The 45705-nt window shown below is 66.6% G+C and carries 43 protein-coding genes and 2 tRNA genes; 33 read left to right on the top strand and 12 right to left on the bottom strand.

The window, feature by feature from the left end:
* Positions 1-74 precede the first annotated feature (74 nt).
* Together ACTJI6_RS17225 and gshB are read left to right on the top strand one after the other, a co-directional pair.
* A complete protein-coding gene (locus tag ACTJI6_RS17225) occupies positions 75-1118 on the top strand; it encodes an IS5 family transposase (RefSeq protein ID WP_085502601.1) in 1044 nt (347 codons plus the stop codon).
* A 299-nt stretch (positions 1119-1417) separates the two neighbouring features.
* Positions 1418-2368 (top strand): glutathione synthase, encoded by a 951-nt coding sequence (gene gshB / locus ACTJI6_RS17220; RefSeq protein ID WP_440802398.1) that lies wholly within the window; start codon positions 1418-1420, stop codon positions 2366-2368.
* 325 nt (positions 2369-2693) lie between these two features.
* On the opposite strand, the gene edd is transcribed toward gshB, so the two are convergent.
* Positions 2694-4496: a phosphogluconate dehydratase gene (gene edd / locus ACTJI6_RS17215; RefSeq protein WP_440802396.1), complete on the bottom strand. Its 1803-nt coding sequence runs from the start codon at positions 4494-4496 to the stop codon at positions 2694-2696.
* 139 nt (positions 4497-4635) lie between these two features.
* Between edd and ACTJI6_RS17210 the strand changes: the two genes are divergently transcribed.
* The 5 genes from ACTJI6_RS17210 to pgi are packed head-to-tail and all read left to right on the top strand — an operon-like array spanning position 4636 to position 10188.
* Positions 4636-5829, top strand: coding sequence for an RSP_2647 family RNA methyltransferase (locus ACTJI6_RS17210; RefSeq protein ID WP_440802394.1), 1194 nt, complete (start codon positions 4636-4638; stop codon positions 5827-5829).
* Complete coding sequence (locus ACTJI6_RS17205) at positions 5829-6368, top strand: RSP_2648 family PIN domain-containing protein (RefSeq protein ID WP_440802391.1); 540 nt, start codon at positions 5829-5831, stop codon at positions 6366-6368. Before ACTJI6_RS17210 ends, ACTJI6_RS17205 begins: the two co-directional genes overlap by 1 nt.
* Positions 6369-6428: 60 nt before the next feature.
* Entirely contained in the window at positions 6429-7880 is a 1452-nt protein-coding gene (gene zwf, locus ACTJI6_RS17200; protein ID WP_440802389.1) for a glucose-6-phosphate dehydrogenase, read from the top strand.
* 2 nt (positions 7881-7882) lie between these two features.
* The gene (gene pgl / locus ACTJI6_RS17195) at positions 7883-8554 is read left to right on the top strand and encodes a 6-phosphogluconolactonase (RefSeq protein WP_440802403.1); all 672 of its coding nucleotides are present in this window, start codon (positions 7883-7885) and stop codon (positions 8552-8554) included.
* Between the two features lie 23 nt (positions 8555-8577).
* On the top strand, positions 8578-10188 hold the full coding sequence (gene pgi / locus ACTJI6_RS17190) for a glucose-6-phosphate isomerase (protein ID WP_440802388.1): 1611 nt from the start codon (positions 8578-8580) through the stop codon (positions 10186-10188).
* 61 nt (positions 10189-10249) lie between these two features.
* Here pgi and ACTJI6_RS17185 read toward each other — a convergent pair whose 3' ends face one another.
* Positions 10250-10468, bottom strand: a complete 219-nt coding sequence (locus ACTJI6_RS17185) for a SlyX family protein (protein WP_440802385.1) — start codon at positions 10466-10468, stop codon at positions 10250-10252.
* A gap of 50 nt (positions 10469-10518) precedes the next feature.
* Here ACTJI6_RS17185 and hisS point away from each other — a divergent pair, with 50 nt between their 5' ends.
* From hisS to ACTJI6_RS17165, 4 genes are all read left to right on the top strand, one after another.
* The gene (gene hisS / locus ACTJI6_RS17180) at positions 10519-12000 is read left to right on the top strand and encodes a histidine--tRNA ligase (protein WP_440802383.1); all 1482 of its coding nucleotides are present in this window, start codon (positions 10519-10521) and stop codon (positions 11998-12000) included.
* Positions 12000-13058: an ATP phosphoribosyltransferase regulatory subunit gene (locus ACTJI6_RS17175; RefSeq protein ID WP_440802401.1), complete on the top strand. Its 1059-nt coding sequence runs from the start codon at positions 12000-12002 to the stop codon at positions 13056-13058. Before hisS ends, ACTJI6_RS17175 begins: the two co-directional genes overlap by 1 nt.
* A complete protein-coding gene (gene hisG / locus ACTJI6_RS17170) occupies positions 13055-13732 on the top strand; it encodes an ATP phosphoribosyltransferase (protein WP_440802381.1) in 678 nt (225 codons plus the stop codon). The genes ACTJI6_RS17175 and hisG overlap by 4 nt, the downstream gene beginning before the upstream one ends.
* Before the next feature lie 94 nt (positions 13733-13826).
* The gene (locus tag ACTJI6_RS17165; RefSeq protein ID WP_126155252.1) at positions 13827-14096 is read left to right on the top strand and encodes a DUF2171 domain-containing protein; all 270 of its coding nucleotides are present in this window, start codon (positions 13827-13829) and stop codon (positions 14094-14096) included.
* 38 nt (positions 14097-14134) lie between these two features.
* Here the strand turns inward: ACTJI6_RS17165 and ftsY are convergent, their stop codons facing one another.
* Complete coding sequence (gene ftsY, locus ACTJI6_RS17160; RefSeq protein WP_126155253.1) at positions 14135-15148, bottom strand: signal recognition particle-docking protein FtsY; 1014 nt, start codon at positions 15146-15148, stop codon at positions 14135-14137.
* Between the two features lie 138 nt (positions 15149-15286).
* On the opposite strand from ftsY, the gene ACTJI6_RS17155 reads away from it, so the two are divergent.
* The 5 genes from ACTJI6_RS17155 to ACTJI6_RS17135 all read left to right on the top strand — a co-directional run bounded on the left by ACTJI6_RS17155 (position 15287) and on the right by ACTJI6_RS17135 (position 19383).
* Positions 15287-16579, top strand: a complete 1293-nt coding sequence (locus tag ACTJI6_RS17155; RefSeq protein ID WP_440802379.1) for an adenylosuccinate synthase — start codon at positions 15287-15289, stop codon at positions 16577-16579.
* A gap of 46 nt (positions 16580-16625) precedes the next feature.
* Positions 16626-16838, top strand: a complete 213-nt coding sequence (locus ACTJI6_RS17150) for a DUF2842 domain-containing protein (RefSeq protein WP_126155255.1) — start codon at positions 16626-16628, stop codon at positions 16836-16838.
* Positions 16835-17497 (top strand): thiamine diphosphokinase, encoded by a 663-nt coding sequence (locus ACTJI6_RS17145; protein WP_440802376.1) that lies wholly within the window; start codon positions 16835-16837, stop codon positions 17495-17497. Before ACTJI6_RS17150 ends, ACTJI6_RS17145 begins: the two co-directional genes overlap by 4 nt.
* 78 nt (positions 17498-17575) lie before the next feature.
* A complete protein-coding gene (gene ispG, locus ACTJI6_RS17140; RefSeq protein WP_126155257.1) occupies positions 17576-18706 on the top strand; it encodes a flavodoxin-dependent (E)-4-hydroxy-3-methylbut-2-enyl-diphosphate synthase in 1131 nt (376 codons plus the stop codon).
* Between the two features lie 35 nt (positions 18707-18741).
* Positions 18742-19383, top strand: a complete 642-nt coding sequence (locus ACTJI6_RS17135; protein ID WP_440802375.1) for a hypothetical protein — start codon at positions 18742-18744, stop codon at positions 19381-19383.
* 20 nt (positions 19384-19403) lie between these two features.
* Here the strand turns inward: ACTJI6_RS17135 and moaA are convergent, their stop codons facing one another.
* Entirely contained in the window at positions 19404-20411 is a 1008-nt protein-coding gene (moaA, locus tag ACTJI6_RS17130) for a GTP 3',8-cyclase MoaA (RefSeq protein WP_440802374.1), read from the bottom strand.
* A 111-nt stretch (positions 20412-20522) separates the two neighbouring features.
* Between moaA and ACTJI6_RS17125 the strand changes: the two genes are divergently transcribed.
* Entirely contained in the window at positions 20523-21035 is a 513-nt protein-coding gene (locus ACTJI6_RS17125; protein WP_440802373.1) for a hypothetical protein, read from the top strand.
* Here the strand turns inward: ACTJI6_RS17125 and ACTJI6_RS17120 are convergent.
* Positions 21023-21697, bottom strand: coding sequence for a DNA alkylation repair protein (locus tag ACTJI6_RS17120; protein ID WP_440802370.1), 675 nt, complete (start codon positions 21695-21697; stop codon positions 21023-21025). The two genes, ACTJI6_RS17125 and ACTJI6_RS17120, sit on opposite strands and share 13 nt — an antisense overlap.
* Positions 21698-21781: 84 nt before the next feature.
* Between ACTJI6_RS17120 and aroA the strand changes: the two genes are divergently transcribed.
* Entirely contained in the window at positions 21782-23113 is a 1332-nt protein-coding gene (aroA, locus tag ACTJI6_RS17115; protein WP_440802369.1) for a 3-phosphoshikimate 1-carboxyvinyltransferase, read from the top strand.
* Here the strand turns inward: aroA and ACTJI6_RS17110 are convergent.
* The 3 genes from ACTJI6_RS17110 to ACTJI6_RS17100 form a co-directional block, all read right to left on the bottom strand.
* Entirely contained in the window at positions 23110-23490 is a 381-nt protein-coding gene (locus ACTJI6_RS17110) for a VOC family protein (protein WP_440802367.1), read from the bottom strand. The two genes, aroA and ACTJI6_RS17110, sit on opposite strands and share 4 nt — an antisense overlap.
* Positions 23491-23546: 56 nt before the next feature.
* On the bottom strand, positions 23547-25442 hold the full coding sequence (locus ACTJI6_RS17105) for a propionyl-CoA synthetase (protein ID WP_440802365.1): 1896 nt from the start codon (positions 25440-25442) through the stop codon (positions 23547-23549).
* A 235-nt stretch (positions 25443-25677) separates the two neighbouring features.
* Positions 25678-27957, bottom strand: a complete 2280-nt coding sequence (locus ACTJI6_RS17100) for an NADP-dependent malic enzyme (protein WP_440802363.1) — start codon at positions 27955-27957, stop codon at positions 25678-25680.
* Between the two features lie 124 nt (positions 27958-28081).
* Between ACTJI6_RS17100 and ACTJI6_RS17095 the strand changes: the two genes are divergently transcribed.
* From ACTJI6_RS17095 to ACTJI6_RS17070, 6 genes are all read left to right on the top strand, one after another.
* Positions 28082-28477, top strand: coding sequence for a cytidine deaminase (locus ACTJI6_RS17095; RefSeq protein ID WP_440802361.1), 396 nt, complete (start codon positions 28082-28084; stop codon positions 28475-28477).
* Entirely contained in the window at positions 28474-29757 is a 1284-nt protein-coding gene (locus ACTJI6_RS17090; RefSeq protein WP_440802359.1) for a thymidine phosphorylase, read from the top strand. Before ACTJI6_RS17095 ends, ACTJI6_RS17090 begins: the two co-directional genes overlap by 4 nt.
* Positions 29754-30941, top strand: a complete 1188-nt coding sequence (locus tag ACTJI6_RS17085) for a phosphopentomutase (protein ID WP_440802358.1) — start codon at positions 29754-29756, stop codon at positions 30939-30941. The genes ACTJI6_RS17090 and ACTJI6_RS17085 overlap by 4 nt, the downstream gene beginning before the upstream one ends.
* On the top strand, positions 30938-31897 hold the full coding sequence (locus ACTJI6_RS17080; RefSeq protein ID WP_440802357.1) for an adenosine deaminase: 960 nt from the start codon (positions 30938-30940) through the stop codon (positions 31895-31897). Before ACTJI6_RS17085 ends, ACTJI6_RS17080 begins: the two co-directional genes overlap by 4 nt.
* Positions 31894-32526 (top strand): uracil phosphoribosyltransferase, encoded by a 633-nt coding sequence (upp, locus tag ACTJI6_RS17075; protein WP_126155268.1) that lies wholly within the window; start codon positions 31894-31896, stop codon positions 32524-32526. The genes ACTJI6_RS17080 and upp overlap by 4 nt, the downstream gene beginning before the upstream one ends.
* A 67-nt stretch (positions 32527-32593) precedes the next feature.
* Positions 32594-33559, top strand: coding sequence for an SPOR domain-containing protein (locus ACTJI6_RS17070; RefSeq protein ID WP_440802355.1), 966 nt, complete (start codon positions 32594-32596; stop codon positions 33557-33559).
* Positions 33560-33619: 60 nt separating this feature from the next.
* Here ACTJI6_RS17070 and ACTJI6_RS17065 read toward each other — a convergent pair whose 3' ends face one another.
* Both ACTJI6_RS17065 and tyrS read right to left on the bottom strand, forming a co-directional pair.
* Positions 33620-33766 (bottom strand): hypothetical protein, encoded by a 147-nt coding sequence (locus ACTJI6_RS17065; protein WP_164555263.1) that lies wholly within the window; start codon positions 33764-33766, stop codon positions 33620-33622.
* A gap of 121 nt (positions 33767-33887) precedes the next feature.
* Complete coding sequence (gene tyrS, locus ACTJI6_RS17060) at positions 33888-35132, bottom strand: tyrosine--tRNA ligase (protein WP_440802353.1); 1245 nt, start codon at positions 35130-35132, stop codon at positions 33888-33890.
* A gap of 59 nt (positions 35133-35191) precedes the next feature.
* Here tyrS and ACTJI6_RS17055 point away from each other — a divergent pair, with 59 nt between their 5' ends.
* From ACTJI6_RS17055 to ACTJI6_RS17040, 4 genes are all read left to right on the top strand, one after another.
* Positions 35192-36307: an anhydro-N-acetylmuramic acid kinase gene (locus tag ACTJI6_RS17055; protein ID WP_440802352.1), complete on the top strand. Its 1116-nt coding sequence runs from the start codon at positions 35192-35194 to the stop codon at positions 36305-36307.
* A gap of 77 nt (positions 36308-36384) precedes the next feature.
* Positions 36385-36461, top strand: a tRNA-Asp gene (locus ACTJI6_RS17050).
* 25 nt (positions 36462-36486) lie between these two features.
* Positions 36487-36563: transfer RNA gene (locus tag ACTJI6_RS17045), tRNA-Asp, on the top strand.
* Between the two features lie 87 nt (positions 36564-36650).
* A complete protein-coding gene (locus ACTJI6_RS17040; protein ID WP_440802349.1) occupies positions 36651-37916 on the top strand; it encodes a glutamate-5-semialdehyde dehydrogenase in 1266 nt (421 codons plus the stop codon).
* Positions 37917-37931: 15 nt separating this feature from the next.
* Here the strand turns inward: ACTJI6_RS17040 and ACTJI6_RS17035 are convergent, their stop codons facing one another.
* Entirely contained in the window at positions 37932-38555 is a 624-nt protein-coding gene (locus ACTJI6_RS17035) for a histidine phosphotransferase family protein (protein WP_440802346.1), read from the bottom strand.
* Positions 38556-38593: 38 nt separating this feature from the next.
* Here ACTJI6_RS17035 and ACTJI6_RS17030 point away from each other — a divergent pair, with 38 nt between their 5' ends.
* From ACTJI6_RS17030 to ACTJI6_RS17010, 5 genes are all read left to right on the top strand, one after another.
* Complete coding sequence (locus tag ACTJI6_RS17030; RefSeq protein WP_126155274.1) at positions 38594-38773, top strand: DUF3553 domain-containing protein; 180 nt, start codon at positions 38594-38596, stop codon at positions 38771-38773.
* Between the two features lie 135 nt (positions 38774-38908).
* Positions 38909-39709 (top strand): GNAT family N-acetyltransferase, encoded by an 801-nt coding sequence (locus ACTJI6_RS17025; protein WP_440802344.1) that lies wholly within the window; start codon positions 38909-38911, stop codon positions 39707-39709.
* Entirely contained in the window at positions 39706-40557 is an 852-nt protein-coding gene (locus tag ACTJI6_RS17020; RefSeq protein WP_440802342.1) for a lysophospholipid acyltransferase family protein, read from the top strand. Before ACTJI6_RS17025 ends, ACTJI6_RS17020 begins: the two co-directional genes overlap by 4 nt.
* A 61-nt stretch (positions 40558-40618) precedes the next feature.
* Positions 40619-42883, top strand: coding sequence for an adenosylcobalamin-dependent ribonucleoside-diphosphate reductase (locus tag ACTJI6_RS17015; RefSeq protein WP_440802341.1), 2265 nt, complete (start codon positions 40619-40621; stop codon positions 42881-42883).
* 243 nt (positions 42884-43126) lie between these two features.
* Positions 43127-44365, top strand: a complete 1239-nt coding sequence (locus tag ACTJI6_RS17010; protein WP_440802339.1) for an abortive infection family protein — start codon at positions 43127-43129, stop codon at positions 44363-44365.
* A gap of 222 nt (positions 44366-44587) precedes the next feature.
* Here ACTJI6_RS17010 and ACTJI6_RS17005 read toward each other — a convergent pair whose 3' ends face one another.
* The gene (locus ACTJI6_RS17005; protein ID WP_085502601.1) at positions 44588-45631 is read right to left on the bottom strand and encodes an IS5 family transposase; all 1044 of its coding nucleotides are present in this window, start codon (positions 45629-45631) and stop codon (positions 44588-44590) included.
* Between the last annotated feature and the right edge of the window lie 74 nt (positions 45632-45705).

Here is a 45705-nt window from a genome sequence, read left to right as displayed (position 1 = left end):
GGGCACCTCGAAAAATTGCCCGGCCCGAGTTGCTGCGGTATGAACGGGGGGTGATCGGCTGCTTGGGCGTAACGATGGCACAGATGGGTTTCTTCGATCTTTCGGACCGCTATGCGAGCCTGGATGCCAAGAAGGACCCCTTGGTCGAGATTGACGCCGTTGTGCCGTGGGAGGAGTTCCGCCCGACGCTGGAGCGGGTTTGGCGCAAGCCAGATGCGGAGCGGAAGTCGCGCGCCGGGCGCAAGCCGATGGACGCCGTTCTGATGTTCAAGACACTGGTCCTGGGCGCGCTCTACAACCTGTCCGACGACCAGATCGAGTATCAGGTGCGCGACCGTTTGTCATTCATGCGGTTCCTCGGCCTAGGGCTTGAGGACCGGGTGCCCGATGCCAAGACGGTGTGGCTTTATCGCGAAGCGCTGGCGCAGGCGGGCCTGGTGGAGGCGCTGTTCAAGCAGTTCGACGGCTATCTGGCGCGCCGGGGTTACATCGCGCGGGGAGGGCAGATCCTGGATGCCTCCATCGTCCCGGTGCCGAAGAACCACAACACGCGCGAGGAAAACAAGGCGATCAAGAGCGGTGAGGTGCCCGAGGGCTGGTCCGACAAACCGGCCAAGCGGTCACAGAAGGACGTTGATGCCCGCTGGACCAAGAAGCACGGTAAATCCCACTATGGCTACAAGAACCATGTGAGCATGGACAGGAAGCACAAGCTGGTAAGACGTTACCATGTCAGCGATGCCGCCCTGCATGACAGCCAAGCGGTGGACCACCTGCTGACGCGGGGCAATACCGGCGCGGGGGTCTGGGCCGATCCGGCCTATCGGTCCGAGGAGATGGAAGCCAAGCTGCGCGGCATGAAGCTGAAGAGCCACATCCACCGCAAGGGCAAGCGCGGCAAGCCGCTGACCGAGCAGGCCAAAAGCAGCAACCGGACCAAATCCTCGGTGCGTGCCCGGGTCGAGCATGTCTTCGGCGCGCAGACCAATGACATGGGCGGCACGCTGGTGCGCACGATCGGCATGGTGCGGGCGAAGGCGAAGATCGGGATGAAGAACCTCGCTTACAACATGCGCCGCCTCGGCCAGCTGAGCCGCCTGAACCCGTGCCCGGGCTAACCCAGGGGCGCGGAAATCAAGTCGTGCGGCACGAAACGCCGCGCGCGACAGGCAAAGCATCAAAGACCCCGTAGCGCACAAGGGCACTGACGGGTGGCATCACGCCCATTTCAAGCCGCCGAGCCCGCGACCCGCGACCGGAAAAGGTCAAAAATCGAGGTGCCCATAATCCTCGTCGGCCATCGCCTGTCCTTTCGCTGCGGTTTCACCGCCCCTACGCCGCCGCCGCGCCCGGTGCAACGCTTGCATCCCGCCCCGCGCCGCGCGACAAGCATCCCAGCCCCCGCAAGGAGAACCGCATGAGCCTGTATGTCGCCCTGCAAATGGACCCGATCGAGGATGTCTCGATCACTGCCGACAGCACCTTCCGCATCGGGCTGGAGGCCCAGGCGCGCGGCCACAGGCTGTTCCAGTACACCGTGGATCAACTGCGCTATGACGAGGGCCGGGTGATCGCGCGGGGCCGCCCCGTCACGCTGCGCCGCGAACTGGGCAACCACGTCGCCTTCGGCGACTGGGCCGAGGTCGACCTGTCCGATTTCGACGTGGTCTGGCTGCGTCAGGATCCGCCCTTCGACATGGCCTATGTCACCTCGACCCACCTGCTGGACCGGGTGCATCCGGGGACGCTGGTGGTCAATGATCCGTTCTGGGTGCGCAACTGTCCCGAAAAGCTGATGGTGCTGGATTTCCCCGACCTGACGCCGCCCACCATGATCGCCCGCGACCCCGCCGCGATCCGCGCCTTCCGCGACCGGCACGGCGACATCATCGTCAAGCCGCTTTACGGCAATGGCGGGGCAGGGGTCTTCCACCTGGACCCCGAGGACCGGAATTTGTCGGCGCTGCTGGAACTGTTCGCAGGGATAAGCCGCGAGCCGATGATCGCGCAGAAATACATCCATGCCGTCAGCAAGGGCGACAAGCGCATCATCCTGGTGGACGGAGAGCCGGTCGGCGCCATCAACCGCGTCCCGCAAACGGGCGAGGCGCGGTCGAACATGCACGTGGGCGGGCGCGCGGAAAAGATCGGCCTGACCGAGCGCGAATACGAGATCTGCCGCCGCATCGGCCCGAGCTTACGCGAAAAGGGCCTGATCTTCACCGGCATCGACGTGATCGATGGCTGGCTGACCGAGATCAACGTGACCTCGCCCACGGGGATCCAGGAACTGGAGCGGTTCGACGGGATCAACGCAGCCGAGGCGATCTGGGTGGCGATCGAGCGGCGGGTAGGGGCAAGCACTTAGCCTTGGGAATCTCAGCAAGCGGATCGGCGCCTCGACGGGCTGCCATCCAGAGTGTGTAGCCGTCGAGGTTATTTGTCGCCGGATCACGCCAGATCTTGCGAAACCAGTGTCTCCATTCCACATGCAGCCCATCGACGCTGTTGAGGTGATGAGCCTGGGCGTCCGGGATCCACGGCGGCCTTCGATGGGCACTGGGTAAGGTGATCCCGCGGGCCTTAGCGATGGCTTTGTAGTGATGCGCTCCGTCTAGGAGGACGATTGCATCGGGTGCCACCTGGGGCACAAGCGCGGCCTCGGCGGCCGCGCTGCCAGCCAAGGTCCAAGATCACACGACCACGCCCGCGCCCTCGGTGGCGGGGCCAGCGACGGCGCGGAAGGCGGCGAACAGCTCGCGGCCCATGCCCTGGCTGCTGGGGGCGGGGTCGAAGGCTGCGGCGGGGCGAGCTTCGAAACCGGGGGCCAGGCAGTCGATGGTGCCGGACACCGCGTCCAGTCGGATCAGGTCGCCGTCCCGGACGCGGGCCAAGGGGCCGCCGGCCGAGGCTTCGGGCGAGATATGGATTGCGGCGGGAACCTTGCCCGAGGCGCCGGACATGCGGCCGTCGGTCAGCAGGGCCACCTTGAAGCCCCGGTCCTGAAGCACGGCCAGGATCGGCGTCAGCGAATGCAGTTCGGGCATCCCGTTCGCGCGCGGCCCCTGGAAGCGGACCACGACAATGGTGTCCTCGGTGAACTCGCCCGCCTTGAAGGCCGCCTTGACCTGCTCCTGGTCGGAGAAGACGCGCGCCTTCGCCTCGATGACATGGCGTTCGGGGGCGACGGCGCTGACCTTGATGACGCCGCGACCCAGGTTGCCCTGAAGCTGCTTCAACCCGCCGGTGCGGGCGAAGGGATCGTGGGCGGGACGCAGGATCTTGTCGTTCAGGGTCTGGCGGGATCCTTCCTCCCACCGGATGCGGTCGCCGTCCAGCTTCGGCTCGGCGGTATAGCCGTCCAGGCCGGTGCCGTTGATGGTCTTCACGTCGGGATGCAGCAGCCCCGCGTCCAGCAGCTGCCCGATCATGTAGCCGATGCCGCCCGCCGCGTGGAAGTGATTCACGTCGGCCAATCCGTTGGGATAGACGCGCGCCATCAGCGGCACGGATTCCGAAATGTCGTGGAAGTCCTGAATGTCGATCAGGATGCCCGCCGCCTTGGCCATGGCGGGGATGTGCATGACCAGGTTCGTGGATCCGCCCGTTGCCATCAGGCCGACGATGCCGTTCACGAAGGCCTTTTCGTCCAGAATCTCGCCTGCGGGCAGGAAGTCGTTGCCCAGGCGGGTGATCGCGGCGGCGCGTTCGACGCCCGCGACGGTCAGGGCGTCGCGCAGCGGGGTGTTGGGGTTCACGAAGCTGGAACCGGGCAGGTGCAGGCCCATGAACTCCATCAGCATCTGGTTGCTGTTCGCGGTGCCGTAGAAGGTGCAGGTGCCGGGGGAATGATAGGACGCCATCTCGGCCGCCATCAGCGCGTCGCGCCCGACCTCGCCCGCCGCGAATTGCTGGCGGACGCGGGATTTCTCGTCGTTGGGCAGGCCCGAAGGCATCGGACCGGCGGGCAGGAACACGGCGGGGATATGGCCGAAGGTCGCGGCGGCCATGACCAGGCCCGGCACGATCTTGTCGCAGACGCCCAGATACAGCGCGGCGTCGAAACAGTCGTGCGACAGCGCCACGCCCGCCGCCAGGGCGATCACGTCGCGGGAGAACAGCGACAGCTCCATCCCCGCGCGGCCCTGGGTCACGCCGTCGCACATGGCGGGGACGCCGCCCGCGACTTGGACCGTGGCGCCCGCCGCATTGCCCGCGCGGCGGATCAGATCGGGGTAACGCTCGTAGGGCTGATGGGCCGACAGCATGTCGTTATAGGCGGTGACGACGCCGATATTCGGCTTGCGCGACAGGGCCAGGTCGCCCTTGTCGGGCATGGCGGCATAGGCATGGGCCTGGTTGCCGCAGGACAGATGGGCGCGGCGGGGACCATCCTCGGCCGCGCGGGCGATCTTGGTCAGATAGGCGTCCCGCGTGGTCCGGGATCGGACGCGGATCCTGTCGGTAACGCGGTCGATGGTGGCGTGCAGGGTCATGGCTGGCTCCTTCTTCCAAAGAGTATATACGATGTTAGCGTTAACGGTTCAACTGTGCTTGTCGCGGCGGCGGGGATCGCGCGACGGCCTTGTGCCGGGCCGGGCGCCATGCCAGATCCGGGCGCGAAAGGATGATCCGATGACCGACCTGCCCGTGCTGCGCCTGCGCCCGAAATCCAAGCCCCAGGCGATCCGCCACGGCTTTCCCTGGGTCTTCGCCGACGAGGCGGTGCTGGACCGCCGCAGCCGCGCCATCGCGCCGGGCGGTTTCGCCGTGCTGGAGGATGCCGAACGCAAGCCCCTGGGGCTGGTGACGGTCAATCCCAACTCCAAGATCGTCGGGCGGGTGATGGACATCGACCCCGATGCCCGGATCGACGGCGCCTGGCTGGCGGCCAGGTTGGCGCGCGCCTTGCAGATGCGCGAACGATTGTATGACGCCCCGTTCTATCGGCTGGTCCATGCCGAGGCGGACGGGCTGCCGGGCCTGGTGATCGACCGCTTCGGCGATGCGGCGGTGATCCAGCCGAACGCGGCCTGGGCGGACCGGATGGCCGACGACCTGGCCGATGCGCTGATCAGGGTCACGGGCGTGTCCACGGTGATCCTGAACGGCCAGAGCCGGGCGCGCGGGCTTGAGGGTCTTGAGGAGCGGATGGAGGTTCTGCGCGGGCAGGCGCCCGCCGAACCCGTGGCGGTGCCGATGAACGGCGCGACCTATCTGGCCGACCTGATGGGCGGGCAGAAGACCGGGCTGTTCTTCGACCAGCGACCCAACCACGCCTTCGCGCAGCGGTTGGCGAAGGAAGCATCGGTGCTGGATGTGTTCAGCCATGTCGGCGGCTTCGGGCTGGCGGCCCTGGCGGCCGGGGCGTCCCGTGCCACCTGCGTGGACGGCAGCGCGGCGGCTCTGGAACTGGCCCAGGGCGGGGCAGCGCGCATGAATGCCGCCGACCGCCTGGAAACCGTGCAATCCGACGCCTTCAAGGCGATGGAGCAGATGGCCCTGGATGGCCGCCGATTCGATCTGGTGGTCTGCGACCCGCCTGCCTTCGCCCCCGCCAAACCGGCCCTGGAGGCGGGCCTGCGCGCCTACGAACGCGTGGCGAAACTGGCGGCGCCGCTGGTCGCTCCCGGCGGCTATCTGGTGCTGTGCAGTTGCAGCCACGCGGCCGACCTGACCGCCTTCCGCAATGTCAGCGCGCGGGGCATCGGGCGCGGCGGGCGGCGCGGGGTGCTGATCCATACCGGCCAGGCCGGGCCGGATCACCCGACGCTGCCGCAACTGGCCGAGACCGGCTATCTCAAGGCGCTGTTCTTCCGGCTGGACTGATGCGCGCGGTCCTTGACGCCAATGTCCTGTTCCCGACCGTCCTGCGGGAAATCCTGACCGATCTGGCAGGCGCGGGGCTTTACACGCCGCTGTGGTCCCCCCGGATCCTGGCGGAATGGCGCGCCGCCGCGTCCCGGCTGGGCGGCGATCAGGAGGCTGTGGCGGGGGCCGAGATCGCGCTGCTGCGCAACCGCTTTCCCGATGCGGCGATGCCTAACGACGGGGTGGCCGCCATCGACGCGGACTTCCCCGATCCCGCCGACCGCCATGTGGTCGAGGCCGCTCTGGCGGGGCGCGCAAGCCTGGTCGTCACCGCCAACCTGCGCGACTTTCCCCTGGGGCTGATGGCGGGGCTTGGATTGCGCGCCATCCATCCCGACGCCTTCCTGCTGGATCTGCACGCCGCCGATCCCGGCGCTGTGGCCCTGGCGGTGGGGACCGCGCGCGACAAGGCTGCGGCGATAGGCGGCGACATGACCGTCGCCCAGATGCTGAAACGCAGCCGCCTGCCCCGGCTTGCCAAAGCGCTGAAAGGTTGATCCGAGTTGCTGTTAACGCTAACAAGAGATATGGCGATCCCCAACCTCAAGGAGGACAGCATGGTCTCGCGCGTCATTCCGGTCGATGACTTCGATCTGGTGATTTTTGGTGCCACCGGCGATCTGGCTCAGCGCAAGATCCTGCCCGGATTGTTCCGTCGCTTCGTCGCGGGACAGATCCCCGAAAGCGCGCGGATCATCGGCGCGGCGCGGACGGACCAGGACGATGCCGCCTTCCGGTCCGAGGCCGCGAAGGCCATCGTGGAATTCGGCGGCATTTCCGCCGACGATCCGCACCTGGCGCAGTTCCTGGAACTGCTGGGCTATACCCCCATCGACGCCAAGGGCGAGGGCGGCTGGACCGACCTGAAATCGCGGATCCGGCCCGGCGCGGTCCATGCCTTCTATTTCTCGGTCGCGCCGGCGCTGTTCGGCGACATCGCCAGTCGGCTGGCCAGCCACGGAATCGCCGACCGCAACAGCCGCATCGTGGTGGAAAAGCCATTCGGTCGCGACCTGGAAACCGCCCGCGCGCTGAACGCGACCCTGGCCTGCCATTTCGACGAGGAGCAGATCTACCGGATCGACCATTACCTGGGCAAGGAAACCGTCCAGAACCTGATGGCCGTGCGGTTCGCGAACATCCTGTTCGAACCGCTGTGGAATTCCCAATATGTCGATCACGTCCAGATCACCGTGGCCGAAACCGTGGGCGTAGCGGGGCGCGGCAGCTATTACGACAAGTCCGGCGCGATCCGCGACATGGTGCAGAACCACATGATGCAGCTTCTGTGCCTGATCGCGATGGAGCCGCCCTATCACTTCGACCCGAACGCGGTGCGGGACGAAAAGCTGAAGGTGATCCGCGCGCTCCAGCCGGTCGAGCCGGGCGACATCGTGCGCGGTCAGTATCAGGGCGACGGCAAGTCCAGCGGCTATGTCGAGGATTCGGAAAACCCCGATTCGCGGACCGAAAGCTATGTCGCGATGAAGGTCTGCATTTCCAACTGGAGGTGGCAGGGCACGCCCTTCTATCTGCGCACCGGCAAGAAGCTGCGGGCCCGCACCAGCGAGATCGCCATCGTGTTCCGCGAGCCGCCGCACTCGATCTTCGACGACAGCGGGGCCCCCAAGGCGAATGAGCTTGTCATCCGCCTGCAACCGAACGAGGGTATGAACCTCAAGGTGATGATCAAGGAACCGGGGCCGGGGGGAATGCGGCTGGTGCAGGTGCCCTTGGACATGTCCTTCGCCGAGGCGCTTGGCGCGGATGGCAGCGACATGCCCGATGCCTATGAACGGCTGATCATGGATGTGATCCGCGGCAACCAGACCCTGTTCATGCGCGGCGACGAGGTCGAGGCCGCCTGGGCCTGGACGGATCCGATCATTGCCGCCTGGGAAGACAGCAAGCGGCGGCCGGAACCCTATGACGCGGGATCCTCTGGCCCCGAGGAGGCGTTGCGCCTGATGCATCGGGACAATCGCCGATGGAGGGAAATTCGCGCATGACCATGGAATTGAAGGAATATCCCGATCGGGAGATGCTGGCTTTGTCGCTGGCCGACCAGATCGCCTCGCAGCTGGCGCAGCAACTGCGCACGGGCGACGCCGCCAGCCTCTGCGTGCCGGGCGGCACCTCGCCCACCCTGGTCTTCGAGACGCTGAGCGGGGCCGATATCGACTGGTCCCGCGTCACGGTGTTTCTGGGCGACGAACGCTGGGTGGACGGCGACCACAAGCGGTCGAACGGCCGCCTGCTGCGCCGCCACCTGCTGCGCGACCGGGCGGCCGCTGCGAACTACATAGACCTTTACACGGGGGCGTCCACGCCCGACGAGGCCGCCCCCGCCTTGGCCGAGACGATCCGCCCGCATCTGCCGATCACCGTCGTCCTGCTGGGCATGGGCAACGACATGCACACCGCCAGCCTGTTCCCCGGCGCCGACCGCCTGGCCGAGGGGCTGGCCGCCGACGCCCCCCTTGTCCTGCCGATCCGCGCCGAGGGCGCCGAGGAGCCGCGCGTCACCCTGACCCGGCCCGCCCTTGCCGATGCCATGAACATCCATGTCCTGCTGATGGGACCGGAAAAGCGCGAGGCGCTGGAGCGCGCGCAGAAGCTGGATCCGATCCAGGCGCCGATCCGCGCCTTCCTGGACAACGCGACTGTTCACTGGGCCGAATGATCCGCCCGAAGGAGCCTTCCCGAATGACCGACATCTGGACCCGCCTGGGCGCCTATCGCGCGGCGCAGCACGATACGCGGATCACCGACCTGTTCGCCACCGATCCCGCCCGCGCCCGCGCCTTTGCGACCCAGGCCGACGGCCTGGTTTTCGACTGGTCTAAGACCATGATCGACAAGGGCGCGCGCGACCTGCTGATCGAACTGGCCGAAAGTGCCGATGTGGCGGCGCGGCGCGAGGCGATGTTCTCGGGTCAGAAGATCAACGAGACCGAGGGCCGTGCGGTCCTGCACACCGCCCTGCGCAATCTGCGCGGCAGCGTGACAGTGGACGGTCAGGACGTGATGCCCGCCGTGCGCGAAACCCATGATCGCATGGCCGATTTCGCCCGCGACGTGCGGTCGGGCGCTTTCACGGGACAGGGCGGCAAGATCACCGATGTGGTCAATATCGGCATCGGCGGGTCCGACCTTGGCCCCTATATGGCGGTGCTGGCGATGGCCCCCTATCATGACGGGCCGCGCACGCATTTCGTCAGCAATGTGGACGGCGCCGACATCGCCGACACGCTGAAGGGCCTGGACCCGGCGACGACGCTGGTGATTGTCGCGTCCAAGACCTTCACCACCATCGAGACGATGACCAACGCCCAGACCGCCCGCGACTGGATGGGCCGCACCGTGACCGATCCGACGGCGCAATTCGTGGCGCTGTCCTCGGCCACTGGCAGGACGGCGGAATTCGGCATCGACGCCAGCCGCGTCTTCGGGTTCGAGGATTGGGTCGGCGGGCGCTATTCCGTCTGGGGGCCGATCGGGTTGTCGCTGATGCTGGCCATCGGCGACGAACGCTTTGACGAATTCCTGGCGGGCGCCGCCGCGATGGACGCGCATTTCCGCGCCGCGCCCTTGGCCGAAAACCTGCCGGTGCTGCTGGCCCTGGTCGGCATCTGGCACCACCAGGTCTGCGGCTATCCGACCCGCGCGGTGCTGCCCTATGACAACCGCCTGCTGCGGCTGCCCGCCTATCTGCAACAGCTGGAAATGGAATCGAACGGCAAGCGCGTGGCGATGGACGGGTCCGACCTGACAGTCGTGTCCGGCCCGGTCGTCTGGGGCGAGCCGGGCACCAACGGCCAGCACGCCTTCTATCAACTGATCCATCAGGGCACGACGCCCGTTCCCTGCGAGTTCATCCTGGCCGCGAAGGGACACGAGGACGATCTGGCGCATCACCACATCCTGTTGGCCGCGAACTGCCTGGCGCAGTCCGAGGCGCTGATGCGCGGCCGCACGCTGGAGGAGGCGCGCGCCCTGATGGTCGCGAAGGGGCTGGAAGGCGCGGAGTTGGACCGCCAGGCGCGCCACCGGGTGTTTCCCGGCAACCGCCCCTCGACCACGCTGCTGATCGAGAAGCTGACGCCCTTCACGCTGGGCCAGATCGTCGCGCTGTATGAACACCGGGTGTTCGTGGAAGGCGTGATCCTGGGGATCAACAGCTTCGATCAGTGGGGCGTGGAACTGGGCAAGGAGCTGGCGCTGAAGGTGGAACCCCTGCTGAAGGGCGAGGGCGCGCCGGGGCATGATGCGTCCACCGAACATTTGGCAAGCCTGTTCCGGCAGATGCGCGGGTGAAGAAGCCGGGGGCGCTTCGCCCCCCGGACCCCCAGAGGATATTTAAGCAAAGGTGAAGAGCCTACCAATGCGGCGGGCGTTGGTCGGCCAGCGGGATCGAACCTTCGGCCTCGGCCTGCTGTTCGGCGGCGAAGCGCATCAGCATTTCCACCCGACGGGTCAGGATCGCCATCTCGGCGTCCTGGCGCGCGATGACCTCGTTCAGGTCGTCGGTCACGCGGGTCAGGTGGGCCAGCGTTTCCTCGACGGCGCGGATTCGGTTGTCGGCGTTCTTGTCCATATCGGCCCCTTCGGTTAAGGCAGCCACGGATTGGCCGGAAAGGCAGGACCATGGCGAAAGATCAGAAAAAACAGCCCCGTCCCAAGGCGGAAACGCCCAAGGGCTTTCGCGACTATTTCGGCGCGGACGTGACCGAACGCAAGGCGATGCTGGACCGGATCGCAGAAATCTATCACCGCCATGGTTTCGATCCCCTGGAAACCAGTGCCGTCGAGACGGTCGAGGCCTTGGGCAAGTTCCTGCCGGACGTGGACCGTCCGAACGCCGGCGTCTTTGCCTGGCAAGAGGAAGCCGTGCCCGGCGGCGGGTCGGGCGACTGGCTTGCGCTGCGATACGATCTGACGGCGCCCTTGGCGCGGGTGGCGGCGCAGTTCCGCAACGACCTGCCCTCGCCTTACCGCCGCTATGCGATGGGGCCGGTCTGGCGCAACGAAAAGCCGGGGCCGGGGCGGTTCCGGCAGTTCTATCAATGCGATGCGGATACGGTCGGGTCGGCCAGCGTGGCGGCGGATGCCGAGATTTGCGCGATGCTGGCCGATGCGCTGGAGGCCGTGGGCATCGCGCGCGGCGATTACATCGTGCGGATCAACAACCGCAAGGTTCTGAACGGCGTCCTCGAGGCGGCCGAGGTGCGCCCTGACCAGGCCGACGACGTGCTGCGTCAGATCGACAAGTTCGACAAGGTAGGCCGTGACGGCGTGCTGGCGCTGCTGACGGTGGGCCGCAAGGATGACAGCGGCGCCGAGATCGAAGGGGTGGGGCTGTCCCAGGCGCAGGCGGCGCCGGTGCTGGCCTTCCTGACCTCGAAAGGGTCGGACAATGCGGCCACGCTGGAAAACCTGCGCGCAGCGGTGGGCGGATCGGTCATCGGCGCTGAAGGTGTGGACGAATTGGCCCAGATCGCCGAGATGCTGGCGGCGATGGGCGTGGGCGAGGATCGTGCGATTGTCGATCCGTCGATCGTGCGGGGGCTTGGCTATTATACCGGCCCGGTGTTCGAGGCCGAACTGACCTTCGAGATTCTGGACGAGAAGGGCCGGAAGCGGCAGTTCGGGTCGGTCGCGGGCGGCGGGCGCTATGACGGGCTGGTCGAGCGTTTCACCGGCCAGAAGGTTCCCGCGACCGGCGTCAGCATCGGTGTGGATCGGCTGCTGGCCGCGCTGCGCGCCAAGGGGCTGGCGGGGGAGGAGGCCCAGGGGCCGGTGGTCGTGACGGTGATGGACCGTGACCGGATGGCCGATTACCAGGCCATGGCCGCCGATCTGCGCGCGGCGGGCATCCGGGCCGAGGTCTATCTGGGCAACCCCAAGAACTTCGGCAATCAGTTGAAATATGCCGACAAGCGCGGTGCGCCGGTGGCGGTCATCCAGGGCGGCGACGAGGCCGCGCGCGGCGTCGTGCAGGTCAAGGATCTGGTCCTGGGCGCGCGCATCGCCGCCGAAGCCAGCCTGGACGAGTGGAAGGCCCAGCCCGCTCAGACCGAGGTTCCTCGGGCCGATCTGGTCGCGGAAGTGCGCCGGATCCTGTCATGATCCCCAAGCGCGACAAGCAGGCCCTGGGCCAGCGCCTGTTGGCGGCGTTCCGCGCGGCGGGCGCGGTCGAGGTCGCGCCCGACATCCTGCTGCCCGCGGGCGCGCTGCTGGATCTGTATGGCGAGGACATCCGCGCCCGCGCCTATGTCACCGCAGACCCGATCCGGGGCGAGATGATGCTGCGCCCCGATTTCACCGTGCCGGTGGTGCAGGCGCATATGGAAAACGGCGCCGAACCCGCCCGATACTGTTACCTGGGCGAGGTGTTCCGCAAGCAGGACATGGGCGACCTACGCCCCGAACACCTGCGCGACAACGAATACCTGCAATGCGGGTTGGAGCTGTTTTCCCGCCATCCCGGCGCCGATGCCGAGGTGTTCGCGCTGTTCCATCGGCTTCTGGCGCCCTATGGCCTGTCGGCGGAAACCGGCGACATGGGGCTGCTGATGGACGCGGTGCGGGGGCTGCCGGTGTCGGACGCGCGGCGCGCGGCGCTGCTGCATCACATCTGGCGGCCGGGGCGGTTCCAGCGGCTGCTGGATCGGTTCTCGGCGCCGGTCGCGCCGCGCGACTTTCCCGCCGTCACCGCGCCCTGGGCCGGGCTGCGCGGCGAGGATGAAATGCAGGCCCGCATCGCCCGGCTGCGTGCCGATGCGACTGAACCGCCTTTGCCGCCGCTGTGGTCGGACCGGCTGAAGCGGCTGTTCGCCCTGCGCGCGCCCGCGCCCCAGGCCGTCGCCGCCCTGCGCGACCTGGCCGGGGAAATGCCCGCCATCGCCCCCGCCGTCCAGCGGATCGAGACGCGGCTTGCCGCCATCGGCGGGCAGGGAATCGACCCTTCGGGTGTGATCTTCGACGCCAGCCACGGCCGCACGACGATGGAATATTACGACGGCTTCACCTTCAGTTTCCTTGCGACGCGGCCCGGCCTGCCGCCCGTCGCGTCAGGCGGGCGCTATGACGCGCTGACGCGGATGCTGGGCAAGGGCCGCGAGATCCCGGCGGTCGGCGGCATCATCCGCCCCGGCGTGCTGGCCGAACTGGAGGCTGCGGCATGATCCGGCTGGGCGTGCCGTCCAAGGGGCGGCTGATGGAGCAGACTTTCGACTGGTTCGCGGATCGCGGCGTCCGGCTGTCGCGCAGCGGCTCGGACCGTGAATATGCCGGCCGGGTCGAGGGTGCCGAGGGCGTCACGCTGGTGCTGCTGTCGGCGGGCGAGATCCCGCGCGACCTGGCGGCGGGCCGGATCGAACTGGGCGTCACCGGCACCGACCTGGTGCGCGAGAAGCTGGCGGGCTGGGCTTCGGACGTGGCCGAGGTCACGGCGATGGGATTCGGCCATGCCGACCTGATCCTGGCGGTGCCGGAATGCTGGACCGATTGCGATAGCCTGGACGATTTCGATTCCGTCTGCCGCGATTTCCGCGCCGCGCATGGCTTCCGGCTGCGGATCGCCACCAAATACCACCGGCTTGTCCGCGCCTGGCTGGCCGCGCATGAGGTCGCCGATTACCAGCTTGTCGATTCGCAGGGCGCGACCGAGGGCACGGTGGCCAACCAGACCGCCGAGGCCATCGCCGACATCACATCCTCCGGGGAAACGCTGCGGGCCAACAACCTGAAGATCCTGGCCGAGGAACCGATCCTGCGGTCTCAGGCCACGCTGTTCGCGGGCCGCCGGGCGATGGAATCCCCCGAGGTTCAGGCCTTTCTGGCGCGTCTGGCCGCATAAACGCTGGTCCTGCGCGGTCGATGGATCGCCTTGGCCCGGTGTGGCGTTGTCACCCTGTCATCTGCCGATAACGGCCGAGTACAGGAGAAGCGACATGGTCGATGCAAGCCAGATCAAGGAACATATGGAAGTGGTCGGCGCCGACGGCGTGCATGTGGGCAAGGTGGACCACATGGACGGCGACCGCATCAAGCTGACCCGCAAGGACGAGGCCCATGGCCAGTCCAGGGACCACCACCACTATCTGCCGCTGGCGAACGTTTCGTCGGTGGATGGCGGCAAGCTGTGGCTGTCCGCCGATGCGGCCAACGCCGCGCAGCTGTTCGAGGAAAAGGACGGCTCGCCCATTCAGGACAGGCTCTGACCCCGGAGCGGGCCGGATGGCGTCATCCGGCCTGTCCGCTAAAGGCCGACCAGGGCGCGGGCGAAATCGTCCGCGTCGAAGGCGTCCAGATCGTCGATCTGTTCGCCCACGCCGATGGCATGGATGGGCAGGCCGAAGCGGTCGGCCAGGGCCACCAGAACGCCGCCGCGCGCCGTGCCGTCCAGCTTCGTCATCACCAAGCCTGACACATCCGCCAGTTGGCGGAAGGTTTCCACTTGGTTCAGCGCGTTCTGTCCCGTGGTCGCATCCAGCACCAGCAGCGTGTTGTGCGGCGCGGTCGGATCCTTCTTGCGGATCACGCGGACGATCTTGGCCAGTTCCTCCATCAGATCCTGGCGGTTCTGCAAGCGGCCCGCCGTGTCGATCATCAGCAGGTCGGCGCCTTCGGATTCGGCGCGGGACATGGCGTCGAAGGCGAGGCTGGCGGGGTCGCTGCCCTGGGCCGCGACCATCACCGGCACACCCGCGCGCTGGCCCCAGATCTGCAACTGTTCCACCGCCGCCGCGCGGAAAGTGTCGCCCGCCGCGATCATCACCGACTTGCCCGCCGCGCGGAACTGGCTGGCCAGCTTGCCGATGGTGGTGGTCTTGCCCGCGCCGTTCACGCCCACGACCAGCACGACTTGCGGTTTTTTGGGATAAAGGGGCAGGGGGCGGGCGACCGGAGTCATGATGCGCGCGATCTCGGCCGCCAGCAGTTCCTTGAGTTCGGTCGAGGACAGGCGGCGGCCCATCCGGCCCTCGGCGATGTTGGCCGTCACGCGCAGCGCGGTGTCCACGCCAAGATCGGCCTGGACCAGCATGTCCTCCAGTTCCTCCAGCATCTCGTCGTCAAGCGCACGGCGCGGTTCCTCGGGCTTGGCGGGGGTCGTGCCGAACAGGCGGCCGACCAGACCGGGCGCGGGCGCGGGAACAGGCGCGGGGGCGGGTTCGGCGGCTTGGGGCGCGGCCTCGACAATGCCGTCCAATCCTTCGCCGATCTTCGCGGAGGATCGCGTCAGCCGATCCCGCAGCTTGGTGAAAAACGACATGCCTGCACCTTTCCAATCCGGCCGCGACCCTAATCGCTGCGGGGCGAAAGGGAAAGGGCGGCAAATCGCGGCTTTCCCCCGGCCCGGCCTTGCGCTAGACCCGGCGCCGGACTTTTTCGTGGAATGGAAGGACCGTTCATGGCCAATGTGGTGGTTGTCGGCGCGCAATGGGGCGACGAGGGCAAGGGCAAGATCGTCGATTGGCTGTCCGAACGGGCCGATGTCATCGCCCGCTTCCAGGGCGGCCATAACGCCGGGCATACGCTGGTCATCGGCAACACGGTCTTCAAGCTGTCGCTGCTGCCATCGGGCATTGTCCGGGCGGGCAAGCTGGCGGTGATCGGCAATGGCGTCGTCCTGGACCCGTGGTCGCTGTTCGCAGAGATCGACAAGCTGACCGCGCAGGGCGTGGCGATTTCCACCGAGAATCTGATGATCGCGGAAAACACCCCGCTGATCCTGCCGCTGCACCAGGATCTGGACAAGCTGCGCGAGGAAGCTGCAGGCAAGGCGAAGATCGGCACCACCGGGCGCGGCATCGGCCCCGCCTATGAGGACAAGGTGGGCCGCCGCACCATCCGCGTGGCCGACCTGGGCGACGAGGAAACGCTGGACGCGCGCCTGGACCGGCTGTTGGCCCATCACGACGCGCTGCGCCAGGGGCTGGGCGCCACCCCCATCGACCGGGCCGAGCTGAAGGCCAAGCTGATGGAGATCGCGCCGAAGCTGCTGCCCTATGCCCAGCCGGTCTGGAAGATCATGGCCGACGCCCGCAAGGCCGGCAAGCGCATCCTGTTCGAGGGCGCGCAGGGTTCGCTGCTGGACATCGACTTCGGCACCTATCCCTATGTCACCAGTTCGACCACCATGTCGGGGATGGCGGCATCGGGGACCGGCATGGGGCCGTCGGCCATCGGCTTCGTTCTGGGGATCGTCAAGGCCTATACGACCCGCGTGGGCGAAGGCCCGTTCCCGACCGAACTGCACGACGCGGACGGGCAGCGGCTTGGCGAGCGCGGCCATGAATTCGGCACCGTCACGGGCCGCAAGCGGCGCTGCGGCTGGTTCGACGCGGTGCTGGTGCGCCAGACCTGCGCGATTTCCGGCGTGAACGGCATCGCGCTGACCAAGCTGGATGTGCTGGACGGCTTCGACACGCTGAAGATCTGCGTGGGGTATGAAATCGACGGGGTGAAATACGACTATCTTCCGACCGCCGCCGCGTTGCAGGCCAGGGTCACGCCGATCTATGAGGAAATGGACGGCTGGCACGAATCGACCCAGGGCGCGCGGTCTTGGGCCGACCTGCCTGCGGCGGCGATCAAGTATGTACGCCGGGTCGAGGAACTGATCCAGTGCCCGGTCGCGCTGCTCTCGACCAGCCCGGAACGGGACGATACGATCCTGGTGACGGATCCTTTCGCGGATTGAAGCGGCGACCCTCGGGATATTTGGACCAAGGCAAAGGGCAGCGCCGATGAACCTGAAGACGCGCAAGAGGCTGTCGCTGCTGATCCTGGTGGTCGGGCTGCCCCTGTACATCGTCGCGGCGGTGACGCTGGTCAACTGGATGGACGCGCGCTTCGGCCGCCAGCCGATCCTGGTCGAGATCGCCATCTATGTCGGCCTTGGCGTCCTGTGGATCCTGCCCTTCAAGCGGATCTTCTCCGGCATCGGGCGCGAGGAATGATCCCGCCCCTGGTCATTTCCGACCGGGGCGTCACCGTGATCGGCGGCGGTTTCGCCACCCCTTATGACCTGCAAACCGCGCTGGCGGTGGCTCCGACGCTGGTCGCGGCGGATGGCGGCGCGGACCGGGCGCTTGCCCTGGGGCAACCGCCCGATTGGGTGATCGGCGATCTGGACAGCATCACGGCGGGCGCGCGCAAGCTGATCCCGGCCGGGCGCATCCATCATGTGGCCGAGCAGGACAGCACCGATTTCACCAAATGCCTGACCCGGATCGCCGCGCCCTTCGTGATGGCTGTGGGCTTTTCCGGGCTGCGGCTGGATCACACGCTGTCGGCGCTGACCGCGATGGCTTCCACGCCCCGGCCGCTGGTGATCATGCTGGCCTCTGACGATGTGGTGTTTGTCGCGCCCCCCCGGCTGACCCTGCCGCTGATGCCGGGAACGCGGGTGTCGCTGTATCCGATGGGGCCGGCGCGCGGGATCAGCACCGGGTTGGAATGGCCGATCGAGGGAATCGAATTCGCGCCGGGCGGGCGGGTCGGCACCTCGAACAGGGCGAACGGGGTCGTGACCTTGCGGATCGAGGGCAAGATGCTGCTGATGCTGCCGCGCAGCACGCTGGCCAGCGTCATGACCGCGCTGCGCCTGCCTGCCTGAGCGATCAAAGCCCCGTGCGGCGGTTGCCGCCCTGGCCTTGATGGCTTATCTGCAAGGGGCGAACCTGCGGAGGCATCCATGTCGCTGAACCCGATCCGTCCCTGGCGCAACATTCAGCGTCGGAAGTCGCGCCAGATCATGGTGGGCCGCGTTCCCGTGGGGGGCGACGCGCCGATCAGCGTGCAGACCATGACCAATACGGACGGCCACGACGTGCGCGCGACGCTGGACCAGGTGATCCGGGCGGCCGATGCGGGCGCCGACATCGTGCGGATTTCGGCCCCCGACCAGGAAACCACGCGGGCGCTGCGCGAGATTTGCCGCGAAAGCCCGGTGCCGATCGTGGCCGACATCCATTTCCACTACAAGCGCGCCATCGAGGCCGCCGAGGCGGGCGTGGCCTGCCTGCGCATCAACCCCGGCAATATCGGCGACGCCGCCCGCGTGCGCGAGGTCATCAAGGCCGCCAAGGACCACGGCTGCTCGATCCGCATCGGCGTGAATGCCGGATCGCTGGAGCGGCATCTGCTGGAGAAATACGGCGAGCCTTGCCCGGACGCGATGGTCGAATCCGGTCTGGATCACATCAAGATCCTGCAGGACAACGATTTCCACGAATTCAAGATCAGCGTGAAGGCCAGCGACGTGTTCCTGGCCGCCGCCGCCTATCAGCAACTGGCGGACGCCACCGACGCTCCGATCCATCTTGGCATCACCGAGGCGGGCGGATTCGTCGGCGGCACGGTGAAATCCGCCGTGGGCCTGGGCAACCTGCTGTGGTCCGGGATCGGCGACACGATCCGCGTCAGCCTGTCCGCCGACCCGGTCGAGGAGGTCAAGGTCGGGTTCGAGATCCTCAAATCCCTGGGCCTGCGGACGCGGGGGGTGCAGATCATCTCCTGCCCGTCCTGCGCGCGGCAGGGCTTCGACGTGATCAAGACGGTCGAACGGCTGGAAAAGCGGCTGGAACACATCAAGACCCCCATGTCGCTGTCGATCATCGGCTGCGTCGTCAACGGTCCGGGCGAGGCGCTGATGACCGATATCGGTTTCACCGGCGGCGGGGCAGGCAGCGGCATGGTCTATATGGCCGGGCGGCAGAGCCACAAGATGACCAACGACCAGATGGTCGATCATATCGTGCAGCTGGTCGAGGAACGCGCGCAGAAGATCGAGGACGAGGCAGGGGCGCAGACGGCGGCGGAGTAGACTAGTGTGTCTCTATATGGCTAAGGAGAAGGTCGGTGAGGCTAGGCTGGGAGAAAATCCTTAGAAATGCCGAAGTTGAAATTGAATATCATAACGATTTTCTTGAAGAACTTCAAAATACCAAGGAAACTGCCAAGCTAAGGCGCGCATGGTCGGGACTTCTTGGTCACTATGTCAATTCAGTTTCTGCGATGCGGCGTGCGACTGATGCTGGACCCTCTAAAAAGTGGTCGGATAAGCTTTACCCTGATCAAAAACGCGATCCAATTTTGCAATATGCAAAGGTGGCTCGGGATGCTGATGTACATGTATTTGAGGAGGAACGCAGGGTTGTGCACAGAGCAGTCACGTTTGGATCCATTTTATCTGTGAGTGGCAATGTCAATGTGATCTTTGACCGAAACACTTTAATCGGAAATGATGGCATCAGTAGAAGGCTACCGGACTTCTCTCTGAAAGTGGAAGATGGCAGAGTGGCCAAAAGTTCGATCCCAAAGGCGGCTTTTCAAGAGAAATGTCATTACATCGAATTGCGGAGCATCAAGAGCCGTGATGGAGCAGTTTATCAGGTTCCTAACCCACATGTTCTCCCAGAATTACAGGCGATCGAGATAGGGAGACATACAGGTAGATGGATACAAGCACGGTTTCGGGAGGCATGCGACTTAGCAAGATAGCGCGCTAATTTGTCAAGCCATCACCCCCCCGTATGGCTCATATGACGGGTCATCTGGCCCGCGACGGTCTGGCGGGAATAGTCGAAATCATGGCCCTTGGGCTTTTTCGCGATGGCGGCGTGGATGGCGTCTTTCAGAAGCCTGTCATCGGATGATGCCCGCAGCGGGCCGCGCAGGTCGGCCATGTCCTCTTGCCCCAGGCACATGAACAATTCGCCGGTGCAGGTCAGGCGGACGCGGTTGCAGCTTTCGCAGAAATTATGGGTCAGCGGCGTGATGAAGCCGATCTTCTGGCCGGTTTCCTGCAGGCGGACATAGCGGGCCGGGCCGCCGGTGCGTTCGGCGAGTGGAGTCAGCGTGAAGCGTTCCGCCAGCCGGGCGCGCAGGTCCGAAAGCGGCCAATACTGCTCCAGCCGATCCTCGTTGCCCAAGTCGCCCATCGGCATGACCTCGATGAAGGTCAGGTCGTGGCCTTGGTTGCCGCACCAGCGGACCAGATCGAACAATTCTGCGTCATTCACGCCTTTCAGCGCGACGGCGTTGATCTTGATCCGCAGCCCGGCGGCCTGTGCGGCGCGGATGCCGTCCAGCACCTGGGGCAGGCGGCCCCAGCGGGTGATCGCGGCGAACTTGTCGGGATCCAGCGTATCCAGCGAGACGTTCACGCGACGGATGCCGCAATCGGCCAGCTCACCGGCATATCGGCCAAGCTGGCTGCCGTTCGTGGTCAGAGTCAATTCGTCCAGGCCCCGGCCAAGGTGCCGAGACATGGCCCGGAAAAAGCTCATGATGTTGCGTCGGACCAGAGGCTCGCCCCCGGTGATGCGCAGCTTTCTGACGCCCAGATCGACGAAGGTGCCGCACAGCCGCTCCAATTCCTCAAGCGTCAGCAGGTCGGCCTTGGGCAGGAACTGCATATGCTCGGCCATGCAATAGACGCAGCGGAAATCGCAGCGATCCGTCACCGATACCCGCAGATAGGTGATCGGCCGCGCGAAAGGGTCGATAAGGGGGGCCGCGTTCTGCATCCCCCCAATCTAGGGGCGCGCGGGGCCGCACACAAGCCGCGACTGGCTGTGGACGGGATCGCGCCATGCAGGCTAGGTTCGATGCTGATTATACGACAGAAGGGACAATCCATGCGCATCATCACCGTCGCGCCGCCGCTGATCCTGACCGCGACCTTGCTGGCGGGTTGCACCCAGGGGGCGATGACCGCGAACCGACCGGCGTCCGAAGCCGCCGCCCCGCAGACGCAGATGACCACCGAACAAGTGGCAGCGGCGACTGCCATCACCCGCGCGCGCGCGCCGCGTCCGGCGGCCCGCGCGACGGCGGCGCAATTGGATACCACCACCCCCGAACAGCGCGCCGCCGCCGCCAAACCCGCCGAGGCGGCCGAGACGAAGCTGGGCAACACCATCGCCTCGCTGGGGAATCCGTCCGAAGGCGGGTTCTGGATCAAGACGCCGCTGGTCAAGGAACGCGGGCTGGGCCGGATCGTCAATCCGGCGACCGGCAAATCCGCCAAGGTCGATCTGATCCCGCTGGACGGCCCGGCCAGCGGGGGATCGCAGGTATCGCTGCCAGCCCTGCAATTGCTGGGCGTGTCGCTGACCGACCTGCCTACGATCGAGGTCTATCGCTCCTGAACCGGCCGTTGGGCTTCCTTGCGCGCGAAGGGCTTCATCCGTGCCCCGTGGTCGGCCAGAAAGGCCCGGACGCGGGGCGCATCGCGTTTGGACAGGTCGCGCAGCCACCAGGCGATGGCCTTCTGGATGAACCAGTCGCGATCATCGGCCAGTCGCGCGGCCCAGTCCAGGACGCGTTCGCGGGTGGCGATGTCGTCGGGCTTGGGGTTGTTCATCTTGGCCCAGGGCAGGGTGCCCACCAGGGCGGCGCGGCGGGTCCATTTGTTAGGATGATCCAGCCATCCTTCGACCCGGTCCAGCCGCGCGGGATCGGCCACCAGCCGCTTCTGCCCGGCGATCATGGCGGCATCGGCGATGGCCCAGCCGTCGAAATCAGGCGCCCAGGCCGCGATCAGCGACCAGACGGCATTGTCGGGCCGGATCCGGGCCTGGGTCAGCAGCTTGGCGGCCGCGATGCGGGCCTCGTGGATGTCGCTGGCCCACAGGTCGCGGGCCAGGGCGATCCGGCCGTCCAGATCGCGGGACGCGCGCCAGTCTGCCACCAGGGCGTCGATTTGCGGATTGGGCACCCCCAGATAGGTCCGCGCTGCCTTGTGATAGGCGGCCATCTGTCCGGCCTTTTCGGCATCCGCCTGGGCTATCAACGCGTCCAGTTCGATCATCGGACCCTCCTGTTCCGGCGGTTCTAGGGGTGGCAGAGGCCGCGCGCCAGCGATAAAAGGTTTGCGCAATCAACAGGTGTGCCCATGTCTCATTCCACTGATCCCCGCCCGATGACCGCCCGCCGCAGCGGCCCGCTGCGGGGCGTGGCCCAGGTGCCCGGCGACAAGTCGATCAGCCACCGCGCCCTGATCCTGGGCGCGCTGTCGGTGGGCGAGACGCGGATCACCGGCCTGCTGGAGGGTCAGGACGTGCTGGACACCGCCAAGGCAATGGCGGCTTTCGGCGCGCAGGTCGAGCGGCTGGCCGAGGGTGAATGGTCGGTCCGCGGCGTCGGCGTCGGCGGGTTTTCGGAACCCGAAGGCGTGATCGACTGCGGCAATTCGGGGACCGGGGTGCGGCTGATCATGGGCGCCATGGCCACGACGCCGATCACCGGGACCTTCACCGGCGATGCCAGCCTGTCGCGCCGTCCCATGGCGCGCGTGACCGACCCCCTGGCGCTGTTCGGCGCGCAGATCGCCGCGCGCGAGGGCGGGCGGCTGCCCATCACCATCCAGGGCGCGGCCGATCCGCTGCCGGTGCGGTACCGTACGCCCGTCGCCAGCGCGCAGATCAAGTCGGCCATCCTGCTGGCGGGGCTGAACGTGCCGGGCGAAACCGTGGTGATCGAGGCGGAGCCGACCCGCGACCATTCCGAACGGATGCTGGCCGGGTTCGGCGCCGACATCCGCACCGAGACGACCGCCGAAGGCCATGTGATCACGCTGCAAGGCCGCCCCGAACTGCGCGCCCAGCCGGTCGCGGTGCCGCGCGATCCCTCAAGCGCGGCTTTCCCGGTGGCGGCGGCGCTGATCGTGCCGGGGTCGGAAATCCGCGTTCCCGGCGTCAGCCGCAACCCGACCCGCGACGGCTTGTATGTCACCCTGCTGGAGATGGGGGCCGACATCGCCTTTGAGAACACGCGCGAGGAAGGCGGAGAGCCGGTTGCCGATCTGGTCGTCCGGCATGGCCCGCTGAAGGGCGTGACGGTGCCCGCCGACCGCGCGGCCAGCATGATCGACGAATTTCCGATTCTGTCGGTCATCGCGGCCTTTGCCGAAGGCGCGACGGTCATGAACGGCGTGGCGGAACTGCGCGTCAAGGAAAGCGACCGGATCGACGCGATGGCGCGCGGGTTGGAAGCGAACGGCGTCCGGGTCGACGAGACGAAGGACAGCATGACCGTTCACGGCATGGCGCAGGTTCCCGGCGGGGGCATGGCGGTCAGCCATCTGGATCACCGGATCGCCATGTCCTTCCTGGTGCTGGGGCTGGCGACCCAGGCGCCGGTTTCTGTGGACGACGGATCGCCCATCGCCACGTCCTTCCCGGATTTCCTGCCGCTGATGCAGGGGCTGGGCGCCGATCTGGGCTAGGTGTCGCGTTCGTCGAACTTGGCTTCGATATTGTTGCCGTCAGGGTCCAGCAAGAAGGCGGCGTAATAGCCGGGGTGGTAATCGCGCAGCCCCGGCGCCCCGTTGTCGGTGCCGCCCGCCTTCAGGCCTGCGGCGTAAAAGGCCTGGACCTCGGCTCGGGATCGCGCGCGGAAGGCCAAGTGGATGTGGCTGGGCGGGGTATTGGCGTCGGCCTGGTCCAGATAGAACTCGTCCAACTCGACCCAGTCGCGACCCGCATGGGCGTCGGCGGCCCGGCCCAAGGCTTCGAAGATCGCCAGATAAAAGCTGCTGGCCCGGTCGAAATCTGCGGCCCGCAGATGGATGTGGTCGATCAGTCGGGTCGGTTTTCGTGTCATCAGAGCGCCTCCGCGACGGGAACGCAGGGACGCCCTGATGGTTCACGGAACTTTTGTTAGATTGCGGCCTGCGGATAGCCGACCGCGCGTAGGGCCGCGGCGATTTCGTCCAGGATCGCCGGGTCGTCGATGGTCGCGGGGGTCTTGAACGGTTCGCCATCGGCGATCTTGACCATCGTCGCGCGCAGGATCTTGCCCGACCGGGTCTTGGGCAGGCGGTCCACCACGCAGGCGGTCTTGAAGGCGGCGACGGGGCCGATCTGGTCGCGGACCATGCCCACGACCTCTTTCACGACCTGGGCGTCGGGCGTGTTCGTGCCCTTCTTCAGGCACAAGAGGCCCAGCGGCATCTGTCCCTTGAGGCTGTCGGCCACGCCGATCACCGCGCATTCGGCCACGGCGGGATGGGCGGACAGAACCTCCTCCATCGCGCCGGTGGACAGGCGGTGGCCTGCGACGTTGATCACGTCGTCGGTGCGCGCCATGATGTAGAGATAGCCGTCCTCGTCGATATAGCCCGCGTCGCCGGTTTCGTAATAGCCGGGGAAATGCGACAGATAGGATTTCCTGAACCGATCCTCCGCATTCCACAGGGTCGGCAGGGTGCCGGGCGGCAGGGGCAGCTTGATCGCGACCGCGCCCAGCGTTCCGGCCGGGACCGGGTGGCCAGCCTCGTCCAGAACCTGCACGTCATAGCCCGGCAGCGCGACCGAGGGACTGCCGTGCTTGACCGGCAGAAGCTCTATCCCGACCGGGTTGGCGACGATGGGCCAGCCGGTTTCGGTCTGCCACCAATGGTCGATGACCGGGACGCCCAGCTTTTGCTCGGCCCATTGGATCGTGTCGGGATCGGCGCGTTCGCCCGCCAGATACAGCGTCTTGAAATGGCGCAGGTTATAGTCCTCGATCAGCTTGCCCTCGGGATCCTCGCGGCGGATGGCGCGGATCGCGGTGGGGGCGCTGAACACGCTTTTGACGCGGTGGTTCTGGATCACCCGCCAATAGGCGGCAGCGTCGGGGGTGCCCACGGGCTTGCCCTCGAACACGATGGTGGTGGCGCCGACCGTCAGCGGGCCATAGCAGATATAGCTGTGGCCGACGACCCAGCCCACGTCCGAGGCCGCCCAGAACACGTCGCCCGCCTGAATGTCATAGACGTTCTTCATCGTCCAGGCCAACGCGACCAGATGCCCGGCCGTATGGCGCACCACGCCTTTCGGCTGGCCCGTGGTCCCCGAGGTATAGAGGATATAGGCCGGATGGTTCCCCTCGACCGGGACGCATTCGGCGGGCTCGACTCCATACTGGAAGCTGTGCCAGGCCACGTCGCGGCCGGGGGTCAGTTCCGCGACCTCTTGTTCCCGTTGGAAGATCACGCAGAAATCGGGCTTGTGGGTCGCTTCCTCGATGGCGCGGTCCAAAAGCGGCTTGTAATGGACGACCCGGCCCGGCTCGACCCCGCAGGATGCCGCGATGATCGCCTTCGGGGTGGCGTCGTTGATGCGGACCGCCAGCTCATGCGCCGCGAAGCCGCCGAAGACGACCGAATGGATCGCGCCCAGCCGGGCGCAGGCCAGCATCGCCTCCAACGCCTCGGGAACCATGGGCATGTAGATGATGACCCGGTCGCCCTTCTGGATGCCCTTGGCGCGCAGCGCACCGGCAAGGCTGGCGACCCGGTCGCGCAATTCGCGATAGGTGATGCCGCGCATCGACCGGGTGATCGGGCTGTCATGGATGATCGCCACCTGGTCGCCGCGCCCGGCCTCGACATGCCGGTCCACCGCGTTCCAGCAGGCGTTGAGGGTGCCGTCCGCGAACCATTCCCCTGCCGGTCCCTGGTTGAAGAAGGCGCGGCTGGGCGGACGATCCCAATCGATCTTTCCGGCTGCCTCCATCCAGAATGCTTCGGGATCCGCCTGCCAGGCGGCATAGGTATCGCGATACGACATGATCGTGTCTCCTCACTCCTGCCGCTTGTTACGCAGCGGACAGGGGCGCGCGCAACAATGTTAGCGGAGCAGGTCGGAGCCACGTGGCAAAATGTAGCAAATATATGCCGGATCCGTTTGCAAACTAAAAACGCCTGCAAAACGGGTCATGCGGGGTGGCTGACTTTGCAAATGCCAGCCGCGCTAAGCCAGCGCGCCGGACGATCATCAGCCGAATCGCCCGGCGCTGTCAGTCTCAACTGTAATGGGCGACCGGGGTTCCGGCCAAGGCGCTCATGTTCAGCAGGCCGCGTGCGGTGATCGAAGGCGTGACGATATGCGCGCGGTTGCCCATGCCCATCAGGATCGGTCCGACCTCCAGCCCGTTGGCGCGCATCTTCAGGGCGTTGCGCACGCCGGACGCCGCATCGGTGCCGGGGAAGACCAGAACGTTCGCCACCCCCTCCAGCCGGGATTTCGGGAAGATCCGCTCTCTCAGGTCGGGATCCAGGGCCGCATCGACATGCATTTCGCCGTCATACATGAAATCGGGCTGCCGCGCGTCCAGCAGCGCCAGGGCCTCGCGCATCTTGCGGCCGGTATAGCTGTCCATGTTGCCGAACTGCGAATGGCAGCACAGCGCGATCTTGGGCGTCAGGCCGAAGCGGCGGACGTGGCGCGCGGCGCCCACGACTGTCTCCATGACCTGCATCGGCGTCGGATCGTCGTGGCATTGCGTGTCGGCGATGAACAGCGGCCCGTCTTCCAGGATGATCATCGACAGCGCGCCGACCGGCGACAATCCGTCGCGGGCCAGGATTTCCCGGATATAGCGCAGGTGCCAAGTATACTGGCCGAAGGTGCCGCAGATCAGGCTGTCGGCTTCGCCCCGATGGACCATGACGGCGCCGATGGCGGTGGTGTTGGTGCGCATGATCGCGCGGGCGATGTCGGGGCTGACGCCGCGCCGCGCCATCAGGTGGTGATAGGTTTCCCAGTAATCGCGATAGCGGGGGTCGTTTTCGGGGTTCACGATCTCGAAATCGCGTTCGGGACGGATCGGCAGGCCCGCGCGTTCGCAGCGGGTGGCGACGACCTCGGGGCGGCCGATCAGGATCGGCACGTCGGTCGTTTCCTCCAGCATGGCGTTGGCGGCGCGCAGCACGCGTTCATCCTCGCCCTCGGCGAAGACGATGCGGCGGTCGGCGGCGCGCGAGGCCTCGAAGACCGGGCGCATGATCAGGGCCGAGCGGAAGACCGAGCTGTCCAGCTTGCGCTTGTAGGCGTCCAGGTCGTCCAGCGGCCGGGTGGCGACCCCGGTTTCCATCGCGGCGCGCGCCACGGCGGAACTGACGATGCCGACCAGGCGCGGATCGAAGGGTTTCGGGATCAGGTAGTCGGCGCCGAAGGTCAGCGTCTCGCCCCGATAGGCGGCGGCGGCCTCGGCGGCGGTGGTGGTCCGGGCCAGCTTGGCGATGCCGTCGATGCAGGCCAACTCCATTTCCGCGTTGATGGTGGTCGCGCCCACGTCCAGCGCGCCGCGGAAGATGAAGGGGAAACACAGGACGTTGTTGACCTGGTTGGGGAAATCGCTGCGCCCGGTGGCGATGATCGCATCCGGGGCCACGGCGCGGGCGTCGTCGGGCAGGATTTCCGGCGTCGGGTTCGCCAGCGCGAAGATGATCGGGCGAGGGGTCATCTTCGCCACCATCTCGGGTTTCAGGACGCCGGGGCCTGACAGGCCCAGGAACAGGTCGGCGCCCTCGATCACCTCGGCCAGGGTGCGGGCCGTGCTGTTCTGGGCGAAGGCGGCCTTCTGGGCGGTCATGTCCTCGACCCGGCCCTTGTAGACCAGGCCGTGGATGTCGCACAGCCAGACGTTCTCGCGCTTGACGCCCAGCTTCAGCAGCATGTTGAGGCAAGCGATCCCCGCCGCCCCGCCGCCGGTCGAGACGACCTTGATATCCTCGAACCGCTTGCCGGCGACATGCAGGGCGTTGGTGGCGGCGGCGCCGACGACGATGGCGGTGCCGTGCTGGTCGTCGTGAAAGACCGGGATGTTCATCCGCTCGCGGCACAGCTTTTCGACGATGAAGCAGTCGGGCGCCTTGATATCCTCAAGGTTCACCGCGCCGAAGGTGGGTTCCAGCGCGCAGACGATCTCGGCCAGCTTTTCGGGGTCGGATTCGTTCACCTCGATGTCAAAGCAGTCGATATTGGCGAATTTCTTGAACAGGACGGCCTTGCCTTCCATCACCGGCTTGGACGCTGCCGCGCCGATATTGCCCAGGCCCAGGACCGCCGTGCCGTTCGACACCACCGCGACCAGGTTCGCGCGCGAGGTATAGCGGCTGGCCGTGGCGGGATCGGCCTTGATCTCCAGGCAGGCCTCGGCCACGCCGGGGGAATAGGCGCGGGACAGGTCGCGGCCGTTCGCCAGGGGCTTGGTGGCGCGGATCTCCAGCTTACCGGGACGCGGGAATTCGTGATAATCCAGTGCCTCTTGCCGGGCGTTGTCCTGCCTGCGTTCGTCCATCTCGGCCCCCTTGGTCGCAAATTAGTTGAGCGTTAAACCATTTCTGGAACGGGGAACAGGCGGCTTCGTCTTGCGTTAGCGGAAACCCTGCGCAAAACTGCGCAACGAATGGTGAGGATGCCCCATGTCGCTGTTGGATGCCGCGCGCGCGGTCCGGGAAATGGCCTATGTGCCCTATTCGCGCTTCAAGGTCGGCGCGGCCGTCCGGGGCAGGTCGGGCGCGATCTATCGCGGCTGCAATGTCGAGAACGTCGCCTATCCCGAAGGCACCTGCGCCGAGGCCGGGGCCATCGCAGCGATGGTCGCCGCCGGAGAGACGGAGCTGATCGAGGTCGCGGTGATCGCCGACAGCCCGTCGCCCGTGCCGCCCTGCGGCGGCTGTCGTCAGAAGCTGGCCGAATTCGCTCGTGCCGACACCCCGGTCCTGCTGGCCACGACCGAGGGCGCGACCCTGGCGACCACGGTGGGCGAATTGCTGCCGGGCCGGTTCGACGCCGGGCACATGGCCAGGGCGGAATGACCGACCCGCGCCCTGTCATCGCCGCGATCCGCGATGGCCGCGGCCTGGACGGGCCGGGTGCGGCGCTGATCGCGCAGGGCCTGGCGAACGGGTCGATCAGCGACGCGCAGGCGGGCGCCTTTGCGATGGCGGTGCTGCTGAAGGGAACGGGCGTCCAGGGGCGCGTGGCGCTGACGCGGGCGATGCGCGATTCGGGCCACGTCCTGCATTGGGATCTGCCGGGGCCGGTAGTGGACAAGCATTCGACCGGCGGCATCGGCGACGCGGTCAGCCTGGTCCTGGCGCCCCTGCTGGCCGCGCGGGGGATGTTCGTGCCGATGATCTCGGGCCGGGGGCTGGGCCATACCGGCGGCACGCTGGACAAGCTTGAGGCGATCTCCGGTTATCGTTGCGACCAGTCCGAGGACGATTTCCGGCGCATCACCCGCAGCGTCGGCTGCGCCATCGTGGCCGCCAGCGGCGATTTCGCGCCCGCCGACCGCAGGCTGTATGCGATCCGCGACGAATCCGCGACGGTGGAATCGATCGACCTGATCACCGCGTCCATTCTGTCCAAGAAGCTGGCGGCGGGGTTGCAGGCGCTTGTGCTGGACGTGAAGGCGGGGTCCGGGGCATTCCTGCGCAAGGCCGAATCGTCGCAGCGGCTGGCGCAGGCCTTGGTGGAAACCGCCAACGGCGCCGGTTGCGCGACATCGGCGCTGATCACCGACATGGACCAGCCGCTGGCCCGCAGCGCAGGTAACGCGCTGGAAATGGCCGAGGCGATCCGCGTCTTGCGGGGCGAGCCCGGCGCGCTGCGCGACCTGACGTTGGCCTTGGGATCCGAAGTCCTGCGGCTGGTGGGGCAGGGGAATGCCGGGCTGGCCGACCTGCTGGACGGCGGCGCTGCGGCGGAAATCTTTGGCCGCATGGTCGCGGCCCAGGGTGGGCCTGCCGACCTGCTGGACCGCCCCGATGCCCATCTGCCGCCTGCGCCGGTGATCCGCCCGGTTCCCACGCCCGAGGGCAAGGTGGCGCAGATCGACGTGACCGCCCTGGGCCATGCGGTCGTGGCGCTTGGCGGCGGCCGCGTCCGCGCGGGCGAGGCGATCGACCCACGCGTCGGGCTGTCCATGCTGGCCAAGCTGGGCGAGGAGGTCGGCCCCGGTCGCCCCCTGGCCCTGGTCCACGCCGCCGACGACACTGCGGCCGAGGTCGCCATCGCCGCCGTCGCCGCAGCCTATCGCCTGGGAGAGGGCGCGGAACCCGGCCCTCTGGTGCGCGAACGGATCGCGCCGTGACGGACCGGCGCGCCTTCCTGATCGTCATGGACAGTGTCGGCATCGGCGGCGCGCCGGATGCCGGCCAGTTCTTCAACGGCAACCGCCCCGATACCGGCGCCAACACCGTGGGCCATATCGCCCAGGCACGACCGCTGCACATGCCGATCCTTGCGCGGCTGGGCCTCGGCGCGGCGGTGCGGCTGGCATCCGGGCAGGACGCGCCCGGCCTGATGAGTCCACCGCAAGGCCTGTGGGGGGGCGCGACCCAGATCTCTCGCGGCAAGGATACCCCTTCGGGACATTGGGAAATCGCGGGCGTGCCGGTGCCCTGGGACTGGCACTATTTCCCCGACACCACCCCGGCCTTTCCGCCCGAGGTGACCGCGCGGATCTGCGACCTTGCGGGGACCCAAGGGATCCTTGCCAACTGCCACGCCTCGGGCACCCAGGTGATCGAGGATTTCGGGACCGACCATATCCGCACCGGCTGGCCGATCTGCTATACTTCGGTCGACAGCGTGTTGCAGATCGCTGCGCATGAAGAGCATTTCGGCCTGGATCGGCTGATTGCGCTGTGCCAGTCGCTGGCGCCGATGCTGCACGCGATGCGCGTCGGCCGGGTGATCGCCCGGCCCTTCCTGGGCGAGGCACCGGGCGAGTTCCGCCGCACCGGCAACCGCCGCGACTTCGCCATCGCCCCGCCGGGCCGCACGATCCTGGACATCGCCCAGAATGGCGGCCGCGTGACCCATGCCATCGGCAAGATCGGCGACATCTTCAGCCATCTCGGCATTTCTCATCTGCACAAGGGCAAGTCCGACGCCGACTTGGCGGACCACCTGATCCGCCTGGGGTCCGAGGCCGAACCGGGCAGCCTGACCTTCGCCAATTTCGTCGAATTCGACACGAATTTCGGCCACCGCCGCGACCTTCCCGGCTATGCCGCGCAGCTGGAGTGGTTCGACGGAATCGCGGGCCGGTTCCTGGACACGCTTCGTCCCGGCGATCTGGCGATTTTCACCGCCGATCACGGCAACGATCCGTCCTGGCACGGCACCGATCATACCCGCGAACGGGTGGCGGTGCTGGGTCACGGGGTTGGGACGCGCGCCATCGGGCTGGTGGGGTTCAGCGACATCGGCGCCTCGGTCCTGGCGCATCTGGGTCTGCCCGCGCCCGATCATGGAAGGTCGTTCCTGTGAAGAAGATCGAACTGCACCTGCATCTGGAAGGCGCAGCGCCCCCCGGCTTCATCCGGGGGCTTGCCAGTGAAAAGGGCGCCGACCTGAGCGGCGTGTTCGACCCGCAGGGCCATTATGCCTATGACGGCTTCGACGGTTTCCTGCGCTGCTACGAGGCCGCGACCAGCGTCCTGCAAACCCCACGGGATTACGCCCGCCTGCTGGCCGAGGTGCTGGAACGCAGCGCCGAACAGGGCGTCATCTATACCGAACTGTTCGTGTCCCCCGAATTCTGCGGCGAGGCCGACCTGTCCGCTTGGCGCGACTATCTGGCGGCGATGACCGAGATCGCCGACAAGGCCCGCGCGGACGGCATCGACAGCCGCGCGATCCTGACCGCGATCCGCCATTTCGGCCCCGACCGCGCCCGGAAAACCGCTCTTTGCGCGGCGGAAACGGCAGGTGGCTGGGTCACGGGCTTCGGCATGGGCGGGGCGGAAACCGTTGGCCGGACAACGGATTACGCCTGGTCCTTCGACTGCGCGAAAGAGGCGGGGCTGGGCCTGACCTGCCATGCGGGCGAATGGGGTGGACCGGACAGCATCCGCGATGCCCTGGCGCTTGGCTGCACCCGCATTGGCCACGGGGTCCGCGCCATCGAGGACGCGGCCCTGATCCGCGACCTTGCCAACACCGGCGTCACGCTGGAGGTCTGCCCCGGATCGAATGTCGCGCTTGGACTGTTCCCCGACTGGCCCGCCCATCCCATCGCGCGGCTGGCCGATGCGGGGGTGCGCGTCACCGTCTCGACCGACGATCCGCCGTTTTTTCACACGACGATGCGTCACGAATACGACCGTCTTGCCGATGCCTTCGGTTGGGGCGATACGGAGTTCGCGCAGATCAACCGCTGGGCTGCCGAGGCCGCCTTTTGCGATCCTGCCACCCGCGACCGGCTTTTGAAGGAGTTTCCGTGACCCAGCACCTGACCGTCATCGACCACCCGCTGGTCCAGCACAAGCTGACGATCATGCGCCAGAAGGACGTATCGACCGCGGGCTTCCGCCGCCTGCTGCGCGAAATCAGCCTGCTGCTGGCATACGAGGTGACGCGCGAACTGGAACTGACCACCACGCGGATCGAAACCCCCCTGTGCGAGATGGACGCCCCCACGCTGGAAGGCAAGAAGCTGGCGCTGATCTCGATCCTGCGGGCGGGAAATGGGCTTCTGGACGGGATTCTTGAGATGATTCCCGGCGCGCGGGTGGGCTTCGTGGGTCTGTACCGCGACCCCGAAACGCTGATGCCGGTCGAATATTACTGCAAGGTCCCCAAGGAACTGGACGTGCGACTGACGATCGTCGTGGATCCTATGCTGGCGACCGGCAATTCGTCCGTCGCGGCCATCGACATGCTGAAGGCGCGGGGCGCCACGAACCTGCGGTTCCTGTGCCTGCTGGCCGCGCCCGAAGGGGTGGAACGGATGCGCCAGGCCCATCCCGACGTGCCGATCTTCACCGCGTCTCTGGACGAACGGCTGGACGATCACGGCTATATCGTACCGGGCCTTGGCGATGCGGGCGACCGGATGTTCGGCACGAAATAGCCGCGTTAACCCCCGGTTCACGCAATGTGCCTATCCCTGATTCAGGAAGTCGAATCGCGGGTGGCTGATGCGGGTGTTGATCTGGGTGGTAATGGTGCTTCTGCTGCCGGGACGGGTCATGGCCGCGCCCGATCCGCCCCCGCCCGGAGATTATCCGGGCGCGCAATATATCGACCGAACCGGCTGCGTCTTTGTCCGGGACGGCAAGGACTGGACGCCCCGGCGGGACAAGCAGGGCGCGTCCATCTGCGGCTTCCCGCCCAGCCAGCCCGCGCTGTCGGACACGGCATTGCGAGAGCCTGTTTCGCCCGAAGAAGCCCTGGCGGAAGTCCTGGCCCAGGGCTTGAGGTCCGGCGATCTCGTCACCGATGCACCGATGGCTCCCTTGACAGACATTGCCCCCGATCCGGGCCAGGCGGCGCTGGACGCGACCTTGCAGAGCCAGATCGACACCGAGGCCAGGCTTCGCAGCGCCATGACCGGAAAGGCGCCCGACGGGCTTTGCGCGCGGCTCGGCTATCGTCCGGCCAGCGACGCAACGCCGATCATCGGCGGTGATGTGACCCAAGGCCTGTGCCCCGGCATGACTGCGCCCCAGCCCTTGCCGCAGATCACCGCGCGTGCCGCATCCACCTTGGCGGAACCGGCGGTGGTGGCTGACCCGCAGGCCCCTGCGGCCGAGTCGCCCCCTGCTTCCAAGCCCGTGCATCGGGCCGAACGGGCAGCCAGGCCCGCCTCGGTCGTCGCCCGCAGGCCCGCCGCGGCATCCCCGGCCGAAAAGCCGAAACCCGTCGAGATGATCCCCGCCAATGCCCGCTATGTCGAGATCGGCATCTATGCCGACGCGGCGAACGCCCTGGCGGCGCTGCGCCGCCTGTCCGGCCTGGGCTATCGCACGGCGCAACGCGATCAGAAACTGGGGGACAAGCTGGGCAAGGCGATTCTCGCGGGGCCGTTCGCGGACCGGCAGGCACTGGTCGCGGCGCTCGCGCGGCTGCGGGCCAACGGTTATCCCCGCGCGGTGGCGCGCTGATCGGCAGACATGCGAAGGGGGCGCGAACGCCCCCGGAAAATCCTGTGCTGGTCTGGTGTGTCAGGCCGCGCGGCGGGTGTTGTCCACGACAACGCGGGGCGCTTCCTCGCGGGTGAAATACCCGAACATCTGGTCCAGCACGGCATCGGCTTCGGCCTGCAACTTGCGGGCGGCGATGCTGAGGGGTTGTACGGTGTTCTGTGCCATTGTCCTGTCTTTCGGGTCGGAGTGATCCTCCCGCAATGGAACATAGGGACCGGGTCCGGCGCTGTCTATTGCTGCGACGCAGCGTCAACCGGACTTGCAATGCTGCCATGCAGCAAGCGCATCACCCCAACGTCACCATACGATGCTTCTTTTTGCCGATAGACACTTTCAGCCCGTTCCCGATCAGCAACTGATTAACAGTCAACTGCGGATCGCTGACCGCTTCGTTGTTCAGGCGCAGGCCGCCCTCGGCGATCAGCCGCTTCGCCTCCTTGCCCGAGGGCGTGATGCCGGTCTGCACCAGAAGCTGGACCACCGACAGCCCGTTGCCCAGTACGCTGGCGGGCAGGACCGCGACCTCCAGGTCGCCGCCCGCGCCGCCCTGCTCGAACACCTCGCGCGCGGTGGCCTCGGCGCTTGCGGCGGCTTGCGTGCCGTGCAGCAGGGTCGTCACCTCGTTGGCCAGGCGCACCTTTGCCGCGTTGATCTCGGACCCTTGAAGCGCGCCCAGACGGTCGCATTCCTCGACCGGCAGTTCGGTATACAGCTTCAGGAACCGGCCCACATCGGCATCGGTGGTGTTGCGCCAGAACTGCCAGAACTCATAGGGCGACAGCATCGCCCCGTTCAGCCAGACAGCACCCCCGGCCGACTTGCCCATCTTGCGCCCGTCGCTGGTCGTCAGCAGCGGCGAGGTCAGCCCCCAGATCACCGCGTCATCGACCCGCCGCGTCAGGTCGATGCCGTTGACGATATTGCCCCACTGATCCGATCCGCCCATCTGCAACCGGCAATCATAACGGCGGTGCAGTTCGAGGAAATCATAGGCTTGCAGGATCATGTAGTTGAATTCCAGGAAGGACAGCGACTGTTCGCGGTCCAGCCGGGACTTGACGGATTCGAAGGACAGCATCCGGTTGACGCTGAAATGCCGGCCGATGTCGCGCAGGAATTCCAGATAATTCAGCCCGTCCAGCCATTCGGCATTGTTCAGCATCAGCGCGCCGTCGCCGCCATAGGACAGATAGCGCGCAAAGACCTGCTGCATCCCGTCGATATTGGCCTGGATCGCGGCCTCGTCCAGCAGCGGGCGCTCCTCGGACCGGAACGAGGGATCGCCCACCTTGGTCGTGCCGCCGCCCATCAGCGTGATGGGCCGGTTGCCGGTCTTCTGGAACCAGCGCAGCATCATGATGTTCAGCAGGTGCCCCACATGCAGCGACGCCGCCGTCGCGTCATAGCCGATATAGGCGGTGACCGGCCCGTCCAGCAGCGCCTGATCCAGCGCCGCATAGTCGGTGCAGTCGGCGACATAGCCGCGCTCGATCATCACGCGCAGGAAATCGGACTTGGGGCTGTAGGTCATCGGCTTTTTCCTTCTGGTCGGCGGGGATATACCGGCTGAGGCAGCCAAGGGAAAGCGCGATGATCCGGGTTCTGGGAATGATGTCGGGCACGTCGATGGACGGGGTGGACGCGGCGATGATCGAAACCGACGGGGTGCGGATCGCGGGCTTCGGGCGCAGCGGCTTTCGCGCCTATTCCGACAACGAATCCGCCGTCCTGCACGCGGCGCTTGGCCGTTGGCCGGGCGAGCCGGGCGTGGCCGAGGCCGCGGATCTGTCGGTCCGAAACCATGCCGCGATGGCCGCCGATTTCCCCGAGGCCGAAATGATCGGCTATCATGGCCAGACGCTGGCCCATGAGCCGCAGGGCAGAGGCACCCACCAGGCGGGCGACGGGGCGGCCCTGGCGCGCGTGGCGGGGCGTCCGGTGGTCTGGGATTTCCGCCGCGAGGATGTGCGGCAGGGCGGCGAAGGCGCGCCGCTGGCGCCCTTCTTCCATTGGGCCTGCGCGGGCTGGGCCGCGGGGCAGGGCCGCTTGCCCGCCCGGCCGGTGGCCTTCCTGAACCTGGGCGGCGTCGGCAACATCACCTGGGTCGATCCGACCGCCTCCGCACCCGAGGCGCCGGGCGCCTGCCTGGCCTTCGACACCGGCCCCGCCAATGCCCCGATCAACGACCTGATGCGGCGGCGCCTGCGGCAAACCCACGACCGCGACGGCGTCTTGGCCGCGACGGGCCGGGTGGATGACGGCGTGGTGGCCGAGTTCCTGCGCCATCCCTGGTTCGACCGCCCGCCGCCGAAATCGCTGGATCGCGACCAGTTCGGGGGCCTTGCCGCCGCCGTCGCACCGCTGGCGGACGCGGATGCCGCTGCCACACTGGTCGCGGCGCTTGCGGGGGCGGTCGCGGCAGGGATGCGCTGGATGCCGACCGTTCCTGCCACGGTGCTGGTCTGCGGCGGCGGGCGGCGCAACCCCGCGATCATGGCGCGGCTGTCGAAGGTATTGCCCTGCAATGTGCAGCCGGTCGAGGCGGCCGGCCTGAACGGCGACATGTTGGAGGCCCAGGCCTTCGGCTGGCTGGCGGCGCGGGTGATGCGCGGGTGGCCCACCTCGGGTCCGGCGACGACCGGGGTCGCGGAACCCTGCTGCGGGGGGCGGATCAGTTATCCTCGCGCGCGTGGCGATTTTTCGTGACGCGCCCTTGACGGGGGGCTGCGGTCTGCGTAAACCGCCCCTCACCCCGAAGGGCGATCTGTCGGGGTGGTGAGTGTGCGGTTGTAGCTCAGTTGGTTAGAGTACCGGCCTGTCACGCCGGGGGTCGCGGGTTCGAGCCCCGTCAACCGCGCCACACACACCATCGCCCAGGATAATGCGCGGTTGTAGCTCAGTTGGTTAGAGTACCGGCCTGTCACGCCGGGGGTCGCGGGTTCGAGCCCCGTCAACCGCGCCATTTCCCCCATTTCGGATCTAACGTCCGCTTTCCATATTAGCTATGACGCAATCCCACGGCAGGGGATGAAGGCGAATGGATACGGCAATGACGGACCTCGACGATGCAACGGCGCTGATCGGGCGCATGGGCGAAGCCGCGCGGGCGGCTGCGATCGACCTTGCCCAGGCATCGGCCGAACGCAAGCACGCGGCCCTGATCGGCGCGGCCGAGGCGCTGCGCCTGCGCCAGGCCGAGATCCTGGCCGCGAACGACAAGGACATGCAGTTCGGCCGCGACAAGGGCCTGGCCGATTCGATGCTGGACCGGCTGCGGCTGGATCCCGACCGCCTGCGCGGGATCGAGGACGGCTTGCGCGCGGTGGCCGAACAGCGCGACCCGGTGGGCGAGGTGGTGGCCGAATGGGACCGCCCCAACGGGCTGCATATCCAGCGGGTCCGCACCCCCATCGGCGTGATCGGCGTGATCTATGAAAGCCGCCCCAACGTGACGGCGGATGCGGGCGCCCTGGCGCTGAAATCCGGCAACGCGGTGATCCTGCGCGGCGGGTCGGAAAGCCTGCATTCCAGCCAGGCCATCCATGCCTGCATGGTCCAGGGCCTGCGCCAGACGAACCTGCCCGAGGCCGCGATCCAGCTTGTCCCGACCCGCGACCGCGCCGCCGTGACCGCGATGTTGCAGGCGCAGGGGCTGATCGACGTGATCATCCCGCGCGGCGGCAAGGGCCTGGTCGGGCTGGTGCAGCAGCAGGCGCGGGTGCCGGTCTTTGCGCATCTGGAGGGCATCTGCCACATCTATGTCGACCGCGACGCCGATCCCGACAAGGCGCGCCGCGTGCTGCTGAACGCCAAGACCCGTCGCACCGGCATCTGCGGCGCCGCCGAATGTCTGCTGATCGACCGGGGCTATTACGCCAAGCATGGCTCTGCCCTGGTCCAGGCCCTGCTGGATGCGGGGGTCGAGGTTCGCGCGGACGGCGATCTGGCGGCCATTCCCGGCACCGTCGCGGCCCAGCCGGACGATTTCGGGCGCGAATTCCTGGACATGATCATGGCCGCCAAGCTGGTCGACGGCGTGGATGGGGCCATCGCGCATATCCGCCGCTATGGCAGCCAGCACACCGAATCGATCCTGACCGAAAACGACGCGACGGCGCGGCGGTTCTTTGCCGGGCTGGACAGCGCGATCCTGATGCACAACGCCTCGACCCAGTTCGCCGATGGCGGGGAATTCGGGATGGGCGCGGAAATCGGCATCGCTACCGGCAAGATGCACGCGCGCGGCCCGGTCGGGGCCGAGCAGCTGACCAGCTTCAAATACCTGGTGCGGGGCGACGGGACGGTCCGGGCCTGATCCGTCCGCCGGGGATCAGAACGCGATCTCGGCCCCCTTGTCGTCCAGATCCCAGCTTGGCTGGCGGTGTGCGGCGGCAAGGGCCTGGGCCAGAAGGGCGAAGTGAACCTCGGACGGGGCAGGGGGGCGGGGGGCGTCGCCGCCCAGCCAGGCCCACAGCGCCGCATCCTGCTTGACCCGGTCGGCCTGTCCCACCAGCCGCCAGCGGCCCCCGTCATGCAGCACGGTGATCGCGCCGCCCCAGGGCAGCGCGCTTTCCAGGCACATGATCGCCAGCATGATCATGCGCAGTTCCACGCGGGCGAAGTCGCCCTCGGCCTCAAGGACGATGCGCAACCGGCCCTGGCTTGCAATGCCGTCCAGAAGCTGCGCCAGGCCCGCGCGCGACATGCGCTGTTCGCCCTGGACCTGGCCGAAGGCCACGCGGAACAGCTGGATCCGCGACCGTGCCGCCGCCACCGATTCCGCGATCAGCTTCAGTTCGGGGCTGGCGCCGATGCCCGGAAATTCCGGCGACATCTCCAGCAGTTCGACCCCGTTGCCGATGGCGCCCAGCGGCGAGACGAGGTCATGGCACAGCCGCGATCCCAGCAGGTGCGCAAGCTCTGCCTGCGTGATGCGCGTTGTATCCAGGGTCATGCGGCATTACCTTTCAGCACGTCACCAAGGGGGCTGCCGTGAACGAGATCCTGGAACCCGGCATGATCGTCCGCCATCCCGGCGCGCCCGAATGGGGCGAGGGCCAGGTGCAGTCGCGCATCGGCGACCGGATCACGGTCAACTTCGCCGAGGCCGGAAAGCAGGTCATAGACGGCAGGCGGGTTTCGCTGGATATCGTCTGGTCGCACGGCAACTGAGTGGTTCATGCCGCAACGATTGCAACCTTTGATTGTGTTTTGCAAGCAAACCTGCGCCCGGCATGTGGCGTTCAGGTCAATCTGCTGCATCATTGCAATACCCCCCGCGCCCGCCTAGACAGGACCGCGATGCCCATGTCCGCCGCCGCCCGCACCCGATCCGATCCGTCGTTCTTCGACATCCGCCTGGCGGTGTCGGAGCAGGATCTTCTGGCTGCGCAGCGCCTGCGCTATCGCGTGTTTATCGAGGAACTGGGCGGCGACGGCCCCCTGGTGGATCATGACCTGCGGCTGGAACGCGACGCTTTCGATCCGGTCGTGGATCACCTGTGCCTGATCGACAACCGCCGGTCGCCGGACGATCTGGATCATGTCGTCGGTGTCTATCGCCTGCTGCGGGGGGACGTGGCGGCGGGGTTCGGGCGGTTCTACTGCGATTCCGAATACGACCTGACGCCGCTGCGCGCCTGCGGGCGCCCGGTGCTGGAACTGGGCCGGTCCTGCGTCGATCCAGCCTGCCGGGGCGGGTCGGGGATGTTCCTGCTGTGGAACGCGCTTGCCGATTACGTCTTGGATCACGGGATCCAGATCCTGTTCGGCGTCGCCAGCTTTCACGGCACCGACACCGCCATGCTGGCGCCCTCGCTCAGCTGGCTGCACCATCACCACCTGGCCCCCGCCGACCTGCGCCCCCGCGCCCGGCCCGAGGGATTTCACCGCATGGACCTGATCCCCGCCGACCGCCTGGACCGGCGCGAGGCGCTGATCGGGATGCCCGCGCTGATCAAGGCCTATCTGCGCCTGGGCGGCATGGTGGGCGAGGGGGCGTTCATCGACCGCGCCTTCAATACCACCGATGTGTTCCTGCTGATGGACACCGCCGCGATGTCGGACAAGCACCGGCAGTTCTATGAAAGCCGCTGGCAGCCGCAATGAGCCCGGCGCCGCGCGTTGATCCCGGACGGACCCAGGCGACCTGGCGCGATTCCGCGCCGCCGCCCCTGGCCCGGCCTCGGGGCCTGCGCGACTGGCTGCGCGTCGCGCGGCGCGGAATGGGCGCGATCCTGGTCCTGCTGGCGGGGGTGCTGCTGATCCTGCCCCTGCGCGGGGTCGAGTGTCTGGTTCACGGCCGCCGCCGCCCCTGGACGGGACCGCATGTGCAGGCGGTCTGCCGTCTGGTGCTGGCCTGCATCGGCATCCGCTGGCGGCGGCAGGGTGTGCCGATGCGCGGCCCCGGCGCGGTGGTGGCGAACCATTCAAGCTGGCTGGACATCCTGGTCCTGAACGCCGCCATGCCGGTGTTCTTCGTCAGCAAGGCCGAGGTTGCAGGCTGGCCGGGCATCAACATTCTGACCCGCGTCACCGACACGCATTTCGTTGTCCGCGATCCCCGGCTGGCGCAGGCGCAGGCCGCCGAGTTCGCGGCGCGGGTCCGGGCAGGCCACCGGCTGCTGTTCTTCCCCGAGGGTACCTCGACCGATGGGCGGCGGCTGCTGCCCTTCAAGCCGACCCTGTTCCAGGGGTTCCTGGATCCGGCGCTGCCCGCCGGGCTGGCGATCCAGCCGGTCAGCGCGGTCTATCACGCGCCGCCGGGCGCGGAGCCGCGCTTTTACGGCTGGTGGGGCGACATGGATCTGGGGCCGCATCTGCTGGCGGTGCTGGCCGCGCGGCGGCAGGGGCGGGTGATGGTCGTCCTGCATGATCCTGTCCCTGTGGCCGGGCAGACGCGCAAAACCCTGGCCTTGGCCTGCGAAGACGCCGTGCGTCGCGGCCTGAACGCTTGATCGGGCGGGTATTTGGTCCTTATTTGGTAGGATGACCATTCGCAGCCCCAAGGGATCTGCCATGACCCGCTTCGCCGCGCCCATCGCCGAACAGATCTGGGACATGAAATACCGCCTGAAGGACGCCGAGGGCCGACCCCTGGACGCCACGGTCGAGGACAGCTGGCGCCGCGTCGCCCGCGATCTGGCCAAGGTCGAATCAGATCCTGCTGTGTGGGAGGACCGTTTCTATGCTGCGCTCGAGGATTTCCGCTTTCTGCCCGCGGGGCGCATTCTGGCCGGCGCGGGCACCGGGCGCAGCGTCACCCTGTTCAACTGCTTCGTCATGGGCACCATCCCCGACAGCATGGAGGGGATCTTCCAGGCGCTGAAGGAAGCCGCCCTGACCATGCAGCAGGGCGGCGGCATCGGCTATGATTTCAGCACCATCCGTCCCAAGGGGGCCGAGGTGCGGGGCGTGGCGGCGGACGCCTCGGGGCCGCTGTCCTTCATGGACGTGTGGGATTCGATGTGCCGCACGATCATGTCTGCGGGCAGCCGCCGGGGCGCGATGATGGCCACCATGCTCTGCAACCACCCCGACATCGAGGATTTCATCGCCGCCAAGCAGGACAGCGCCCGGCTGCGAATGTTCAACCTGTCGGTGCTGGTGACGGACGCCTTCATGGAGGCCGTGAAGACCGACGGTCCGTGGGAACTGGTCTTCGGCGGCACGGTCTATCGCACGGTCCCCGCGCAGGATCTGTGGAACCGGATCATGCGGGCGACCTATGATTATGCCGAACCCGGCGTGATCTTCATCGACCGCATCAACCGGCAGAACAACCTGCATTATGCGGAAACCATCGCCGCCACCAATCCCTGCGGCGAACAGCCTCTGCCGCCCTATGGCGCCTGCCTGCTGGGGTCGGTGAACCTGACCCGGCTGGTGTCCGAGCCGTTCACGCCGCAGGCCCGCCTGGACATGGCGGCGCTTGACGATCTGGTCCGCGTGGCCGTGCGGATGATGGACAATGTGGTCGATGCGTCGAAATTTCCCCTGCCGCAGCAGGCCGACGAGGCGCGGAACAAGCGCCGCATCGGCCTGGGCGTGACGGGGCTGGCCGACGCTTTGCTGATGCTGGGCCTGCGCTATGGCGCGCCGGATGCGGTGGAACAGACGCGGGCCTGGATGAAGGCCATTGCCCGTTCGGCCTATCTGGCATCTGCCGACCTGGCGCGGGAAAAGGGCACCTTTCCGCTGTTCGACCGCGATGCCTTCCTGGCCTCGGGTTTCATGCGGCGGATGGATGCGGATGTGCGCGATGCGGTGGCCCGGCACGGCATCCGCAACGCGCTGCTGACCAGCATCGCGCCGACCGGGACGATCAGCCTCTATGCAGGGAACGTGTCCAGCGGGATCGAGCCGGTCTTCGCCCATGCCTATACGCGCAAGGTTCTGCAAAGGGACGGCAGCCGGACCGAGGAGGAGGTGACAGATTACGCCGTCCAGATGTGGCGCGACCTGCATGGCGACGCGCCCTTGCCCGATCATTTCGTCAACGCCCAGACTCTGGCACCCCAGGATCACGTCGCCATGCAGGCGGCGGCGCAGGAGTGGGTGGACAGCAGCATTTCCAAGACCATCAACTGCCCGGCGGATATGTCCTTCCAGGACTTCAAGGATGTGTATCTGTCCGCGTGGGATCTGGGCTGCAAGGGTTGCACCACCTATCGCCCGAATGCGGTGACCGGATCGGTGCTGTCGGTCAGCGAGGCGGCCGAGGCCGTGCCGCAGGTCGATACCGGCGCCGATGTGGTCTATCTGACCCAGCCGCTGGACCGTCCTGTCGCCCTGGAAGGCGCGACCTACAAGCTGAAGTGGCCCGCCAGCGAACATGCGATCTACATCACCATCAACGACATCGTCCAGTCGGGCCACCGCCGCCCCTTCGAGATCTTCATCAACTCCAAGAACATGGAGCATTTCGCCTGGACCGTCGCCCTGACGCGGATGATTTCGGCGGTGTTCCGGCGCGGCGGCGACGTGTCCTTCGTGGTCGAGGAGCTGAAAGCCGTCTTCGACCCGCGCGGCGGCGCCTGGATGGACGGGCGTTATGTGCCCTCGATCCTGGCGGCCATCGGCGGGGTGATCGAACGCCATATGGTTGCCATCGGCTTTCTGGCGGGCGAGGGCCTGGGCCTGAAATCCGACCCGCAGGTCGAGGCTTTGGCCATGGGCGAACGCCCGCTGGGCCCAGCCTGCCCGAACTGCGGCCAATACGGAATGCGCATGAACGAAGGCTGCATGACCTGCCCGAACTGCGGCCATTCGAAATGCGGCTAGTCGACAGCACAGTGATTGGTGTGTGCTGACAGCCAAAACTTTTCCTTTTGCCGGCCATAATTTTTCCCTTCGCTAGGCAAAAGTTTTCCTTCGGCTGGGAGAGGAAAAGTTATGGCTTGCAGCACGTATTGGGGAGCCGTTTTTTCGACTTCGTGCAGCAACTCCTTGCTCTACGCCGTCCCTTAAGCATGATCGATTCAGCACACGAGAGACGTGCGGTAGGATCCAACGACAAGGCGAAGAATGCGCTATCTTAGCATCAGGAGACAAATCGAAGGCGCACTGCCAACTGTCATCGAGCTGCTTCGGGCGAAAGATGAAGATGATGCTTTGCGTGTCATCACGCAGGCCGAAATCGATCTCCAACAAACCGGCATAGACAGCTGGAACGGCGGAACGGAACTATGGACCATTTATATAAGGCTTCCCGTATCCGTCTTTGTTTCGATCGAAACGCTCCGGCAAGAAATAGCGGATGTAATTAACAGAAACATCCAGCTTGTGTTCGGAAAGGATGAAGGGTTCTGGGTTCATGCCGAGATAACTCTCCTCCGGACTGCCCAGAACAGCTCGAAGGTTGCTGACGGAAAGATTGGCCCACGGACCAGGGCTGCCCTCCTAGACGAGATGCGGGCGCGCGGCACCATCTGGTTCGGGGCGCTGGACGAGATCGCATTCCTCAGTCGCATCTATGACCTGACCACCATGCCCTCGCGCGATAGCCGATACGAAACGGCTGAAGGGGACATCTGGCAGCATTGTATCAACAATGATGACTGGCCTCTGGACTGGATCTATAGCGATCCGCGCTTCAGGCTTTACGCCACGGATCAGGAAACGTTGCTGAAGTTCATCTGCGAGGTCGTCCATCCGATCGTGCGAACGGATGCTGAAGAGCAGGCCGCGCTGGTCCAGGCGTTCAACGGACACCTAACGGGAGACGGGTGGGAACTTGTCGAAGACACGGTGCTTGCTGGCCGGCCCGTCTTCGAAGCCCAGCGGAAGGTTCATGCCCTCGGGATGCCTCTCCAGCGTATCAAAGCGGTCGCCGCTACCCTGAATTCGGAAACGCTGTATGAGGATCTCCGCAGACTTGAACGCATAGGTGACAGCGAGCCTGGCGAGGCGATTGCCCTAGCCAAGGAAATCGTGGAAAGCTGTTGCAAGCTCATCCTGGATGACCGCAAGGTTGAGTATTCCAGCAAGGCTGAAATTCCTGATCTGCTGAAGCTCCTGCGCAAGGAGCTAAAGATCATGCCCGAAGGGATTGAGGATACCACTAAAGGCGCTTCGGAAATTCGTGACATCCTGACCAGCTTGGGCAGGATCGCCCATTCTCTGGCACCGCTCAGGAACGCCTATGGCAAGGGGCATGGACGCGGGAGAGGCTTCAAGGGGCTGCAGCCGCGGCATGCCCGGTTGGCGATAGGTGCGGCAAGCACTTTCGTAGACTTCGTGCTTGATCGTCATTCAAGTCAGTAACGTCTGGTGCCGGTTCGATCGGAGGTGCCGGCAGGACTTCGGGGCTGACAATCTATTGGGCACCTCGATTTTTGACCTTTTCCGGTCGCGGGTCGCGGGCTCGGCGGCTTGAAATGGGCGTGATGCCACCCGTCAGTGCCCTTGTGCGCTACGGGGTCTTTGATGCTTTGCCTGTCGCGCGCGGCGTTTCGTGCCGCACGACTTGATTTCCGCGCCCCTGGGTTAGCCCGGGCACGGGTTCAGGCGGCTCAGCTGGCCGAGGCGGCGCATGTTGTAAGCGAGGTTCTTCATCCCGATCTTCGCCTTCGCCCGCACCATGCCGATCGTGCGCACCAGCGTGCCGCCCATGTCATTGGTCTGCGCGCCGAAGACATGCTCGACCCGGGCACGCACCGAGGATTTGGTCCGGTTGCTGCTTTTGGCCTGCTCGGTCAGCGGCTTGCCGCGCTTGCCCTTGCGGTGGATGTGGCTCTTCAGCTTCATGCCGCGCAGCTTGGCTTCCATCTCCTCGGACCGATAGGCCGGATCGGCCCAGACCCCCGCGCCGGTATTGCCCCGCGTCAGCAGGTGGTCCACCGCTTGGCTGTCATGCAGGGCGGCATCGCTGACATGGTAACGTCTTACCAGCTTGTGCTTCCTGTCCATGCTCACATGGTTCTTGTAGCCATAGTGGGATTTACCGTGCTTCTTGGTCCAGCGGGCATCAACGTCCTTCTGTGACCGCTTGGCCGGTTTGTCGGACCAGCCCTCGGGCACCTCACCGCTCTTGATCGCCTTGTTTTCCTCGCGCGTGTTGTGGTTCTTCGGCACCGGGACGATGGAGGCATCCAGGATCTGCCCTCCCCGCGCGATGTAACCCCGGCGCGCCAGATAGCCGTCGAACTGCTTGAACAGCGCCTCCACCAGGCCCGCCTGCGCCAGCGCTTCGCGATAAAGCCACACCGTCTTGGCATCGGGCACCCGGTCCTCAAGCCCTAGGCCGAGGAACCGCATGAATGACAAACGGTCGCGCACCTGATACTCGATCTGGTCGTCGGACAGGTTGTAGAGCGCGCCCAGGACCAGTGTCTTGAACATCAGAACGGCGTCCATCGGCTTGCGCCCGGCGCGCGACTTCCGCTCCGCATCTGGCTTGCGCCAAACCCGCTCCAGCGTCGGGCGGAACTCCTCCCACGGCACAACGGCGTCAATCTCGACCAAGGGGTCCTTCTTGGCATCCAGGCTCGCATAGCGGTCCGAAAGATCGAAGAAACCCATCTGTGCCATCGTTACGCCCAAGCAGCCGATCACCCCCCGTTCATACCGCAGCAACTCGGGCCGGGCAATTTTTCGAGGTGCCC

Source organism: Paracoccus sp. 22332, assembly GCF_052045125.1.
In the GTDB taxonomy this organism is placed as follows: Bacteria; Pseudomonadota; Alphaproteobacteria; order Rhodobacterales; family Rhodobacteraceae; genus Paracoccus; species Paracoccus haematequi_A.
This window is presented reverse-complemented; position numbering and strand designations above follow the sequence as displayed.

What these genes read in the sequence shown, in the direction of transcription:
- ACTJI6_RS17225 (WP_085502601.1), top strand. Translation starts at nt 75, where the DNA reads ATGGCACAGATGGGTTTCTTCGATCTTTCGGACCGCTATGCGAGCCTG.
- gshB (WP_440802398.1), top strand. Translation starts at nt 1,418, where the DNA reads ATGAGCCTGTATGTCGCCCTGCAAATGGACCCGATCGAGGATGTCTCG.
- edd (WP_440802396.1), bottom strand. Translation starts at nt 4,496, where the DNA reads ATGACCCTGCACGCCACCATCGACCGCGTTACCGACAGGATCCGCGTC.
- ACTJI6_RS17210 (WP_440802394.1), top strand. Translation starts at nt 4,636, where the DNA reads ATGACCGACCTGCCCGTGCTGCGCCTGCGCCCGAAATCCAAGCCCCAG.
- ACTJI6_RS17205 (WP_440802391.1), top strand. Translation starts at nt 5,829, where the DNA reads ATGCGCGCGGTCCTTGACGCCAATGTCCTGTTCCCGACCGTCCTGCGG.
- zwf (WP_440802389.1), top strand. Translation starts at nt 6,429, where the DNA reads ATGGTCTCGCGCGTCATTCCGGTCGATGACTTCGATCTGGTGATTTTT.
- pgl (WP_440802403.1), top strand. Translation starts at nt 7,883, where the DNA reads ATGGAATTGAAGGAATATCCCGATCGGGAGATGCTGGCTTTGTCGCTG.
- pgi (WP_440802388.1), top strand. Translation starts at nt 8,578, where the DNA reads ATGACCGACATCTGGACCCGCCTGGGCGCCTATCGCGCGGCGCAGCAC.
- ACTJI6_RS17185 (WP_440802385.1), bottom strand. Translation starts at nt 10,468, where the DNA reads ATGGACAAGAACGCCGACAACCGAATCCGCGCCGTCGAGGAAACGCTG.
- hisS (WP_440802383.1), top strand. Translation starts at nt 10,519, where the DNA reads ATGGCGAAAGATCAGAAAAAACAGCCCCGTCCCAAGGCGGAAACGCCC.
- hisG (WP_440802381.1), top strand. Translation starts at nt 13,055, where the DNA reads ATGATCCGGCTGGGCGTGCCGTCCAAGGGGCGGCTGATGGAGCAGACT.
- ACTJI6_RS17165 (WP_126155252.1), top strand. Translation starts at nt 13,827, where the DNA reads ATGGTCGATGCAAGCCAGATCAAGGAACATATGGAAGTGGTCGGCGCC.
- ftsY (WP_126155253.1), bottom strand. Translation starts at nt 15,148, where the DNA reads ATGTCGTTTTTCACCAAGCTGCGGGATCGGCTGACGCGATCCTCCGCG.
- ACTJI6_RS17155 (WP_440802379.1), top strand. Translation starts at nt 15,287, where the DNA reads ATGGCCAATGTGGTGGTTGTCGGCGCGCAATGGGGCGACGAGGGCAAG.
- ACTJI6_RS17150 (WP_126155255.1), top strand. Translation starts at nt 16,626, where the DNA reads ATGAACCTGAAGACGCGCAAGAGGCTGTCGCTGCTGATCCTGGTGGTC.
- ACTJI6_RS17145 (WP_440802376.1), top strand. Translation starts at nt 16,835, where the DNA reads ATGATCCCGCCCCTGGTCATTTCCGACCGGGGCGTCACCGTGATCGGC.
- ispG (WP_126155257.1), top strand. Translation starts at nt 17,576, where the DNA reads ATGTCGCTGAACCCGATCCGTCCCTGGCGCAACATTCAGCGTCGGAAG.
- moaA (WP_440802374.1), bottom strand. Translation starts at nt 20,411, where the DNA reads ATGCAGAACGCGGCCCCCCTTATCGACCCTTTCGCGCGGCCGATCACC.
- ACTJI6_RS17125 (WP_440802373.1), top strand. Translation starts at nt 20,523, where the DNA reads ATGCGCATCATCACCGTCGCGCCGCCGCTGATCCTGACCGCGACCTTG.
- ACTJI6_RS17120 (WP_440802370.1), bottom strand. Translation starts at nt 21,697, where the DNA reads ATGATCGAACTGGACGCGTTGATAGCCCAGGCGGATGCCGAAAAGGCC.
- aroA (WP_440802369.1), top strand. Translation starts at nt 21,782, where the DNA reads ATGTCTCATTCCACTGATCCCCGCCCGATGACCGCCCGCCGCAGCGGC.
- ACTJI6_RS17110 (WP_440802367.1), bottom strand. Translation starts at nt 23,490, where the DNA reads ATGACACGAAAACCGACCCGACTGATCGACCACATCCATCTGCGGGCC.
- ACTJI6_RS17105 (WP_440802365.1), bottom strand. Translation starts at nt 25,442, where the DNA reads ATGTCGTATCGCGATACCTATGCCGCCTGGCAGGCGGATCCCGAAGCA.
- ACTJI6_RS17100 (WP_440802363.1), bottom strand. Translation starts at nt 27,957, where the DNA reads ATGGACGAACGCAGGCAGGACAACGCCCGGCAAGAGGCACTGGATTAT.
- ACTJI6_RS17095 (WP_440802361.1), top strand. Translation starts at nt 28,082, where the DNA reads ATGTCGCTGTTGGATGCCGCGCGCGCGGTCCGGGAAATGGCCTATGTG.
- ACTJI6_RS17090 (WP_440802359.1), top strand. Translation starts at nt 28,474, where the DNA reads ATGACCGACCCGCGCCCTGTCATCGCCGCGATCCGCGATGGCCGCGGC.
- ACTJI6_RS17070 (WP_440802355.1), top strand. Translation starts at nt 32,594, where the DNA reads ATGCGGGTGTTGATCTGGGTGGTAATGGTGCTTCTGCTGCCGGGACGG.
- ACTJI6_RS17065 (WP_164555263.1), bottom strand. Translation starts at nt 33,766, where the DNA reads ATGGCACAGAACACCGTACAACCCCTCAGCATCGCCGCCCGCAAGTTG.
- tyrS (WP_440802353.1), bottom strand. Translation starts at nt 35,132, where the DNA reads ATGACCTACAGCCCCAAGTCCGATTTCCTGCGCGTGATGATCGAGCGC.
- ACTJI6_RS17055 (WP_440802352.1), top strand. Translation starts at nt 35,192, where the DNA reads ATGATCCGGGTTCTGGGAATGATGTCGGGCACGTCGATGGACGGGGTG.
- ACTJI6_RS17040 (WP_440802349.1), top strand. Translation starts at nt 36,651, where the DNA reads ATGACGGACCTCGACGATGCAACGGCGCTGATCGGGCGCATGGGCGAA.
- ACTJI6_RS17035 (WP_440802346.1), bottom strand. Translation starts at nt 38,555, where the DNA reads ATGACCCTGGATACAACGCGCATCACGCAGGCAGAGCTTGCGCACCTG.
- ACTJI6_RS17025 (WP_440802344.1), top strand. Translation starts at nt 38,909, where the DNA reads ATGTCCGCCGCCGCCCGCACCCGATCCGATCCGTCGTTCTTCGACATC.
- ACTJI6_RS17020 (WP_440802342.1), top strand. Translation starts at nt 39,706, where the DNA reads ATGAGCCCGGCGCCGCGCGTTGATCCCGGACGGACCCAGGCGACCTGG.
- ACTJI6_RS17015 (WP_440802341.1), top strand. Translation starts at nt 40,619, where the DNA reads ATGACCCGCTTCGCCGCGCCCATCGCCGAACAGATCTGGGACATGAAA.
- ACTJI6_RS17010 (WP_440802339.1), top strand. Translation starts at nt 43,127, where the DNA reads ATGCGCTATCTTAGCATCAGGAGACAAATCGAAGGCGCACTGCCAACT.
- ACTJI6_RS17005 (WP_085502601.1), bottom strand. Translation starts at nt 45,631, where the DNA reads ATGGCACAGATGGGTTTCTTCGATCTTTCGGACCGCTATGCGAGCCTG.